This is a genomic window from Rhodoferax sp., assembly GCF_023701345.1.
Lineage (GTDB): Bacteria > Pseudomonadota > Gammaproteobacteria > Burkholderiales > Burkholderiaceae_C > Rhodoferax.
In genome coordinates this window covers 1-44,364 of record NZ_JAMPXE010000009.1, presented here as the reverse complement: position 1 = coordinate 44,364, position 44,364 = coordinate 1, and the positions used below count along the sequence as shown (strand labels likewise).

At 62.4% G+C, this 44,364-nt stretch carries 44 protein-coding genes and 1 pseudogene; 10 read left to right on the top strand and 35 right to left on the bottom strand.

The window, feature by feature from the left end; all coding sequences use genetic code 11:
- From NDI87_RS02580 to NDI87_RS02555, 6 genes and pseudogenes are all read left to right on the top strand, one after another.
- Positions 1-601, top strand: a 601-nt coding sequence (locus tag NDI87_RS02580) for a phospholipase A (protein ID WP_296273239.1), incomplete at its 5' end; no start/stop codon positions are given.
- Between the two features lie 323 nt (positions 602-924).
- Positions 925-1,209, top strand: a complete 285-nt coding sequence (locus tag NDI87_RS02575) for a type II toxin-antitoxin system Phd/YefM family antitoxin (protein ID WP_296273238.1) — start codon at positions 925-927, stop codon at positions 1,207-1,209.
- Positions 1,206-1,628: a PIN domain-containing protein gene (locus NDI87_RS02570; RefSeq protein WP_296273237.1), complete on the top strand. Its 423-nt coding sequence runs from the start codon at positions 1,206-1,208 to the stop codon at positions 1,626-1,628. The genes NDI87_RS02575 and NDI87_RS02570 overlap by 4 nt, the downstream gene beginning before the upstream one ends.
- A gap of 83 nt (positions 1,629-1,711) precedes the next feature.
- A pseudogene (locus NDI87_RS02565) lies at positions 1,712-1,831 on the top strand (phospholipase A); the annotation flags it as partial.
- Positions 1,832-1,919: 88 nt separating this feature from the next.
- Positions 1,920-2,177, top strand: a complete 258-nt coding sequence (locus NDI87_RS02560) for a ChpB-ChpS toxin-antitoxin system antitoxin (RefSeq protein ID WP_296273236.1) — start codon at positions 1,920-1,922, stop codon at positions 2,175-2,177.
- Complete coding sequence (locus NDI87_RS02555) at positions 2,177-2,518, top strand: type II toxin-antitoxin system ChpB family toxin (RefSeq protein WP_296273235.1); 342 nt, start codon at positions 2,177-2,179, stop codon at positions 2,516-2,518. The genes NDI87_RS02560 and NDI87_RS02555 overlap by 1 nt, the downstream gene beginning before the upstream one ends.
- 375 nt (positions 2,519-2,893) lie before the next feature.
- Here the strand turns inward: NDI87_RS02555 and NDI87_RS02550 are convergent, their stop codons facing one another.
- The 8 genes from NDI87_RS02550 to NDI87_RS02515 all read right to left on the bottom strand — a co-directional run bounded on the left by NDI87_RS02550 (position 2,894) and on the right by NDI87_RS02515 (position 7,866).
- Positions 2,894-3,415 carry an NADPH-dependent FMN reductase gene (locus NDI87_RS02550; protein ID WP_296273234.1) on the bottom strand — a complete coding sequence of 174 codons (522 nt, stop codon included), beginning with the start codon at positions 3,413-3,415 and terminating at the stop codon, positions 2,894-2,896.
- A 456-nt stretch (positions 3,416-3,871) separates the two neighbouring features.
- On the bottom strand, positions 3,872-4,141 hold the full coding sequence (locus tag NDI87_RS02545) for a pentapeptide MXKDX repeat protein (protein WP_296273233.1): 270 nt from the start codon (positions 4,139-4,141) through the stop codon (positions 3,872-3,874).
- A gap of 71 nt (positions 4,142-4,212) precedes the next feature.
- The gene (locus NDI87_RS02540) at positions 4,213-5,007 is read right to left on the bottom strand and encodes a molybdopterin-binding protein (RefSeq protein ID WP_296273232.1); all 795 of its coding nucleotides are present in this window, start codon (positions 5,005-5,007) and stop codon (positions 4,213-4,215) included.
- Positions 5,008-5,018: 11 nt separating this feature from the next.
- Positions 5,019-5,615 (bottom strand): cytochrome b/b6 domain-containing protein, encoded by a 597-nt coding sequence (locus tag NDI87_RS02535; protein WP_296273231.1) that lies wholly within the window; start codon positions 5,613-5,615, stop codon positions 5,019-5,021.
- 143 nt (positions 5,616-5,758) lie between these two features.
- Positions 5,759-6,385 (bottom strand): pyridoxamine 5'-phosphate oxidase family protein, encoded by a 627-nt coding sequence (locus NDI87_RS02530; RefSeq protein WP_296273230.1) that lies wholly within the window; start codon positions 6,383-6,385, stop codon positions 5,759-5,761.
- Between the two features lie 5 nt (positions 6,386-6,390).
- A complete protein-coding gene (locus NDI87_RS02525) occupies positions 6,391-6,873 on the bottom strand; it encodes a nuclear transport factor 2 family protein (protein WP_296273229.1) in 483 nt (160 codons plus the stop codon).
- 22 nt (positions 6,874-6,895) lie between these two features.
- The gene (locus NDI87_RS02520; protein ID WP_296273228.1) at positions 6,896-7,249 is read right to left on the bottom strand and encodes a CZB domain-containing protein; all 354 of its coding nucleotides are present in this window, start codon (positions 7,247-7,249) and stop codon (positions 6,896-6,898) included.
- 68 nt (positions 7,250-7,317) lie between these two features.
- Positions 7,318-7,866 (bottom strand): carboxymuconolactone decarboxylase family protein, encoded by a 549-nt coding sequence (locus NDI87_RS02515; RefSeq protein WP_296273227.1) that lies wholly within the window; start codon positions 7,864-7,866, stop codon positions 7,318-7,320.
- A 139-nt stretch (positions 7,867-8,005) separates the two neighbouring features.
- Between NDI87_RS02515 and NDI87_RS02510 the strand changes: the two genes are divergently transcribed.
- Positions 8,006-8,902 carry a LysR family transcriptional regulator gene (locus NDI87_RS02510; protein ID WP_296273226.1) on the top strand — a complete coding sequence of 299 codons (897 nt, stop codon included), beginning with the start codon at positions 8,006-8,008 and terminating at the stop codon, positions 8,900-8,902.
- Between the two features lie 501 nt (positions 8,903-9,403).
- Here the strand turns inward: NDI87_RS02510 and gspF are convergent.
- The 16 genes from gspF to NDI87_RS02430 form a co-directional block, all read right to left on the bottom strand.
- Complete coding sequence (gene gspF, locus NDI87_RS02505) at positions 9,404-10,636, bottom strand: type II secretion system inner membrane protein GspF (RefSeq protein ID WP_296273225.1); 1,233 nt, start codon at positions 10,634-10,636, stop codon at positions 9,404-9,406.
- 24 nt (positions 10,637-10,660) lie between these two features.
- Complete coding sequence (gspE, locus tag NDI87_RS02500; protein WP_296273224.1) at positions 10,661-12,106, bottom strand: type II secretion system ATPase GspE; 1,446 nt, start codon at positions 12,104-12,106, stop codon at positions 10,661-10,663.
- 22 nt (positions 12,107-12,128) lie between these two features.
- Complete coding sequence (gene gspD, locus NDI87_RS02495; RefSeq protein ID WP_296273241.1) at positions 12,129-14,135, bottom strand: type II secretion system secretin GspD; 2,007 nt, start codon at positions 14,133-14,135, stop codon at positions 12,129-12,131.
- Positions 14,136-14,222: 87 nt separating this feature from the next.
- A complete protein-coding gene (gene gspN / locus NDI87_RS02490; protein WP_296273223.1) occupies positions 14,223-15,005 on the bottom strand; it encodes a type II secretion system protein N in 783 nt (260 codons plus the stop codon).
- Positions 15,002-15,484 (bottom strand): type II secretion system protein GspM, encoded by a 483-nt coding sequence (gene gspM / locus NDI87_RS02485; protein ID WP_296273222.1) that lies wholly within the window; start codon positions 15,482-15,484, stop codon positions 15,002-15,004. Before gspM ends, gspN begins: the two co-directional genes overlap by 4 nt.
- Positions 15,481-16,713, bottom strand: a complete 1,233-nt coding sequence (gspL, locus tag NDI87_RS02480; RefSeq protein WP_296273221.1) for a type II secretion system protein GspL — start codon at positions 16,711-16,713, stop codon at positions 15,481-15,483. Before gspL ends, gspM begins: the two co-directional genes overlap by 4 nt.
- 16 nt (positions 16,714-16,729) lie before the next feature.
- Entirely contained in the window at positions 16,730-17,695 is a 966-nt protein-coding gene (gene gspK, locus NDI87_RS02475; RefSeq protein ID WP_296273220.1) for a type II secretion system minor pseudopilin GspK, read from the bottom strand.
- Positions 17,692-18,429 (bottom strand): prepilin-type N-terminal cleavage/methylation domain-containing protein, encoded by a 738-nt coding sequence (locus NDI87_RS02470; protein ID WP_296273219.1) that lies wholly within the window; start codon positions 18,427-18,429, stop codon positions 17,692-17,694. The genes gspK and NDI87_RS02470 overlap by 4 nt, the downstream gene beginning before the upstream one ends.
- Entirely contained in the window at positions 18,429-18,788 is a 360-nt protein-coding gene (gene gspI, locus NDI87_RS02465; protein WP_296273218.1) for a type II secretion system minor pseudopilin GspI, read from the bottom strand. The genes NDI87_RS02470 and gspI overlap by 1 nt, the downstream gene beginning before the upstream one ends.
- Complete coding sequence (locus tag NDI87_RS02460) at positions 18,785-19,291, bottom strand: prepilin-type N-terminal cleavage/methylation domain-containing protein (protein ID WP_296273217.1); 507 nt, start codon at positions 19,289-19,291, stop codon at positions 18,785-18,787. The genes gspI and NDI87_RS02460 overlap by 4 nt, the downstream gene beginning before the upstream one ends.
- Complete coding sequence (gene gspG, locus NDI87_RS02455) at positions 19,263-19,706, bottom strand: type II secretion system major pseudopilin GspG (RefSeq protein ID WP_296273216.1); 444 nt, start codon at positions 19,704-19,706, stop codon at positions 19,263-19,265. Before gspG ends, NDI87_RS02460 begins: the two co-directional genes overlap by 29 nt.
- Before the next feature lie 96 nt (positions 19,707-19,802).
- Positions 19,803-19,979, bottom strand: a complete 177-nt coding sequence (locus tag NDI87_RS02450; RefSeq protein ID WP_296273215.1) for a hypothetical protein — start codon at positions 19,977-19,979, stop codon at positions 19,803-19,805.
- Positions 19,980-19,991: 12 nt separating this feature from the next.
- Positions 19,992-20,915 carry a UDP-3-O-acyl-N-acetylglucosamine deacetylase gene (lpxC, locus tag NDI87_RS02445; RefSeq protein ID WP_296273214.1) on the bottom strand — a complete coding sequence of 308 codons (924 nt, stop codon included), beginning with the start codon at positions 20,913-20,915 and terminating at the stop codon, positions 19,992-19,994.
- Positions 20,908-21,549, bottom strand: a complete 642-nt coding sequence (locus NDI87_RS02440; RefSeq protein ID WP_296273213.1) for an FMN-binding negative transcriptional regulator — start codon at positions 21,547-21,549, stop codon at positions 20,908-20,910. The genes lpxC and NDI87_RS02440 overlap by 8 nt, the downstream gene beginning before the upstream one ends.
- 18 nt (positions 21,550-21,567) lie before the next feature.
- Positions 21,568-21,831 (bottom strand): Txe/YoeB family addiction module toxin, encoded by a 264-nt coding sequence (locus tag NDI87_RS02435; protein WP_296273212.1) that lies wholly within the window; start codon positions 21,829-21,831, stop codon positions 21,568-21,570.
- A complete protein-coding gene (locus tag NDI87_RS02430) occupies positions 21,828-22,070 on the bottom strand; it encodes a type II toxin-antitoxin system Phd/YefM family antitoxin (protein ID WP_296273211.1) in 243 nt (80 codons plus the stop codon). Before NDI87_RS02430 ends, NDI87_RS02435 begins: the two co-directional genes overlap by 4 nt.
- A gap of 123 nt (positions 22,071-22,193) precedes the next feature.
- Between NDI87_RS02430 and NDI87_RS02425 the strand changes: the two genes are divergently transcribed.
- Genes NDI87_RS02425 through NDI87_RS02415 form a run of 3 tightly spaced genes read left to right on the top strand, consistent with a single transcriptional unit; the run spans position 22,194 to position 28,734 of the window.
- Positions 22,194-24,494, top strand: coding sequence for an ATP-binding protein (locus tag NDI87_RS02425; RefSeq protein ID WP_296273210.1), 2,301 nt, complete (start codon positions 22,194-22,196; stop codon positions 24,492-24,494).
- Between the two features lie 2 nt (positions 24,495-24,496).
- A complete protein-coding gene (locus tag NDI87_RS02420; RefSeq protein ID WP_296273209.1) occupies positions 24,497-24,955 on the top strand; it encodes a response regulator in 459 nt (152 codons plus the stop codon).
- A 17-nt stretch (positions 24,956-24,972) separates the two neighbouring features.
- Positions 24,973-28,734: an EAL domain-containing protein gene (locus NDI87_RS02415; protein WP_296273208.1), complete on the top strand. Its 3,762-nt coding sequence runs from the start codon at positions 24,973-24,975 to the stop codon at positions 28,732-28,734.
- Between the two features lie 163 nt (positions 28,735-28,897).
- Here NDI87_RS02415 and ftsZ read toward each other — a convergent pair whose 3' ends face one another.
- From ftsZ to NDI87_RS02360, 11 genes are all read right to left on the bottom strand, one after another.
- The gene (ftsZ, locus tag NDI87_RS02410) at positions 28,898-30,151 is read right to left on the bottom strand and encodes a cell division protein FtsZ (RefSeq protein ID WP_296273207.1); all 1,254 of its coding nucleotides are present in this window, start codon (positions 30,149-30,151) and stop codon (positions 28,898-28,900) included.
- Positions 30,152-30,292: 141 nt separating this feature from the next.
- Positions 30,293-31,522 carry a cell division protein FtsA gene (gene ftsA, locus NDI87_RS02405; protein ID WP_296273206.1) on the bottom strand — a complete coding sequence of 410 codons (1,230 nt, stop codon included), beginning with the start codon at positions 31,520-31,522 and terminating at the stop codon, positions 30,293-30,295.
- Between the two features lie 4 nt (positions 31,523-31,526).
- The gene (locus tag NDI87_RS02400; protein ID WP_296273205.1) at positions 31,527-32,330 is read right to left on the bottom strand and encodes a cell division protein FtsQ/DivIB; all 804 of its coding nucleotides are present in this window, start codon (positions 32,328-32,330) and stop codon (positions 31,527-31,529) included.
- On the bottom strand, positions 32,327-33,274 hold the full coding sequence (locus NDI87_RS02395; protein WP_296273204.1) for a D-alanine--D-alanine ligase: 948 nt from the start codon (positions 33,272-33,274) through the stop codon (positions 32,327-32,329). Before NDI87_RS02395 ends, NDI87_RS02400 begins: the two co-directional genes overlap by 4 nt.
- On the bottom strand, positions 33,271-34,713 hold the full coding sequence (gene murC, locus NDI87_RS02390) for a UDP-N-acetylmuramate--L-alanine ligase (RefSeq protein WP_296273203.1): 1,443 nt from the start codon (positions 34,711-34,713) through the stop codon (positions 33,271-33,273). The genes NDI87_RS02395 and murC overlap by 4 nt, the downstream gene beginning before the upstream one ends.
- Positions 34,710-35,795, bottom strand: a complete 1,086-nt coding sequence (gene murG / locus NDI87_RS02385) for an undecaprenyldiphospho-muramoylpentapeptide beta-N-acetylglucosaminyltransferase (RefSeq protein WP_296273202.1) — start codon at positions 35,793-35,795, stop codon at positions 34,710-34,712. Before murG ends, murC begins: the two co-directional genes overlap by 4 nt.
- Complete coding sequence (gene ftsW / locus NDI87_RS02380) at positions 35,792-37,027, bottom strand: putative lipid II flippase FtsW (protein ID WP_296273240.1); 1,236 nt, start codon at positions 37,025-37,027, stop codon at positions 35,792-35,794. Before ftsW ends, murG begins: the two co-directional genes overlap by 4 nt.
- A 26-nt stretch (positions 37,028-37,053) precedes the next feature.
- Entirely contained in the window at positions 37,054-38,568 is a 1,515-nt protein-coding gene (gene murD, locus NDI87_RS02375) for a UDP-N-acetylmuramoyl-L-alanine--D-glutamate ligase (RefSeq protein WP_296273201.1), read from the bottom strand.
- A gap of 2 nt (positions 38,569-38,570) precedes the next feature.
- Entirely contained in the window at positions 38,571-39,749 is a 1,179-nt protein-coding gene (gene mraY, locus NDI87_RS02370; protein WP_296273200.1) for a phospho-N-acetylmuramoyl-pentapeptide-transferase, read from the bottom strand.
- Positions 39,743-42,829 (bottom strand): bifunctional UDP-N-acetylmuramoyl-L-alanyl-D-glutamate--2,6-diaminopimelate ligase MurE/UDP-N-acetylmuramoyl-tripeptide--D-alanyl-D-alanine ligase MurF, encoded by a 3,087-nt coding sequence (gene murF, locus NDI87_RS02365; RefSeq protein WP_296273199.1) that lies wholly within the window; start codon positions 42,827-42,829, stop codon positions 39,743-39,745. Before murF ends, mraY begins: the two co-directional genes overlap by 7 nt.
- Positions 42,829-44,364: penicillin-binding protein 2 (locus NDI87_RS02360; RefSeq protein ID WP_296273198.1), on the bottom strand; the 1,536-nt coding region annotated here is incomplete at its 5' end. The genes murF and NDI87_RS02360, both read right to left, overlap by 1 nt.

Below are 44,364 nucleotides of genomic sequence, written 5' to 3'. Positions count from 1 at the left end.
GCGTGATTCTCTGTGGTTTGGCTACTCACAGAAGTCCAACTGGCAACTCTTCAGTGGCGACCTGTCACGGCCCTTCCGCACCACCGACCACGAACCCGAACTGATCTACATCTTGCCGACCGATGCCCCCCTACCCTGGGGCTGGCGTCTGCGCTACAGCGGCATCAGCTTCAACCACCAGTCCAATGGTCAGCCACTGCCCCTGTCGCGCAGCTGGAACCGCACCATCCTGATGACCGGCATGGAAAAAGGCCAGCAGTTCAACGTGGTTGGCAAGCTTTGGTACCGCATGCCCGAGGAAGCGTCAGATGATGACAACCCCGACATCAGCGACCTGATCGGCCGCGCCGAAATAGCTGGCTTCTGGAATGTCAACCCCGACAACACACTGGGCCTGACACTGCGCCATTCGTTGCGCGCCAACAGCAACGGCTCGTTCCGCCTGGAGTGGCTGCGCAAGCTGGGTGACAGCGGTCAGACCGGCAACCGCAGCGGTCTGCGTTTTCACACCCAGTTGTTCAGTGGCTACGGTGACTCGCTGATCGACTACAACCGCCGGCGCACGTTGCTGAGCGTGGGCTTGAGTCTGGTGGACTGGTAGCGGGTAGGCGCAAGGGTCAAGGCCGACGTACTTCACCCAGCCGTCCACGATCCGTGGGTACTGGCGGGTGCCCGGATATGGGGACCTGTGTACGCGGCTCGGAAACAGATAGTCTTCCGAGTGAAGGTTTCGCATCTTTATCCAGTCGGCGACTGCTGTGCGGGTCTGCTCAGTCATCTCGAACTGGAGTGGCCGACTGGTCTGGCTGGCAGTGTTATCCATGACGAATCTCCTTAAAAGTGAAGGGCTTGCCGCTATGCTCTTTTTGCCCTTTTTGTGTACACTATGATTCACAAGTTAGTTTTAAACCGAAGGGACAGGTAATGGAAGCTACCAAAGTAGGTATTCGGGAATTTCGTGCCGGCATGGCCGAGTTCATTGCGTCGAGCTCGCCGGTCGCCGTGACGCGCCATGGGCAAACCATTGGTTATTTCATACCGACCCACGGCCAGGTCGAGGCAGACATCGCGTCATTGAAGAAGGCCAGCAAGACTTTGGACCGCTTGCTTGCAGCGAAGAGCGTTGATGTGGACGCCGTGGTCGCCGAATTCAAAACCGCCCGCAAACGGGCAAGCAAGTCCAAAAAGCCTGTAGCAGTGATGGCATGAGCAACAAAGCGATCGTTCTGGATGCCAACATCCTGATTCGGGCAGTGTTGGGCAAGCGGGTGCGAGAACTCATTGTTGCCAATGCAGAGGCGGTTCAATTCTTCGCGCCCGATGTTGCGTACGCTGACGCCCGAAAGTATCTCCCTGCGCTGCTGGAAAAAAGAGGTATGAATAGCGACTCGGCGATGACGGTGTTGGACGCACTGGAATCAATCGTCCGGCCGCTGGAGCTGGGTGTTTATGCAGGACTGCAAACGCAGGCGCTGCAAAGGATTTCCATACGTGATGCCGATGACTGGCCTGTGCTTGCGTGCGCCATGACAATTGCTTGCCCCGTATGGACGGAAGATGCCGACTTCTTTGGCACCGGGATAGCAACTTGGACCACCGATCGCGTGGCATTGTATTTTGCAGGCTGATCATCGTCAGTGGCTCTGAAGTGCCAATTGCTGTCAGTCGTAAAAGTAAGGGCCTGCCATTCGCTGTCATGGTCCGAAGAGCCGGCAACCGCAGCGGTCTGCGTTTTCACACCCAGTTGTTCAGTGGCTACGGTGACTCGCTGATCGACTACAACCGCCGGCGCACGTTGCTGAGCGTGGGCTTGAGTCTGGTGGACTGGTAGTTAGCTTTTATGTCAAATAATGTTTGACATTCATCCGTTTTCATCTAAACTTTGCACGACTTGGTTTTAGTTTTACATGGGGCCTGATATGCAAGTTGAAATTGTGCTGAGAAAATTTGGCAACAGCACAGGGGCTGTGTTTCCCCCTGCTATCTTGAAAGATCTCGGTTTGAAGGCTGGTGTCTGTTTGACGATGGACACCACGGCTGAAGGGAAAATCATGCTGGCACCAAAGCGTAGATACAAACTGTCGGAATTGATTGCGCAATGCAATTTGAACGCGGCCCGTCCTGCTGACATGGTGCTGTGGGATGCTGCCAAACCTGCAGGCCAAGAGGCTTTTTGATGGCTGTCTTTGAGCGTGGCGATATTGTTCACTTGAGTCTTGAACCTGTCGTTGGCCGTGAAATGAAAGGGGAGCGCCGTTACGCGCTCGTTTTGACCACAAAAGAATTCAATGTGCTGGGTGATGTGCTGGTTGCACCCATCACGCAAGGTGGCGAGTTTTCACGTTATGAAGGTTTTGCGGTGTCGCTCATGAACACGGGTTGCAGCACACAAGGCGTGGCCCTGGTCAACAAATGCCGCATGATGGACCTGGTCGCCAGAAAAGCAAAAAAGGTCGAAAGAGCCCCGCCAGAAGTTGTTGACGACGCACTCGGGCGATTGATGGCTCTTTTTGAATGACTATGGTTCTGCTCCTGTAGTGAACGAGGCCAATTGCCTCAGTTCAAAACATAGCCAGCCAGGAATCCCATCTTTGAAAACTAACAACGCTGCGGCAAGGGGTACCGCGCGGTATAGTCCATAGACCCATAGCCACCGGTCACGACAGTCAGCTACGGGGCTGGCTCGGTGACTCCTGCAGACCCATTCCCGCCGGCCACGACAGGCAGCTTTCAGGTAGTCCAGTTCAACGCCAGTCAGAAGCCGTTCGTGGCGGACTTCAGCGTGCCCATAGCGGGTGCTCCCGATTGGGTGAAGCGGATATTCGATATTTGCTCGAAAGACCAAAAGGCCGACATGCGACTGCCTCAATCCATTTGCGTCGACTGTCTGGCCCTACTGCTGTGTGAGTCCATGGGTAAGGTTGCTTGTGTAGCTAAGCTTGAGTGATTCCAACGCGCCACGCATTGCTGTGGGATTGGGATTCACCTGCGAAGGCGTAGGTCCTGAGGGTTTGATTAGCAGTTCAAGATCAGCTGAATAGACAAGACGAGCGGACATTGCATGAAGGGATTGACGCAGGGCGGCCAATCCCGGTGAGGCGTTCCACAACGCAACGGGCTTGCTAACAAACACACCACTGGAAACCATCCAGTCGAGAGCGTTTTTCAAGACACCACTGATGCCGTGCGCGTATTCCGGGCTGGCGAACAGTAACGCATCGGAGCGACCAATGGCTGCTCTCAGGTGGTGGACTGCGGGCGGTTCGTTTCCTTCAAGGTCTGGATTGAAAAGCGGCAGTTGACCAAGCTCTTCGTATACGTGCAGGCCAACGCCATGAGGCACACAGGATTGCGCCATGCGAAGCATCGCAGTGTTTAGTGACGCCGCACGCAAACGTCCGGAAATGGCCAGCACGTTAAAGTTTGCCATCTGGTCTAGGCGAACACATCGACCAAATGACCGATCAAGCCGAGCCCTGTCACACGCGAAATATTTACGACCTGCGTCGGTCCTTGAAAGGAAGACGCGGCGGATGCTTGCGGCTGTACTCCCTTATCGGTACCTTCGATTCTGGACTCCAGGCTTCGAATTTGCGTTTGCAGGTTTTGAATGATCTGCTTTCCCTCTGGTGTTTTGCTTGATGGGCACGCTTGCCAGTCACCCAACTGTTGGATGCACCTGGAAAGCTTGTCCTGCAGTGCCACAGACGGCTTCCCGTCCGTCGCACCCTTGAGAGTGCCAGCAGATGAAATAGTCGAAACATATACCATCGAAGCGATTGAATTTTAGAAGATGAACCGGCGCCCGCGCTGTGATTGCTGTGGCCAACAAGTTGGCCGTGGCAAGCGCAGGCGGTACCACCAGAGGGTTTTACTTCTTCATTTCATCCTTGGCCATGCCGTCCTTACCCATCGCATCTTTCTTCATGGCGTCCTTCTTCATTTCATCCTTCTTCATGCAGTCTTTACCCATGGCGTCTTTACCCATGGCGTCTTTGCCCATGGAATCCTTCTTCATGCAGTCCTTGGACATGGCATCCTTGCCCATGGTGTCCTTCTTCATCATTTCGTCGGCAGCCATGGCGCCGGTGGTGGCCAGCAGCATGCAGGCGGACAGGAGGGTAGTAGTCAGTTTGTTCATGATTTTTCCTTTGAGTTACAGAGTGATGTGAGTGGCAATAGTGCCGATGTTTGGAGCCAGCTGATGGAACCTCAGCTGCCTCCGAACCAGTTGTACCCTTGGTCTTCCCAGTAACCGCCAGGGTAGGTATTGGTGACGAAAATCGCCTGAATGTGCTTGGGGTTTTTGTAGCCCAGCTTGGTTGGCATGCGCAGCTTCATGGGGAATCCATACTTGGGCGGCAGCGGCTGCCCGTCATAGGTCAGCGCCAGGGTGGTCTGTGGATGCAGAGCGGTGGGCATGTCAATGCTGGTGAAGTAGTCGTCAGCGCACTTGAAGCCAACATACTTTGCCGTGAGGTCCGCACCAACGCGGCGCAGAAAACTGGCGAAGGAGACGCCGCCCCATTTGCCAATGGCGCTCCAGCCCTCCACGCAAATGTGACGGGTCACCTGGTCGATCTGGGGCATGGCACGCAGCTCGGGCAAGCTCCATTGGCGCTTGTCCGCCACCAAACCGGTAACTTCCAAACGGAAGCTGCCGCCATCAATCTCACGCACTTCGTCTTCGCTGTAGAACGCGTTGAACGGAAACGGCCGCGTGATCATGGAGTCTGGGTAGGTGGGCGCCAAGCGGTTGGGGTCAAACAGCCACGCTTGTGCCTGATCATTGAGGCGCGAAATACGGGTAAGCGCAGCTTCGGCGCTGTCTTCATCGATCAGCGTGCAGCCGGTGAGCATGCTCAGGCCACCCAAGGTCAAGGATCGGCGCAGAAAGTTGCGCCTGGAGGTGTCCATGGCAGGGTTGGCATGCGCCAAGCGATCTACCGCCTCTTTCAGAACCGCATTGCCATCCAGAGACAGGCGTACAGGTGTTTTGATTTCCATGGCAATGGCTCCTAATGTCCGCGGACCATGGTGATCAATGTTCGGGGCACCAGCATGACCATCGCCAGATGCACCACGACAAAGAACACCAGGGCCGACATGGCGGCGAAGTGAACCAGGCGCGCACCTTCATGGCCATCCAGCAAGGTTCGCAGCAGGGGGAATTGCACGGACTTCCACAGCACCAGGCCCGAGAGAACCAACAGCACGCTGTCCAGCATCACGAACAGGTAAGCCAATCGCTGCACCGTGTTGTATTGGCGCGGGTCCGTATGCGCCAGGTGACCTTTCAAGGCTGCGGTGATGTCGTCAACAAGGGGCTTGAAAGACAAGGGAAAGAACTTGGTCGCTAGACGTTTGGTCACGCCATTGAGCAGCAGATAGGCCGTACCGTTGATGGCCAGCACCCACATGGCGGCAAAGTGCCACAGCAATGCGCCGCCCAACCAACCGCCCAAGGTCACCACTTTTGGGAAGGTAAAGCCCAGAAATGCAGTGGCGTTGTAAATCTTCCAGCCACTGGTGACCAATACGAGGACGGCCAGTGCATTGAGCCAGTGCGCCAAGCGCAACCAAGCTGGATGAATGACCTCTTTGCTGCTATCCATACTCTGCATCTCCAGGGTTCATGTACAAAATTTCCAGCGCTTTACCTTTGCTAAGGTCTTGCGCTGTATGGGTTAGTCCCACCGCGGGCGTATTTCTTACAGTGGTATGAAAATTTCTTTGCCGCTGCCGGGACTCGTCCCGGTCATGCGCCAGGCACGTCCTGACCAAGCTGCACGAGCAGTGCTTCAAGCGTCTGGATACGCCGGTCCCTCTGGTCCAAAGCAGACCTCACCTTCTCGGCATCCAGGCGCACCGGTATGTGCTGCGGGCAATTGGCGTCCCATGCCCTGACGGTGAAGACGATGACCTGCTCCGATTTTGTCCCGTACCCCACCGATGTGAGTTTGGCAATCAGGGCTTCGTCGCCTTCAATGATTTGGGCATCGCCCCATATCTTGACGCGCTGGCGGTGCTCGTAGTCCATTAAGAACAGCTGAGCCTTGGGGTTCTCAGACAGGTTGCCGGCCGAGATGTACTGCTTGTTTCCTGTGTAGTCCACAAAGGCCAGCCGGTGTTCATCCAGTACGCGCAGAAAGCCCGCTGGGCCGCCACGATGCTGGATGTAGGGCTGCCCTTGGGCATTGGCAGTTGCCATGTAGATGCTGGTTTGCGCAGCGATGAAGTCCCTCAGTTCCGGTGTGATCTGCGTTTCCCAGGAACCCCGTTGTTCCATGCGGGAGTAGCCAAGGCGAGACCCTTTTCGGGCTTGTATTGCCTTGACGGCAGGTGTGAAAGCGACGTCGCTGACATAGCGTGGGTTGTTGTCCATGTTGCTCACAGCCCCATTTGACTCAGAGACGCATGGTCATCGGGTCGGCGTCCCGGTGGCCACAGCAATTTGCGTTCAGCAAACGCGATGGGCATGTCGTTGATGCTGGCCAGGCGTAACTGCATCAGACCCTGTGCATTAAACTCCCAGTTTTCGTTGCCATAGCTTCTGAACCATTGGCCATTCCGGTCATGCCACTCATAGCAAAACCGGGCCGCAATGCGGTTGCCGTGGAATGCCCACAACTCTTTGACAAGTCGGTACTCCTGTTCACGCTCCCATTTTGCCGTGAGAAAGACCTCAATGGCTGGGCGGCCAACGACAAATTCCGAACGGTTGCGCCATTGGCTCAGCTCGGTGTAAGCCAAGGCCACCCGTGCCGGATCGCGCGAGTTCCACGCGTCTTCGGCCATTCGAACCTTGAGCACGGCGGACTCAAGGGTGAACGGTGGTAAAGGGGGGCGGGATGAGCTCGTGTTCGGGTGCATGGTGTGACACGCCAGTGAAGGTTTAGATGCCGGCTGCCTTGCGCAACTGGATAAAGGACACGCTGAGTGCGCTGGAAGCCTTGGCATAGGGACTGCCCGCATTCAGCATGGCGTCTGCCACAGTGAATTGGTGGGTGTTCACCGCTCTTGCAACCTTGGTCACCTCAGCATGGAATTCCAGATGCTTGCGAACACAGTCACCGTGGGAGGCATGCTGACCAAAGTGGTTTTTGCCTTCCCCGTGCAGCCAGATACCCAATTCGCAGCAATCGTCGCGCGCCAAGGTGATCAAGTCCATTTGCTCGCGTTTGGAAATTGCTGCACGGAGTTTGGTCTTCCACAAGGCGTGGGTTTGAACGGCGATATCGAGATTCATGCTGTCTCCTGGTTGCGTGGGTTGTAGGTTACGTTGGGGCTGCCGATTGGGGCGGCAGCACGGCTTCTTCAGGCGGCCAGCTTGGCGTTGACGACGGGAAAGTCGATGTCGGTCTGTGCCACGTTGTTGATGTAGTTGGTCAACACGTTGACGGCGACGTTGGCCACGATTTCGATCACTGCGGCCTCATCAAAGCCGGCCAGGCGCAGGGTGGCGATGTCAGCATCGCTGACACGGCCGCGCGACTGCGCCACGCGCAGAGCGAACTGCAGGGCCACTTGTGTGCTGGCGTCTTCGGAGTGGCCGTCGCGGGCGGCGTCCAGCTCGCTACGGCTGAGCTTGGCCACGTTTTGTCCCAGGTAGTCATGGGCCGAGAGGCAGTAGTCGCAGCCGTTGTATTCAGCAATAGTCAAGGCGATGCGCTCGCGCAGTTGCACGCTGAGCTTGCCCTTGCCCAGGGCACCGTTCAGGGACAGATAGCCTTCCAGGGCTGCCGGGCTGTGGCCCACCAGTTTCATCAAATTGGGCACCACGCCCAGTTGCTTGTGCACGGCGGCCAGCAAGGGCTTGGCGGCTGCTACGGAGTTGTCGACGGTGGGGATGCTGATTCGGGACATGGTGATTTCCTTGAAGGGTTTAAGAGTGGGGGAACCGGTCTTCGCCATCTTGTGCAGCGAATGGGTGAACTGTATTTAGTTCTTCTGCCAAAGAGAATCACCGCTAAACTCAATTCACTCTTCCACCAAGCGGAATGCCATGGACCGATTTCACCTCATCAACGTCTTCATCGCCGTCGTGGATTGCCAGGGTCTGGCCGGTGCGGCGCGCAAGTTGAACCTGTCGCCACCGGCGGTCACACGGGCCATCAATGAACTGGAGTTGCATCTGGGTCTGCGCCTGCTAACGCGCACCACCCGCAGTGTGCGGGTCACGGACGCGGGGGAGCGCTATGCGCAGGATTGCCGCCGCATCCTGGCGGAGATGCTGGAGGCGGATGAGTCGGTCAGTGGCATGCACACGTCACCCCGTGGAAGGCTGACCATCACTGCCCCAGTGTTGTTTGGAGGGATGTATGTGACACCCGTCGTCACGGAGTACCTGACCCGCTATCCCGAGGTGAGCGCATCCTGTCTGTTTCTGGATCGGGTCGTCAACTTGCTGGACGAAGGTGTGGATGTCGCAGTCCGCATCGGTGAACTGCCGGATTCCACCATGCAGGCCATTCGTGTCGGGCAGGTTCGGCGCGTGATCTGCGGCGCACCAGACTATCTTGTCAGGCACGGAATACCGACCATTCCCGATGATTTGCACCACCACAACATTATTTCCGCCAGCAGTGTGACGCCGAACCCGGAATGGAAACTGGTTGACAAAGGCGAGCCTCGAAGCATTCGACTTAATGCACGGATGATTACGACGACCAATGATTCTGCGGTGGCTGCAGCCGTCGGCGGTTTTGGGCTGACTCGGCTGCTTTCGTACCAAGTGGCAGATCACTTGCGCACTGGAAGGCTGAAGACTGTGTTGCCGGACTTTGAACCAGTTGCTTTGCCTGTGCATGTGGTTCACCGAGAGGGTCGGCAAGCGCCACAACGTGTTCGCGCATTCCTGGACTTGGCGATCGAACGGCTTCGCCAAGATGCTTTAAATTGAACGGTCCGATGGGGGGGTGCGACCAGATTGTAAGAACAGTCTCCAAGAAATTGGTATTGGCTTACCCAGAAGCTGATCGTGGCGACTGCCCGGTTCTGCACGCACGATTCAGACTTTCCCGCCGCCATTGTTGGTAATGCGGACGGGGCATCGACAACCTTGCGGCAGCTTTATGGAACCTCGGCAGTGTTTATTTTTCTGTTGCCCGGAAGCTGACACCCGTGGGCATCCGCATTTGGTCGAGTCCGGGTGGCCACTTTGGTGAAAGGTTCGCCACATAGCTGCCTGTCGATCCCTAGATGGCAATGGCCGATTTAGAGCAGGCAGATCGCAAATCTCTACGCCCGGATACGCTGCAGAACAGTCCGTAAAACCAACACCGACATCGGTGATTCTTGTCTTCTTGCTCAACGACCAACCACGCTCACCAGCGGGATAAGGGCTGGGGTGGCGGCCGATTTCTGGGCCTTTGACAGTATGAGGCCGCCGCCCCAGCGCGCCCTACCGCACCAACTGGTTGAGTTGGATGATCGGCATCAGCACCGCCAGCACGATCAGCATCACCACCATGCCCATGGCCACAATCAGCAGCGGCTCGAGCAGGGTGGCGAGCTGCAGGGCGCGGCGCTGCACCTCGGTGCCGAGCTGTTTGGCGGCGCGCTGCAGCATCAGCGGCAGCGTGCCGGTTTGCTCACCCAGGCGCGCAAACATGGCCAGCAGCCCCGGAAAACGCTTCTTTTGCGCCAGCGCCGCGGCCAGCGGTGCGCCTTCACGCACCAGCACCAGGGCATCGAGCGCGTCGGTGCGCATGGCACGGTTGGACAGGGTCTGGGCGGCGGCCTGCAAGGCTTTCAAGATGGGCACGCCCGCCGCTGCCAGCATGGCCAGGGTGCTGGCAAAACGCGCCGAGTTGTAGCTGCGTGACATCTTGCCCAGAATCGGCAGATTGAGCCAGGCTGCGTCAAATTTTTCACGGAACGGGGCGTTGGCCAGAGCCAGGCGCAGGCCGACAACGCCGCCGGCCAACGCCAGCAACAGCAGCCAGCCGTAGCTGCGCAGGAAGGCGCTGGTATTGATCATGATCACGGTCAGCAGGGGCAGCGCGCGCTTGCTGCCGGCAAACACGTTGGCCACCTGCGGCACCACGTAGGTCACCAGAAACAGCACGATGACGATCGCCACCAGCGACACGATGGCCGGGTACAGCGCCGCGCCGATCAGCTTGGCTTTCAGCGCGTGCTGCTCTTCCAGATCGTCGGCCAGACGCTCCAGCACCAGCCCCAGATTGCCGCTTTGCTCGCCGGCGCCGATCACGGCAACAAAGATATCCGTGAACTCGCGCGGATGCTGCGCCAGCGCCTTGGCAAACGGCGCGCCGCCATTGACCTCGGCGCGCAAGGTGGCCACCAGTTCGCGCTCGGGCGCTTTTTCGGCTTCGTCCGACAGCGATGCGAGGGCGCGCTCCAGCGTCAGCCCGGAAGACACCAGACCGGCGAGTTGACGCGTCCAGATGGCCAGTGCGGTGGCACTGAAGACGCGTCGATAAGACCGGCCCACGCCACCCGTGCCGGCCTTGTCGGCGGCACCCGCCTGGGCACTGACGGGCTCCACCTTGAGCGGCACCAGCGCCTGGGCGCGCAGCAGGCCGCGCGCTGCCTTGGCCGAGTCGGCCTCGATCACCCCCTTGCGGGTGTCGCCAGCGGTGCTGATGGCTTCAAAAGAATAAACGGGCATGGGGTTGTCTCTGGCTTGCCGGGCCTAGTCGCGCGTGACGCGCAGCAACTCTTCGCGCGACGTGATGCCCTGGCGCACCAGGCGTTCGCCATCTTCACGCATCAGCACCATGCCGGAGGCAATGGCCGCGGCGCGGATATCGGCCTCGGCGGCCTGACTGTGGATCTGGGCGCGAATGGCATCGTCGGTGACCAGCAGTTCAAACACACCGCTGCGTCCGCTGTAGCCGGTTTGGCCGCATTGGGGGCAACCAACGGGGTGATAAACCTCCGGGGACATGGATTGCCGCGCTTCGCTCGCAATGACGGATGGCGCCTTGCAATGCGGGCACAGTTTGCGCACCAGGCGCTGGGCCAGCACACCGAGCAGCGAGGAACTCAATAAAAACGGCTCCACACCCATGTCGGTCAGGCGCGTCACGGCGCTGGCGGCGTCGTTGGTGTGCAGCGTGGCCAGCACCAGGTGGCCGGTGAGCGAGGCCTGGATGGCAATTTGCGCGGTCTCGAAGTCGCGGATTTCACCGATCATGATCACATCGGGGTCCTGCCGCAGGATGGCACGCAAGGCCTTGGCAAAGGTCAGGTCGATCTTGGCGTTGACCTGGGTCTGGCCGACGCCCGCCAGTTCGTACTCGATCGGATCTTCCACCGTCATGATGTTGCTGCTGGCCGAGTCCAGCCGCTGCAGCGCGGCGTACAGCGTGGTGGTTTTGCCCGAGCCGGTGGGGCCGGTCACCAGCACAATGCCGTGCGGCTGCGTCACCAGTTGCTCAAAGCGGCGCAACACCTCGCCCTGCATGCCCAGCGCTTCCAGGCTGAGCCGGCCCTCGGACTTGTCGAGCAAACGCAGCACGGCGCGCTCGCCGTGGGCGCTGGGCAGGGTGCTGACGCGCACGTCGACGGCGCGGGTGCCGATGCGCAGGCTGATGCGACCGTCCTGCGGCAGGCGGCGCTCGGCAATGTCGAGTTCGGCCATGATTTTCAGGCGAGAGATCAGCGCCGCATGCAGCGCCCGGTTGGGCTGCACCACCTCGCGCAGCGTGCCATCGACGCGAAAACGCACGCTCGAGTGGCGCTCGTAGGGCTCGATGTGGATGTCGCTGGCGCCATCGCGCGCGGCCTGCGTCAAGAGCGCGTTGAGCATGCGGATGATGGGCGCGTCGTCCGAGGTTTCCAGCAGGTCCTCGATGGCCGGCAGCTCCTGCATCATGCGCGACAGGTCGGCGTCGCTCTCGACCTCGCTGACGACCGCCGCCGCGCTCGATTCGCCCTGGGCGTAGGCGGCGCTGATGCGCTGGATCAGCGTCGCAGCGGTGTGCGTCTGCAACTGGCAGTGCGGGTATTTGCGCAGCACCTCGCCGACGGCGCTGGGCGCAGACGCCGGATGCACCAGCAGGGTGAAGGCGCCCGCGTCTTCTTCCAGCAGCAGCTGGTGGGTTCGGGCAAAGGCATATGGCAGTGGGTAACGCATGGACCGGCTCGTTGGCTATGGCTTATCGGGCAGGCGTGCCCAGCGGGACTGGTGTGCTGCCCGCAGTCGCCTTGACCGGCGCTGGTGGCAACAGCGGGGCCTCGTTGATGGGCACCAGGCTGCTGGGCTTGGGCTGGGCCGTTTGCAAGCCGGCACGCATCAGGTCATAACGGTCCAGCGACAGTTGGTCGGTGGCTTGTGCATCACGCACCACCACCGGGCGCAAAAACACCATCAGGTTGGTTTTTTTGCGGTTGCGGGCCTCGCTCTTGAACAAATTGCCAAACAGGGGCACATCGCCCAGGCCGGGCACTTTTTCCTCGTTGCCCGAATATTCGTCCTGCAGCAGGCCGCCCAGCACGACAATGGCACCGTCTTCCACCAGCACATTGGATTCGATGGTGCGCTTGTTGGTGGTCGGGCCGTTGGGGGCGTTGACGCTGGAGGCCAGCACGTTGGAGACTTCCTGGTAAATCGCCAGCTTGACAGTGCCGTTTTCGCTGATTTGCGGCTTCACCTTGAGCGTCAGGCCGACGTCCTTGCGCTCGATGGTCTGGAACGGGTTGACGGAACCATTGTTGCTGCCGGTATTGGTGAACTGGCCGGTGACAAAGGGCACATTCTGGCCAATCACGATCTTGGCTTCCTCGTTGTCGAGCGTCAGCAAGTTGGGGGTTGAGAGCACATTGCCGCTGCCTGAATCTTCCAGGAATCGCGCCAGGAAACCGAGCACATAAACCCCATTGGTTTGCTGCACTGCGCCAAAATTGAGCCCGCGTGGCGCCGCTACGCCCCCGGTGGCGCCGGCGGTGGCCAGGTTGATGATGTTCTTGCCGCCGGTGCCAAAGTTGCTGCCCAGCAGGCCAATCACACCATCACCGGCCTTGCCCAATGGCCCCTGCCACTGGATGCCGAATTCAGCCGCCCGGTCGGCGCTGACTTCGGCAATCAGGCTCTCGACAAACACCTGGGCGCGGCGGCCATCGAGCTTGTCGATGACCGCGCGCAATTGCCGGTATTGCGGCTCGGGAGCCGTGATGATGAGCGAATTGGTGGCCACATCGGCCTGAATCTGGCCGCCAGTGGTGGCTTGCGCAACCGCAGCACTGCCCGCCGCGCCGGTTGCCGCTGCCGGCGCGGCAACAGACGCAGCCCCACCGCTGATGGCCGCACGCAGGGTGGCCGCCATTTTGGTGGCATCGGCATTTTTCAGGTAGACCACATGGATGTTGCCAGCCGCGCCATTGCTGCCGCCCGTTTCGGGCTGGTCCAGCCGCGCCACCAGCGAACGCGCCAGCGCCAGTTGCGCGCCGTTGGCGGCACGCAAGATCAGGGCGTTGGCGCGGGGCTCGGCGATCAGCGTGGTTTTGAACGAGGTGTCGGCCTGGCCCGCCGGGGCACCTGAAGCACTCGAACCCAGCAGTCTGAGCACCAGCGGCGCCAGATCCGAGGCAATGGCGTGCTGTAACGGAATCACCTCGACATCGGTGGCGTTGGCCGTGTCCATGGCGGCAATGATGCGCCCCATGCGGCGCAGGTTGTCGGCGTAGTCGGTGATCACCAGCGAGTTGCTGCCCGGATTGGCGTTGATGGTGTTGTTGGGGCTGATCAGGGGCCGCAGCACCGGCACCAGGTTGTTGGCCGATTCAAAATTGAGCTTGAAGATTTGCGTGGCGATCTGGTTGCCCGAGGGCAGGCGGCCTTCCTCGCCGTCGAGCATGCTCACGCCGGCACTTTGCAACTTGGCATCGGCCTCTGGCACCACCTTGTACAGGCCGTCAGTTTCCACCAGGGTGAAGCCCTGCAGGCGCAGCGCCGCCACAAACTGGCCCATGGCCGCCGCGCGGCTCACCGGCCTGTCAGTGACCAGGGTGATGGTTCCCTTGACGCGCGGGTCCACCACCACATTGCGTCCGGTAATGCTGGCAAAGGTGCGCGCCACCGCATCGATCTCGGCGTTATTGAAGTTCAGCGTCACCGGCTCAGCCGTTCTGGCGCCGGTCTGCGCCATGGCGCCGGGGGCGAACATCGCCACGGTCATGGCCAGCAGGGTGCCCGCCGCAAGGGCGCAAACAGGATGAGGGGATTTGACGGATTTCGATTTGGTCATGCTGGTTCAACCCACTTTGATGATGGAACGTGCACCATTGCGCCGTCCGATAAGATTCAGAAGATTCGACAGGGCCGCCTGGTGTTCCGGTGCGGCACTGGCCTCGCCATTAAAGCGCAGTTGCCCACCCACCCATTGGCCACTGCCCGAAATTTGCAGGCTGCCCTGCTGCGTCGTCAACACCAGGGTGATCGGCGTGCCACCGGTCAAACTGAAGCGGTAGCTGCCCATGGGGCGCAATGTGGACAGGTGCGATGACAGATTCATGGCGTCGAGTTGCGCCGCACCCGTCACCACCAGCCGCCCCGCTGCCCAGACCAGCATCAGGCCCTGCGTGCTCAATTGCAGCTCGCCCTGCGGCTGGATGGTGTTCCAGGGTGTACCCAAGCCGGCCAGCAGCCAGGCCGGCCACTGCGACTGGGCATCTGACAGCTTCACTTGCAGGCCATTCCAGCGTGGCTGAACGCGCATGGACCACGCTTGCTGCATGCAGCACTCGGCGTTGAGTTGCACGTTGGCGCCCCCCAGGGCAGGCGCCAAAATCCAGTCCAGCCGGCCGGGCAACATGGTCACAGCCGGACTGCCCTGGCCACCCGTGAGCGTGACGCGGGCCGAGCCCGTCCAGACCGTGCCGCGGGCTTCCATCAGCAGCACCTGGCCGCCGCTGGCCTGCCGGACCAGCGACGACAGCCAGCGCGCCGGGGCAAAGAGCACCATGCTCAGCGTCAACCCCAGCAGCGCACCTGCCAGCGCCCAGCGCCAGGGGGTGTTGCCTTGCCCGTGCTTCACGGCCGCGCACCCAGGCTCAACATTAGCGTGCCATCCCAACTGCCGGCCGGATTGCGCACCAGGTGCGCTTCCAGCGGCGCGGTGTGGGCGTTTTGCCGGGCCGTGGCGAGCCACTGCGCCAGGGCGCTGGCAGGGACTGCCTTGAGCGTGACCGTGACGCGATCGGCTTGTACCGTCATTTGTGCGCCTGTTCCAAGCGGCTTCAGGGCGGCTTCCAGCGCCTGGCGGGCCGCCTCGACCGAGAGCACGGGTTGCGCCTGCAAGGCTTTGGCCTGGGCTTGCAGACGCTGCATGTATTGCAGTTGGGCATCCAGTGCCTGATGCTGCGCCGGTGCTGCCTTGAGCACCGTCAACGCCGGCGCCAGCGCCAGCCACCACAACAGGGCCAGACCGATCAATACGCCGGCCAGTAGCACCAGTCGCTGTTCACGCGGTGACACGCTGCGCCAGCGGTTTTTTAATTGCGTCAACAGGTTCATGGTGTCGGCCCCGGTTTAATCACCCACTGCGAGCCATCCCAGCTGGCAGCCAGGCTCTGCTGCTTAAGCGCCAGGACCAGCCGTACCTGCTCTGCTTCTGAAACGGCCGGCGCTTTGACGCGCAATTCCTGTGATTGGTAGTCAATTGCCGTCAAGGTTTGCGTGACGGGTAACTGGGCGCCCAACGAGGCCAGCATGGCTTCCATGTCGGTGCTTGATGCGGCACCGCTGGCACGCTGCAAAGCAGCCACTTCGCGTGCCATTTGCAGCGGCGCATCGACCACCACCGGTATTTTGGGAAAGGTGCTGCCCAGCACCGCGCGCACGGCCTGGCGTTTGCCCTGCAGCGCCATTTGCTCGCGCAAGGCCCAGGCATTCAAACCCACCAGATTGACCAGCAGCAGCGCCACCAGGGCCAGCCGCGCCGCGCGCCATGGCGGGGCATGGAGCAAACTTTTGACACCCTGTGCCAGCTGCGCCCAAGCCCGGTCACGGTTGGCATTGACCAGGTCGAACTGGGCCAGATCCCATGCGCTTTGCGCTGCCTGCAGCAGCCGCTGGGACCGCTGTTGCAAAGTGACCGGGCGCTTGAACAGGCTTTCAGCCTGCGCGGCCACAGCCGGTTCGGCGACCACCGCAGGCGGCGACCCTTCAGCCGCGGGCTCACCCAGCAAGTTCAATGTGGCGGCTGACAGCGGACATGACAACAAACGCCCCCCCACCAGCACCGGATGCTGTTCATCCCCCATCACGTAGATCGTCTGCGCCAGCGCCTCGGGGGTGAACTCGGGCACGATGCGTGCAACCGAAAAACCTGCCTGAACCAGGGCCTGCAAATGGGCATGGAGCCAGGCCCGGTCACAGGCCACCACCCACACCGGGGCCTCTGCCACCGGCTGGGGTTGCAGCGCCAGGTGCAGCTGCGCCGGTTCGTCAAGCAGCCGGTCTTCCAGCAAGCCATCCAGGATGGCGCGCAGGCGGCTTGCGCCCCGCTCAGCCATCAGGCCACGCGCCAGACTGCCCTTGGGCAGAGTCACCTGATGCCAGGACAAGGCGGACATGGGCAGCAGCACGACCACCTCGGTCTGACGATCCGGGGGCAACGGCAACAAGGACAGCGGCACACTGGCGGCGCGGGTTTCTGCGCTGCCGTCGGAGCCCAGCACGTAGTCATACAACACAGTGGCATCGGCGCTGGCCGCAGGCAGGGAAATGATGAAAGAAATCATGGTGCGCAGTTTCAGATCATTGTAAGAGTGGCGAGCGCCATTGGACGACTTCACGCGTGCGGCTCAGAATTTTTACTTCCATACCATCGCGTTGCAGTACCGAGGTCTCCTGCAGCGTGGCCTGGCCGACCCGGAGCTGCCCGGTCACGCTGAAAAAACGGCTGGCTATGGCGTGCGATTCGGCATTCAGTTTGATCCCGGCATCGCCGACACGTTTCTCCGCATCGGACAGTGTGCTCAGGTGTCGCATGTCGCGTGCGGCCTCCAGGGCACGCGCCCGTGCCATGTCCAGCTTGGGAATGCACGCCATCAGCACCTCTGGCGTTGCCGTATTGAGGTTGACCGGGGTGCGCGCCGGCAGCAGGGTCACAAACGGTTGCAAGACCTGCAGGGTGGCTGGCGACAAACCCAGCCAGCGCAAATCAGCAACAGCCTGCGGACGCAAGGGCGCGCGCGCCGCGGTTTCTTTATCGGTGCCCGGGGCGTAGGCCAGCAACAGTTGCTGCGACAAGGTCAACAACTCGGACTCAGGCAGGTTCAATTGTTTGAACAGCTTGGTCCAGGCCGCCATGCTGGCCTCATGCAGCTTGCCGTTGTCAATCAGGTTGCTCACATTCATGCGCGCCTGCAGGTCCTGCAGGTTGCCGGCCAGAAAAGCATCCTGCACGCCATCGGCATCATCACCCACCAGCGCCTCGCCACGCTCGGCAGCCAAAAAAGTGGTCAGGCGCGCCGGCGCCAGCGCCACCGCCCAGGGCTCGGACAGATAGTCGGGGCCGCCCTGGCGCGCGTCTTCACGCAAAATCAAACGCGCCCAATCGAGGGCACCGGTCAGAACCCAGGCCGCCTGCACGCGGGTGCGCTGGGCTGATTCCACCTCCACGGCGCGCCATTGCTGCCACAGCATGGCGGACGCCAGCGTCGCCACCAGCACCACGGTGAGCATGGCGGTCAAAATGGCCGCGCCGCGTTGCGCCCTCATTTGCCGCCCCCCATCGAGCCGCGCACCCAATCGCGCGTCAGGGTGCCATGGATGGCCTGACCGGGTGATAGCGTCAACACCAGCCGCACCCCATCGGGCACCGTAGCCAGGGCGGTCGTGGCAGTGGGCTGCGGCACGGGCGGTTTATCCGTGGCAGGCTCGGCATCGGCATCTGCATCTGTATCCGTGCCTGCCGCCTCTGTGCTGCCGACGCTTGACAGCGGATTGCTCCAGGCATTGCCGCGGTAATAAAAAATCTGCCACTGGTCGAGCGCCACCGTGCGCACCTCGCGCACCAGGTCGTCGTCGCTCGGCGTTTGCGCCCAGACCTGCGCTTTTTGCCAGGCCAGCGCCAGTTCGCTGCGTGTCAGCAGGGGCGGCGACTGCCAGCGCAGCCACAGGCCCTGGCCTGCCTCGCTGCGTCGGGCCCAGGCCACTACGTGCAGGCCTTCCCCCTGCCCCGCACTGCTGCGCCGGACGATGCGCAACGCCCGGCCGTCCCAGTCCAGGCTGGGCGTGTCGGGCTGCTCGGCCATGGCCTCCAGGTCGGCACCCCACTGCGCCAGCGTGGCCTGCAGCGCCAGCACGTCATCGGACTGCTGTTGCAAGCGGATTTGCGCGCGGCTGACGCCGTCCAGGCCGCGCCAGCTCAACACCGTCATCAAAGCCATCAGGCTGATCGCTACCAGCAATTCAATCAGGGTAAAGCCCCGGCAACCCGTGGCGCGCCGCATCAGTAGCGCCCCACCACGGTGGTCAGGCGCCAGATCGGCGCCTCGCCGTCCAGCACCCGGGCATCAACGCGCCTGAAGTTGGGGTTGGGCGTGGGGCGCACCACCAGCGCCACCGTCAGGCTGCGCCCGGCCTGCTGGCAAGCCACAATGGTATCGCCGACGTCGGGCATTTGTTTAAGCAGACGGATTTTGACCAGTTCGTTTTCAGCGCACAACTGCGCCAGCACCATGTCTGACTGGCGCTGCGCGTGCTTGGTGAGCGCTGCCGTGGCCTGCAAACCTGCCATCAGGGCGATGGCGACGATGGCCAGTGCCACCAGCACTTCGACCAGGGTAAAACCGCGGACAAACCGTTTCACGGTGTAGCCGCCTGCACCGTGAATGGCCGCACGCCGTCGGTGGCCAAACGCACGTGCTGCGCGGGCTGGCTGCGCGACAGCAAGGTCACGCCTTGCGGCTCAATGATGGGTTCGGGGCCCAATAAAAGGGTGTCGGGCTGGCCTGGCATGTCGACGCTGGCCGTGGTGTCCGCATCCAGCCAGGCTTGCGGCAAATCATCCTCTGATCGCTCGGACGGCGGCAAACCCTCAAACTGAAATCCCTGCGTGGTCACCCGCCAGCGCACCGGTATGCCACTGATCTGCGCGCGCGCACGGGCTGACTCGAACAAGGCCGACAGGCGCAGGGCTTCACGCTCCAGCTGGGTTTGGGTGCCGTCGCGCATGGCAAAACCCACACCGACAGAGGCCATGGCCACGATCGCCAGCACCACCAGCAACTCCAGCAAGGTAAAGCCAGGCGCAGGTCGGGGTCGGGGGCGACGGCGTGACAACTCAGGGCTGCCAGCTGCCGATGTCTGCATTGCGGCCTTCACCACCGGACTGGCCATCGGCGCCATACGACATCACATCGACTTCGCCCTTGATGCCAGGGTTCAGATAGACATAAGACTGGCCCCAGGGGTCTTGCGGCAGCTTGTCAAGGTAGTTTTTCCAGTTGGCTGGTACCGGGTCCGTGGTGGGCTTGACCAGCAGCGCCTGCAAGCCCTGCTCGGCGCTGGGGTAGCGCTGGTTGTCGAGGCGGTAGAGTTTCAGGGCCTGCATCAGGTTGGCGACATCGGTTTTGGCCGCCGTGACGCGCGCATCGTCTGCGCGGTCCAGCACATTGGGCACGATCAAGGCTGCCAGCACGCCAATGATGAGCAACACCACCATCAACTCGATCAGGGTAAAGCCGCGCTGGAGGCTGCGCAAAAGCAAGGATGATTTTTTGTTCATGGGCCCGATGTTGCCATTTAAAAATGACGTGCTAGCTGAGTTAAGACAAATTTAGCCAGAAAAATCCAGTGCTGTGGGTCTGATCGCACACCGGACTCACACCACCCGCTGCAGAATCAGCACGGCAAAAAAGCCGAACGCCAACAGCAGGGCCCACTTCAGGGTCACCCAGCCATAGTGTTTGAAGCGCGGGTTGCCGGTAGCCGCATAACACGCAAAGGACACCAGGGCCCCCAACAACATCAAAAAGACCAGCCAGCGAAACAACAGCATGGTCAGTCGCACCTACCAGGCGCGTGCCAGTTGGGCAAAACCGGTCGGTGCCAGCTTTTCGTTCTCGAACGTCACCACGTCCCAGGCTTCGCGGTGGTTCAGCAGCTCGCGCAGCAGCAGGTTGTTGAGCGCATGGCCCGACCGGAAAGCGCTGTAGCTGGCCAGCAGGGGTTTGCCCAGCAGGTACAGATCGCCCATGGCATCGAGGATTTTGTGTTTGACAAACTCGTCGTCGTAACGCAGGCCACCGGCATTGAGCACCTTGTAGTCGTCCATCACGATGGCGTTGTCCAGACCGCCACCCAGGGCCAGACCGTTGGCGCGCATCATCTCGACGTCTTTGGTAAAACCAAAGGTGCGGGCGCGGGCAATGTCTTTGGAATACGAGCCCAGGCTCATGTCAAACAGCACACGCTGGCCGGTGGCGTCCACCGCCGGGTGGCTGAATTCGATCTCGAAACTGAGCCGGTAGCCATGGTAGGGTTCGAGTCGCGCCCACTTGACGTTGTCGCCCTCACCCTGGCGCACTTCCACCGGTGACAACAGGCGAACGAAGCGTTTGGGCGCATTTTGCAATTCAATGCCGGCGCTTTGCAGCAAGAACACAAACGAAGCCGCCGAGCCGTCCAGGATCGGCACTTCTTCAGCGGTAATGTCCACATAGAGGTTGTCCACGCCCAGGCCGGCACAGGCCGACATCAGGTGCTCGACCGTGTGCACCTTGGCGCTGCCGGTGGAAATGGTCGAGGCCATGCGCGTGTCGGTGACGGCCAGCGCCGACACCGGAATGTCCACCGGCTCGGGCAGGTCGACACGCCGGAACACGATGCCGGTGTCAGGCGGCGCCGGGCGCAAGGTGATTTCCACCCGCTGGCCGCTGTGCAGCCCCATGCCCACGGCACGCGTCAATGTTTTGAGGGTTCGTTGTTTAAGCACCGGCCGATTTTACTTTTATCAGCTCTGCCATGACCAGCGACTGCACGTCGGCACGCGCACGCAAACCCGCAATGACGCCGGCCTGGTTTTGCGCCGGCTGATTTTGGCTGACCTTCCATTTGCCCAGCAGCCGGGTGATCACAATCTCGATCCCGACCACCGCAGCCATCATCTTCTCGATGTAGTCCTGCGGCGCATCGGAGACGTGCCAGGGCTCAGGCATCGTTGCCTCATGGTTGCGGGTGAGTGCTTCCAGGTGGGCGCGCAACCACACCGCATCATCCATCACGCGCAGACGGCCGTAGGCGTGCGCGACCGCATAGTTCCAGGTGGGCACGGCCTTGCCGTTTTCCGCTTTGCCCGGATACCACGACGGCGTGATGTAGGCATCGGAGCCGTGGAACACCGCCAGCACGTCAAGGTCTTGCGCGGCATCGCGCCAGAGGGTGTTGGCGCGGGCCACATGGCCACGCAAAGTGCCCAGCGGCGCGGGTTCGTCCGACAGCAGCAAGGGGATGTGATTGGCGTTGAGGCCGTCGGCTGACAGGGTCACCAATGTAGCCAGGGGGCGCGCACGCATCAGCGCGTGCAAAACCTCAACCCGGGGCTCATCAAAGTGTTTGGGGATGTACATGGTCAAGTCTAAGTAGGGTTACTCATAGTGTGTCCACATACGCAGGATACGAACCGCCTTCTCTTGGGTAAAGACCTCGTACACCATGCGGTGCTGAATATTGATGCGTCGAGAGTATGCGCCAGCAAGATCACCGACCAACTTTTCGAAGGGTGGTGGATTTTGAAATGGGTCGTTGACAAGAGCCGCGAGAAGTTCTTGCGCCTTTGGCTTAAGACCACTTGCAGCAAGCTTCTTGGCGTCCTTCATGGCTTGCCTGGAATAAACAATTTCCCAGCTCACCACTCAAGCACTTTCGAACTTTTTGCAAGGGGCTCGGCCATGCCCTCCTTGATGGACTCACGCATGCCAGGCACGGCCAACAGGTACAGGGTTTCTTGAATTGCGCTCCAATCTTCTGCGGAAAGCAGCACGGCACTGGCGCGTTTTCCGGAAATGATGATCGGCTCATGAGACTCAACGGTTTGATCGATGAGCCGGTACAGGTTTGCGCGCGCTTCGCTGGCGGTAAGTGTGTTCATTTCGTGCTCCTTCAAAGAAGCCATATAGTACGCTAATGCGTACGGTTGTCAAGCAACCATGCAAGCGTATGATGTCCTTGGGCAGCAGGCAACACCATCGCAACACGACTGGAGCTTGACGGAATGAAACGGGATCGCAGGGGGGCACAACTGTTTGACAAGCTATTTCGCCGGGCAAATCCCGGCAACTTGCCTGTGCGCGGGCTCGGGTCGGGCCTGACGATACAGCGCTACCTGACCCGGCTGATCTGGATCAGCGTGGTGCCGCTGATCCTGCTGGCGGCTTATCTGGGCTACAACAGTGTGCGCAATGACCAGTCTCAGCGCGACCAGCTCGCCGCCAATGTGGCGCAAAATTTGGCCACCGCGATCGACAACGAGCTGACGGCGCGCATCCAGGGCCTGCAGCTGCTGGCAGCGTCGCCGCTGGCCAATGACGCGGCGCGGCGCGAAGCTTTTTACCAGGAGGCACAGGGCTATCACGCCAGCTTTGGCAGCCACGTCATCCTGGCCGACATGACACAGCAGATGCTGCTCAACACGCGGGTTCCGTGGAGCACCGCATTGCCCATCTTGCCGCGCCCCAAAGGGCGCGCCGCGGTACCGGTCGCCATCGAAACGGGCCAGCCGGCCGTCGGCGACCTTGTGCCGGGGCCGGTCGTCAACGAGCCGCTGGTGGCCATTGTGGTGCCGGGCCAGCGCCACGGCAAAACCGCTTTCCTGCTTCTCACCACGCTGACAGCGTCCGAATTTCAACAGCGTTTGCAACGCGTGGCGCTGCCCGACGGCTGGGCGCTGACGCTGCGCGACAGCACCGGCGCCGTGATCGCGCAGCATGCACCGGCGGGTGTGAGCGCTGCCGATGCCCTCAGCCGGGGCGCGCGCTTCACTGCCGCATCAACGCGGTCGCCCTGGTCGGTGCAGGTCGAGATACCGCCCGACCTGTACCGCGCGCCGATCGTGGCGGCGACCACCGCGCTGGCGTTGCTGGTGCTCGGCGCGAGCTTGAGCGGGTTGCTCGGTGGCGGCCTGGCCGCGCGACGATTGGGTCGCGCTGTGGCACAGCTGGCACAGCCGGGTGTGGCGGATGCGCCGCCCGCTGACATTGCCGAAATCGACGCGGTGCGCGCTTTGCTCGATGATGCTGCGCGACAGCGTGCCGGCGCCGAGGCCGAATCCACACGGTTGCTGGCGCAGGTCACTGAATCGCGCGGCGCCCTGTTGCTCGCGCTCGAGGAGCAAAAGCAGGCGCATGCGGCCCTCACCAAAAGCCAGCGTTTGCTGGCGGAAACGGAGCAGATGGGAAAGGTCGGCGGCTGGGAATTTGATGTTGCAACCGGCAAACAGACTTGGACACCCGAGGTTTACAAAATTCATGAAGTGGACCCGGGGTTTGATCCGACCGTAGACGAAGGTGTCAATTTTTATGCCCCAGCTTGCAGGGCAACGATCGAGCAGGCGGTGCGACGCGCCATCGAGCAGGGCGAGCCGTTTGACCTGGAACTGGAAATCATCACCGCCAAAGGCCATGTGCGCATTGTCCACACCATTGGACAGGCAGATGCACAGCAACACCGGGTCCATGGATTCTTTCAGGACATCACCGAGCGCAAGCGCGCCGAGCTCGAAGTGCGCAAGCTCAACGCCGAACTGGAGCAGCGCGTGGCCGAGCGCACGGCGCAGTTGACGCAGGCCAACCAGGAGCTCGACACGTTTGCCTATTCGGTCTCGCACGACCTCAAGTCGCCGCTGCGCGGCATCGACGGTTACAGCGCGCTGCTGCAAGAAGAATGCGCGGCGCAATTGAGCGCCGACGGCCGCCTGTTTGTTGACAACATCCGGCAAGGGGCGCGCCAGATGACCACGCTGATCGACGACCTGCTGGCCTATTCACGCATGGAGCGGCGCACCCTGCGAAGCGTGCCGCTGCCGCTGCGCGAACTGGTGCAGGCGGTGCTGGCCGAGCAATCCCGACAAATCGACCAGCAGGGTGCCGAGGTTCGCATCGAGATGCCGGCGCTGGTGGTGTTGGCCGACCGCGACGGTGTCGCGCTGGTGCTACGCAATCTGCTGGAAAATGCGCTCAAATTCAGCGGCAATGCCAAACCACCGCTGGTCGAAATTGGCGCCCGGGATGAGGGGGATGCGTGTACGCTGTGGGTGCGCGACAACGGCATCGGCTTTGACATGCAATTCCATGACCGGATTTTTGATATTTTTCAGCGCCTGCAGCGCGCCGAAGACTACCCCGGCACCGGCATTGGCCTGGCGCTGGTGAGCAAGGCTGTGACGCGCATGGGCGGGCGGGTCTGGGCGCAAAGTGCACCCGGCGCGGGGGCCACGTTGTATGTGTCACTGCCGAAATACGTCGCGCCTCCGGCACCGGGCGCGGCCAGTAACGGCGAACAAGCCAAGGAGGATTGAGCATGCCAACTTCGGACCCCAAAACCTTAGGCGCGCCGGCGTCAAGCCTGCTGCCGCCGATCCTGCTGGTGGAGGACAACCCGGCAGACGTTGACCTGACGCTGCGCGCTTTTGCCCGGCGCAAGTTTGCCAACCCGGTGCAGGTGGCGCGCGACGGCGAAGAGGCGCTGGCCTGGCTGCCGCGCTGGGAGGCTGGCGAGGTCTTGCCGTTGATGATCCTGCTCGACCTCAAATTACCGCGGGTCAGCGGGCTGGAGGTGCTGCGCGCGTTCAAGGCGCACCCGTTGTGCCGCAGCGTTCCGGTGGTGATCCTGACCTCTTCCAATGACAACAGCGACATCCGCACGGCTTACGACCTGGGGGCCAACTCGTACATTGTCAAACCGGTCGATTTTGTCAAGTTCATGGAGGTGGCCGCCCAAATCGAACTGTATTGGGGCGTGTTGAATAAACAGCCGTGATGATTGGGAATATGACGATGAAAGTGCTTTACGTTGAAGACACGGCGCAGGATGCCGATCTGGTGCGCCGGGCACTGACGCGGCTGTCACCGCAAACGGAGCTTGAAGTGGTGACCAGCCTGGCGGCGGCGATTGAACGCCTGGCGCAACAGCCCAGCCCGGCCTTCGATCTGGTGTTGGCCGACCTGGCGCTGCCCGACGGCAGCGGCCTGCAGTTGCTGGCCCACATTCGACGGCAGGAGTTGCCGCTGGCGGTGGTCATTTTGACCGGCTCCGGAGACCAGGACGCGGCGATTGCGGCGCTGCGCTCGGGCGCTGACGATTACCTCATCAAAAGCGACGATTACCTGGCGCAATTGCCCGCAACGCTGGCGCGCGCGCGCGCGCGTTTTCAGGCTGGGGCAGTGCGCAAGGCGGTGCCGATCCGGGTGCTGTACGCCGAACACAACGCGTTCGACATCGACCTCACGCGCCGCCATCTGGCCCAACACACGCCGCACATTGCGCTGGACGTGGTCGGCAACACCAGTGAAGTGCTGGCGCGATTGCCGACCACCGCGGCGCAGGCCTGCGGGTATGACGTGCTGCTGCTCGACTTTCGCCTGCCCGGCGCCAATGCACTGGAGCTGGTCAAGGTGCTGCGCGAAGAACGTGGCCTGGGCTTGCCAATTGTGCTGGTCACCAGCCAGGGCAACGAGCGCATTGCGGCCCTGGCGCTGCACCTGGGCGTGAATGATTACCTGACAAAGCACGAGGGCTACCTGTTTGCCTTGCCCGCCACGCTGGAAAAAGTGCAGCACCACGCGCAACTCGAGCGCGAACGGCTGGCCCTGCGCGAGAGCAAGCTGCGCTATGACGAACTGGTGGCGCGCATTCCGGTGGGGGTTTACCGCTACCGTATGTTGCACGACGGCAGCCACCGCTTTGATTTTGTCAGCCCGCGTTTTTGCGCCATGCTCGGGCTCGACCGTGCCGCGGTGCTGGCCGATGACAATGCCGTTTTTGCGCGCGTGCACGGCGACGACCTCGGTGATTTAATGCAGGCCAACGACGCGGCGCGCAACACGCACCAGCCGTTCAGCTGGGATGGTCGTTTTGTGATTGACACGGCAACCCGCTGGATGCGGCTTGAATCGACACCAGCCGCGCAGCAAAACGGCGATGTGGTGTGGGACGGTGTGCAGATCGACATCACCGAGCACAAACAGGCGCAGCAGCTCCAACAGATGCGTAACGCGGTGCTGGACCAGATCATTGCCGCCCGCCCATTGCCGCAGATCCTGGAAAGCATTGCGCTGGGACTGGAGGCGATCCAGCCGCACAGCCGGGTCTCGATCCTGCTGCTCGACCGCGGCACGGGCCGGCTGACAGTCGGCGCCGCACCCAGCCTGCCTGATTTTTTCAACGCCGCCACCGAGGGCTTGCCAGCTGAGGCGAGCGCCGGTTCGTGTGGTGCCGCAGCCTACCTGGGCCAAACCGTCATCGTCGAGGACATTGCCACGCACCCGAACTGGGCCCCCTACCGCGCCATCGCGGCGCGCGCGGGTTTGGGGGCCTGCTGGTCGCAGCCGTTCAAGGACGACGACGGCACCGTGCTGGGCACGTTTGGCGTTTACTACGATACGCCGTGCGCGCCGCAGGCGGCCGACCTGGCGCTGATTGCCGAGTTCGCCCGCATCACCAGCCTGGCGGTGCAAAAAACCCGCAGTGAAGCCGCGCGTCTGCGCTCCGAGCAGCGCTTTCGTGCCACCTTCGAGCAAAGTAGCCTGCTCAAGTGCATCACCGCGGCCGATGGCACGCTGCTGTCGGTCAACCAGGCCGAGCTCGATGTCCTTGGCGTGCCAGCGGCCGACTTGATTGGGCAACCGATCTGGCAGCTCCCGTGGTGGCGCGACCAGCCGCCGCAACAGGCCCGCCTGCAGCAGGCGATTGCCCGCGCCATAGCGGGCCAGACCGACAATTTCGAGGTCGAACAACCCAAGGCCGACGCCAGCCTGATAGTGGTCGAATATCGAACCACGCCGATCCAGATTGACTTAGAGGTCCAAGTGCTGGTGGCGGGCATCAACGTCACCGAGCGCAAACGCGCCGAAGACGCATTGCGTCAGTCGGCCATGGTGTTTGGCAGCACGCGCGATGGCGTCATCATCGCCGATCTGGAAGGCCGCATTCTCAGCACCAACGCGGCCTTTACCGAGATCACCGGTTACACCGAAGCGGAAGTGCTGGGGCGCAACCCGCGCCTGCTGCAATCGGGCCGCCAGGACCGCGCCTTCTATCAGACCCTGTGGGCCAGCGTGTTGACCAACGGCCACTGGCAGGGCGAAATCTGGAATCGGCGCAAGAATGGCGAGATTTACCCGCAATGGCTCACCATCAGCATGGTGCACGATGAGGACGGCCAGCCGAGTCGTTATGTTTCGGTGTTTTCCGACATCAGTCAGGTCAAGCAGGGGGAGGAAAAGCTTGAGCACTTGGCGCACTACGATGCGCTGACCCAATTGCCCAATCGACTCCTGCTGTTTTCGCGGCTGACGCACAGCATCGAGCAGGCACAACGCGATGGGAAAATGTTGGCATTGCTGATGCTGGACCTGGATCACTTCAAGGATGTGAACGACAGCTTTGGCCATCTGGCCGGCGACGAACTGTTGCAACAGGTGGCCCAGCGCCTGAACGACCGCTTGCGCGGGGTCGATACCATCTGCCGACTCGGCGGTGATGAGTTCACGGTGTTACTGGAAAAAATCTCGCAACCTGACGATGCAGCGCGGGTTGCCAATGACATCATTGCCGCCTTGAGCGAACCCTGGCGTTTGTCCAATGGCGCGGAGGTGCGCATTGGTGTCAGTGTCGGCATCAGCCTGTACCCGGCGCACGGCCAGAGCGCAGAGGAATTGTTGCAGCAGGCTGACACCTCGCTTTACCAAGCCAAGGCCGGGGGACGCGGGCATTTCAAGTATTTCTCTGAAGAAATGACACACGCGGTGCGCAGCCGCATTGATCTCGAAGTGCGCCTGCGCCGTGCCCTGGAACAAAATGAACTGCGCGTGTACTACCAGCCGCAGGTGGACATTGCCAGTGGCCGTATTGTGGGTGCCGAGGCGCTGGTGCGCTGGCTGGACCCGGTGGAGGGCCTGATTCCACCGATTCGTTTCATTCACATTGCGGAGGAAACCGGCCTGATCAATCCTCTGGGCGCCTGGGTGCTGCAGGAAACCTGCCGCCAGGGCCAGCGCTGGATTGAGGCGGGCCTGGCACCGCTACGTCTGGCCGTGAATTTGTCACCGCATCAGCTTTTGCACGGCAACATCAAGACCATCGTGGCCGATGCACTGGCACAAAGCGGATTTCCGTCGGCCTGGCTGGAGCTTGAGCTGACCGAAAGCGCCTTGATGGAACGCGAGGCCGAAGCGATTGAAATTCTGGGTCAATTGCGGGTCCTGGGCGTGCAACTGGCGATCGACGATTTTGGCACCGGCTATTCGTCGCTGGCCTACCTGAAGCGCTTCCCGCTGGACATCCTGAAGATCGACAAGAGCTTTGTTGATGAGTTGTCGCACGACCGTGATGACCAGACGATTGCCGCCACCATCATCGCCATGGCGCATACGCTGCGCCTGAAGGCACTGGCCGAGGGGGTGGAGACGCAGGACCAGCTTGATTTTTTGCGGGCGCAGGGTTGCGATATGTACCAGGGCTACCTGACCAGCCCGCCGCTGCCGGCAGAAAAATTCGAACAATTACTGCTGGCGCATGCTTCGCGCGGCCAGGCATGAGCTGGCCATCCGTGCTGTCAGACCCGAATTCAAAGCGCCAGTCGCTCCCAAATCAATCGCTGTCAGAGCCTGTTGTATCAGGGCTGCAGGCTATAAAAAAGCCGATCGTGCAAGCGGCTTTTGCGCCCTTGTCAAAGCTGCTATTGGTCGGGTTTGAGGCGGCTTAATCCGCCTGCTTGCGCAAAAACGCCGGGATCTCGAAGTCGTCCATGCCGCCGCTGCTCAGCGCATCGACCTTGGCCGCCGCCGAAGTGCGGTTGCGCCAGACGCTGGGGGTGGCCATGGAGCCGTAGTCGGTCTGGCTGCGCCCCGCGTTGCTGGTCGCCATCGAGTTGCCCGCATGGCCCACACCCACCGGGTTGTTGAGGGTCGGGATGTTGAACGGCACGTCGTGGGTGCCGGTGCGCAGGCCCATCTCGGGCTGGGTTTGCGTCACCACCAGTTTCGGGCGCTGCGCCTGGCGGCTCAGGCCGGTGGCCACCACCGTGACGCGAATCTGGTCGCCCAGGTTGTCGTCATACGCTGTGCCGTAAATCACATGCGCGTCCTGCGAGGCGTAGTCGCGGATGGTGTTCATGGCCACCTTGGACTCGGACAGTTTCAGGCTACCTTTGGCGGCCGAGATCAGCACCAGCACGCCTTTGGCGCCGGACAGGTCAATGCCTTCGAGCAGCGGGCAGGCCACGGCCTGCTCGGCGGCGATGCGGGCGCGGTCCGGGCCGGCCGCCACGGCGGTGCCCATCATGGCTTTGCCGGGCTCGCCCATGACGGTGCGCACGTCTTCAAAGTCGACGTTGACATGGCCGGGCACATTGATGATTTCGGCGATCCCGCCGACGGCGTTCTTGAGCACGTCGTTGGCATGGGCAAAAGCCTCGTCCTGGGTGGCGTCGTCGCCCAGCACGTCGAGCAGTTTTTCGTTCAGCACCACAATCAGCGAATCGACATTGGCTTCGAGCTCGGTCAGGCCGCTCTCGGCGTTGTCCATGCGGCGCTTGCCTTCAAACTCGAACGGCTTGGTCACCACACCCACGGTCAAAATCCCCATTTCACGCGCAATGCGGGCAATCACGGGGGCGGCGCCGGTGCCGGTGCCACCGCCCATGCCGGCGGTGATGAACAGCATGTGCGCGCCGTCAATGGCTTCGCGGATGTGCTCAATGGCCAATTCGGCCGCTTCGCGCGCCTTGTCGGGCTTGCTGCCAGCGCCCAGGCCGGTGCTGCCGAGCTGGATGATGAGGTGGGCGTCGCTGGTGCTGAGCGCCTGCGAGTCGGTATTGGCGCAGATGAATTCCACACCCTGCACGGCGCTGGCAATCATGTGCGCCACCGCGTTGCCGCCGCCGCCGCCGACGCCGATCACCTTGATCTGGGTGCCTTGGTTAAAGCCTTCTTCGTCGATGAGTTCAATGGGCATGGTGTTCTCCTTGGGTTTCAATAAATAAAAAATAACTGGACAAAAATGTTGGTAATGGGCTCACGGATTCGACAGGCGGGTCCATGCAGCGCCATCGTCGTTTGGGGCTGGCGCGACAGCGCCACAGGGTGGTTTTCATGGTCAGAAGTTCCCCACAAACCAGTCCTTGACGGACCCGAACGCGGTTTTCATGGAGCCGTTTTTTTGCGACACCTTGAAGCCGCGCAAACGCGCCAGACGGGCTTCTTCGAGCAAGCCCATGACGGTGGCGGCGCGCGGCTGGGCCACCATGTCGGACAGCACACCGGTGTATTTGGGCAGGCCGCGCCGCACCGGCTTCAAAAAGATGTCTTCGCCGAGCTCGACCATGCCGGGCATGACGCAGCTGCCACCGGTGAGCACAATGCCGCTGGACAGCATTTCCTCAAAGCCAGACTCGCGCATGACCTGGTGCACCAGGCTGAAAATTTCTTCCACGCGCGGCTCGATCACGCCCGCCAGCGCCTGACGGCTGAGCATGCGCGGGCCGCGATCACCCAGGCCGGGCACCTCCACCTGGGCCTCGGGGTCGGCCAGCAACTGCTTGGCGTAGCCGTTTTCCACCTTGATTTCCTCGGCGTCCTTGGTCGGCGTGCGCAACGCCATGGCGATGTCGCTGGTGATCAGGTCACCGGCGATCGGGATCACGGCGGTGTGGCGAATGGCGCCGTTGGTGAAGATCGCCAGATCGGTGGTGCCGGCGCCAATATCGACCAGCGCCACGCCCAGTTCGCGCTCATCCTCGGTCAGCACCGACAGGCTGCTGGCCAGCGGGTTGAGCATGAGTTGCTCCACCTCCAGGCCGCATCGGCGCACGCACTTGATGATGTTCTCGGCCGCGCTCTGGGCGCCGGTGACGATGTGCACCTTGGCCTCCAGCCGGATGCCGCTCATGCCGATCGGCTCTTTCACGTCCTGACCGTCGATGATGAACTCCTGCGGTTCCACCAGCAGCAGGCGCTGGTCGGTCGAGATGTTGATGGCCTTGGCGGTTTCGACCACCCGCGCCACGTCGGCGGCGGAGACCTCGCGGTCCTTGATGGCCACCATGCCGTGCGAATTCATGCCGCGGATGTGGCTGCCGGTGATGCCGGTATAGACCCGCTGGATTTTGCAGTCGGCCATCAGTTCGGCCTCCTTGAGCGCCTGCTGGATGCTCTGCACCGTGGCGTCGATGTTGACCACCACACCGCGTTTCAGGCCGTTGCTGGGGGCCACCCCCAGGCCGGCGAGCTTGAGCTCGCCACCGGGCATGACCTCGGCCACAACCACCATCACCTTGGCGGTGCCAATGTCCAGACCCACAACCAAATCCTTGTACTCTTTTGCCATTGCGTCACCTGTTCACTTGCATTAGTTTTTTCACGTTATCTGCCTCAACCGTGCTCACCCCGTTCAACCGGATGGCATAACCATCCGTATGGCGCAAGTCCACGGAAGCGAGTTGTTCGACACTGCGGTTGTAGTGCGCCGTGGCCTGTGTCACGGTCTTCAAAAATCGTTCGGTGCGTGCCACCAGTTCAGCGGTGCTGCCGCTGCCCAGCTCCAGTGTGGTGCCGGCCTCAAGCTGCGCCCGCCAGCCGCCGCGCGGCGTCAGTTCAAGTTGCGTCAGCGCCAGATCCATCGGCGCCAGCAGCGGCTGCAGCGTGTGGTAGGTGGCCAGCACCTGTGCGCTTTGACCCTCCGGGCCATTCAGCCGGGGCAAATCGTCTTGCTCCAGCTCGCCCAGATTGACATCAAATACTTCGCCGAAACTGTTGACCAGGCGCGAGTCCCCCTCCACGCCCCAATAGGCCACCGGCTGATGCTCTTCCAGATGCACCTTGAGCCGGTTCGGAAAATCGCGCCGCACCACCGCCTGGCGCACCCAGGGCATGGTCTCAAAGACCTGGCGCGTGGCGTGCAGGTCGAGTGTGAAGAACGTGCCTTTCAGGCGCGGCATGACATTGGCGCGCAGCGAGATCGCGTTGTAATGCGACACATCGCCCACCACCGTGACCCCGCGAATGGCAAACAGCGGCAACTGCTGCACATAAGCCAGCCCGGCGCCCAGCAGCATGAGCACCAGCAGCGCAAACAGGGCGGTGGCCACCCGGTTCATGAGCTTGATGTCAAACGGCAGGGGCGCGTTGCTGGTCATAGGGCGTAGTCGCGACTGGCTGATTGCAGCACTTGCAGGCACAGCTCGGGGTAAGCGATGCCTGCCGCTCTGGCCGCCATGGGCACCAGCGAATGGCTGGTCATGCCCGGCGAGGTGTTGATCTCCAACAGATAGGGCTGGCGCGTGACGGCGTCGATCATCACGTCGGCGCGGGCCCAGCCGCGGCAGCCCAGGCTGTGGAAGGCTTGCAGCACCAGTTGCTGGATGGCGGCCTCCTCGCCCTCGGGCAGGCCGCAGGGCACCAGGTACTGGGTGCTGTCGGTGAAGTATTTGTTTTGGTAGTCGTAGTTGCCGTCCGGCGCAACAATCCGGATCACCGGCAGCGCGCGGGCTTGCGCGCCACTGCCCAGCACCGCGATGGTGACCTCGTCACCGGCAATGAACTGCTCGCACAGCACCTCGTCGTGCATGCCGGCAGCCAGCGCAAATGCCGCCTCGCACTGGTCGATGGCGGTAACCTTGGTCAGGCCGATGGTGGAGCCCTCACGCGCCGGCTTGACGATCATCGGGCTGCCCAACTCGGCCAGCGCGGCGCGCACGGCTGCCGCACTGTCGACCTTTTTCCAGGCCGGCGTGGGCAGGCCGTCAGCGCGCCAGATGTGTTTGGTCATGAGCTTGTCGATGGCAATGCTGGAGGCCATGACGCCCGGCCCGGTATAGGGAATGCCGAGCAGCTCCAGCGCACCCTGCACCGTGCCGTCTTCACCGAAGCGGCCATGCAGGGCAATGAAGCAGCGCGTGAAGCCTTCCTTTTTCAGGTCAAGCAACTCGCGCTCGGCCGGATCAAACGCAAAGGCCTGCACCCCCAGGCCTTGCAATGCCTGCAGCACACCGCTGCCCGACATCAGCGACACCTCGCGCTCGGCGGAGGACCCCCCCATGAGCACCGCTACTTTTTCTGTTTTCAAATCAAATGAACTCATACCACTTGTCTTTCACTTGCAACGAAGGGTTTGCCTTGCAGTTGGGCGGCCACTTTGGCCGGCACGGCACCGATCGAGCCGGCGCCCATGCACAGCACCACATCACCATCACGGACCGCATCCACAATGGCTTGCGGCAAGTCGGCAATGTCATCAACAAACACCGGCTCGATGTGGCCGGCCACCCGCAGCGCGCGCGCCAGGCTGCGCCCATCGGCCGCCACGATAGGCGCCTCACCGGCGGCATAAACCTCGGCCAGCAGCACCGCATCTGCTTGCCCAATGACCTTGACGAAGTCATCAAAACAGTCACGCGTGCGGGTATAGCGGTGCGGCTGGAACGCCAGCAGCAGGCGCCGTCCCGGAAAGGCACCGCGCGCTGCCGCCAGCGTGGCCGCCATTTCCACCGGGTGATGACCGTAATCGTCCACCAGCGTGAAGCTGCCGCCGCCATGGACCGCGCTCACGGGCTGTTCACCGTAGCGCTGGAAGCGCCGCCCCACGCCCTTGAACTGGGCCAGTGCACGGACCACGGCGGCGTCGTCGATGCCCAGTTCCACGGCCACCGCAATCGCGGACAAGGCATTGAGCACGTTGTGGCGGCCCGGCAAATTCAACACCACGTCGAGGTCAGGCAGCACCAGGCCGTTGCGGCGCTGCACGCTGAACTGCATCTGGCCAGCCACCGCGCGCACGTTCACGGCGCGCACTTCGGCGCCTTCGTCAAAGCCGTAGCTGGTGACGGGGCAGGTGACCTGCTGCACGATGGCACGCACCGCCGCATCGTCGGTGCACAAAATGGCCGTGCCATAAAACGGCATGCGGTGCAAAAAGTCGACGAAGGCTTTTTTCAGGTTCTCAAAGTCATGACCGTAGGTTTCCATATGGTCGGCGTCGATATTGGTCACCACCGCCATCACCGGCAACAAATTCAGGAACGATGCATCTGACTCGTCGGCTTCCACCACGATGTAATCGCCCTGCCCGAGCCGCGCATTGGCACCGGCACTGTTCAAGCGGCCACCAATGACAAAGGTCGGGTCTAGCCCGGCCTCGGCCAGCACGCTGGCGACCAGGCTGGTGGTGGTGGTTTTGCCATGCGTGCCGGCAATCGCAATGCCCTTCTTCAGGCGCATCAATTCGGCCAGCATGAGGGCGCGCGGCACCACCGGAATGTGCGCCGCACGGGCGGCCATCACCTCGGGGTTGTCGGCCTGCACGGCGGTAGAGGTGACCACGGCATCGGCACCCTGGATGTTGCTGGTGGCGTGGCCAATTTGGGTCTGAATGCCCAGGGCTTTCAAACGCTGCAAGGTGGCACTGTCAGACTGGTCCGAGCCGGAGATGACGTAGCCCAGGTTGAACAACACCTCGGCAATGCCGGACATGCCGACACCGCCAATGCCGACAAAATGGATGTGTTGAATGGCGTGTTTCATTGACAAAGCTCCTCACATGCCGCCACGATGGTTTGGGTGGCTTCGAGTTTTTGCATTTTTTTAGCTGCCCGGGCTTTTTCAAGCAACAGCGGGCGGTCCATCTTTTGCAGCAGTTCTGCCAGCGATGCCGGCGTTAATTGACCTTGGGGCACCAGCCAGCCCGCGCCCTGGTCCACGAGAAAACGGGCGTTGGCCGTCTGGTGGTCATCCACCGCCGAGGGAAAGGGGACAAACAGCGCGGCGGCACCGACGGCCGCAATTTCGGTCACGGTGCTGGCCCCGGCGCGGCAAATCACCAGGTCGGCTCTAGCAAAGGCCTGCGCGGTGTCGTCGATGAAGGGCGTCAGCTGCGCCTGCACGCCGGCGGCAGCATAGTTGGCGTGCAGCGCCTCGATTTGTTTGGCTCCGCTCTGGTGAATCACCTCGGGACGGCAGGTTTGCGGCAGCATGGCCAGCGCCTGTGGCACGATCTCGTTCAGGGCTTTGGCGCCCAGGCTGCCCCCGACCACCAGCAACTTCAAAGGCCCGCTGCGACCGGCAAAGCGTTGCGCCGGGTCGGGCTGGCTCAAAAACGCCGCACGCAGGGGGTTGCCGACCCACTGGGCACCCTTGAGCACCTTGGGAAAGGCAGTAAACACGCGGTCGGCCACTGCCGCGAGCACCTTGTTGGCGAGACCCGCCACCGAGTTTTGCTCGTGCAGCAGCAGCGGCTTGCCCAGCAGCACGCTCATCATGCCGCCCGGAAACGTGATGTAGCCGCCCAGACCCAACACCACGTCCGGCTTGACGCGGCGCAGCACCTGGATGCTCTGCCAGAAGGCCTTGAGCAGGCGCAGTGGCAACAGCGCCACCGTCATCAGCCCCTTGCCGCGCACGCCACCAAAATCGATGGACTCAAAGGTAAAGCCCTGCGGCGGCACCAGCTGGCTTTCCATGCTGGGCTGTCCGTGACTGCCCGTGCCACCGAACCAGTGCACGCGCCAGCCTTTGTCGCGCAATGCCTGCGCAACCGCCAGGCCCGGAAAGATATGCCCCCCGGTACCGCCCGCCATGATCAAGGCACATTTGGTTTTGACGTTCATACCCGTCCTCCCTGCATCAGGGCACGGTTTTCCTGGTCAATGCGCAGCACCACCGCAATGGCGATCAGGTTGACCAGAATGGCCGACCCGCCGTAACTCATGAGCGGCAGCGTCAGGCCCTTGGTGGGCAGGGCACCCAGGTTGACGCCCATGTTGATGAAGGCCTGAAAACCCACCCAAATCGCCACACCCTGGGCCACCAGGCCGGCAAACACCCGGTCCAGCGCAATAGCTTGCCGGCCGATGTACATCATGCGCCGCACCAGCCAGAAAAACAGGCAGATCACGGTGACCACGCCGACCAGGCCAAACTCTTCGCCAATCACCGCCAGCAAAAAGTCGGTGTGCGCCTCGGGCAGCCAGTTGAGCTTTTCCACGCTGCCGCCCAGCCCCACGCCGAAGATTTCACCCCGGCCAATGGCGATCAGCGCGTGGGTGAGCTGGTAGCCTTTGGCCAGCGCGTTCTGCTCGCTCCAGGGATCGAGGTAGGCAAAAATGCGTTCGCGGCGCCATTCACTGGCCGCGATCATCAAGCCGAAGGCGACCACCAGCACGGTGGCGATCAGGAAGAACATGCGGGCGTTGACGCCGCCCAGAAACAGGATGCCCATGGCAATCACGGCAATCACCATGAAGGCGCCCATGTCGGGCTCGGCCAGCAGCAGCACACCGACCACGGCCACGGCGGCGCCCATCGGCAGCACGGCGCGGAAAAAGCGCTCCTTGACATCCATCTTGCGCACCATGTAGTCGGCCGCATACAGCAGCACAGTGAACTTGGCCAGCTCCGAGGGCTGAAAGCTCAACGGTCCCAGGCTGATCCAGCGCCGCGCACCATAGACCACCTTGCCGACATGCGGAATCAGCACCAGTGCCAGCAACACCAGCGACAGCAAAAACAGCGGCCGGGCCGACTTTTCCCACCTTGCCAGCGGCACCTGGTAAGCCAGTAGCGCCACCGCAAAGGCAATCACCAGCCACATCGCGTGACGCACCAGAAAATAGGTGTGGGTGTACCGGGCAAAGCGCGGGTTTTCCGGCATGGCAATGGAGGCCGAATACACCATCACCAGCCCCCACAGCAACAGCGCCACCGTGACCCAGACCAGCGGCTGGTCAAAGCCCTGGGCACGCGACGGGCTGGTGGCAGTGGACGACAGGCGCGAGCCGCCCAGGCGCACCGGCAGCACATCATCCGACGATGCCCGGGCGCGGCCAAGCCAGCCCAGCAGGCCATGAAAACGGGCAGCGACCGCGCTCACAGGCTGCCCTCCAGCATGACACCGGCTTCCAGCGCCAGGCATTTCACCGCCTGCACAAACATGCGGGCACGGTGCTCGTAGTTGTCAAACATGTCAAAACTGGCACAAGCCGGCGACATCAGCACCGCATCGCCTGCCTGCGCCTGGGCGCTGGCCAGGGCCACCGCATCGGCCATCGACCCCGCATCAATAAGCGGCACCTGCACATCCTGCAGCGCCGCTCGGAGCAGCACTGCATCGCGCCCGATCAATACCACGGCACGGCAAAACCGGCGCACCGGCTCGGCCAGCGGGCTGAAGTCCTGTCCCTTGCCTTCGCCGCCCAGAATCACCACCACTTTGCGCTCGCTGCCCAGGCCCTGCAACGCCGCCACGGTGGCGCCGACGTTGGTCCCCTTGCTGTCGTCAAAAAACTCAATGCCGTTAATGATGCCCACGGGCTGCACCCGGTGCGGCTCGCCGCCGTACTCGCGCAGGCCATAGAGCATGGGGCCCAGCGCGCAGCCCGCAGCACAGGCCAGCGCCAGCGCCGACAGGGCATTGATGGCGTTGTGGCGACCGCGAATGCGCAGCGCGTCGGCGGGCATCAGGCGCTGGAAGAACAGCTCGGGCGCTTCGCCCTTGCGCGGCTTGATGGTTTCGTCGGCCTCCAGCGCGCGCACCAGCCAGGCCATGCCGTTGACCGTTTCGATGCCGAAGTCGCCGGGGCGTTGCGGCATGTCACCACCAAAGGTGACGCAATCGCGCTGCTGGGGTTTCTGCAATTTCACTTTCACTGGCGCGGGCAACATCGCCATCACCAACGCATCTTCGCGATTGAGCACCATCAGACCCTGCTGACCAAAGACGGCTGTCTTGGCCAGCACATAGGCGGCCATGGAACCGTGCCAGTCCAGGTGGTCCTGCGTGATGTTGAGCACGGTACCCGCGGTGGGCTCAAAGCTTTTCTCACCTTCGAGCTGGAAGCTCGACAACTCCAGCACCCAGACCTCGGGCAAGGCATCGCCATCCAGCCGCGCCATCAGCGTGTCGAGCAGGGTCGGGCCGATATTGCCGGCCACCGCCACGCTTTTGCCGGCCCGCTCGACCAGTTGGCCGGTGAGCGAAGTCACCGTGGTCTTGCCGTTGGTGCCGGTGATGGCCAGCACTTTGGGAGCGTAGCCCCGGCTGGACCTGAGCTCGGCCAGCGCCTGCGAAAAAAGGCCAAGTTCACCTGCGACAGGGATGGCCTTGGCTTGGGCCGTCTGCGCCAGCGTCGCGATGTCAGCCGGACTCAGGCCCGGGCTTTTGAACACGGCCGTGATGCCGTCCTGCAGCAGCGCGGCGTCCAGCGCCCCCGCCACGAAGCAGGCAGCCGGCACGTCGCGCTGCAGAGAAGCCAATTGCGGCGGTGCCGTGCGCGTATCAGCCACCGTCACCTGCGCCCCAACCCGGGCGCACCAGCGTGCCATGGCCAGCCCGGACGCACCGAGGCCCAGGATCAGTACATGACGGTGTGGCAGCGTATTCATCATCAGCGCAGCTTCAGGGTGGACAGGCCCACCAGGCACAAGAGCATGGTGATGATCCAGAAACGCACCACCACCTGGGTTTCTTTCCAGCCGCTTTTCTCAAAATGGTGGTGCAGCGGCGCCATCTTCAGAATGCGCCGGCCCTGGCCAAAGCGCTTCTTGGTGTACTTGAAATACGTGACCTGCATCATCACCGACAGGGCTTCGGCGACAAACACGCCGCCCATGATGGCCAGCACGATTTCCTGACGCACGATCACCGCAATGGTGCCCAGGGCGGCGCCGAGCGCGAGCGCGCCCACGTCACCCATGAAAACCTGTGCCGGATGCGTGTTGAACCACAAAAACGCCAGGCCGGCGCCGGCCATGGCAGCACAGAAAACCATCAGCTCACCGGCGCCAGGAATGTGCGGCAGGAACAGGTAGCGGGCAAAGACCGAATTGCCCGTCACGTAAGCGAAGATACCCAGGCAGGAGCCCACCATCACCACCGGCATGATGGCCAGCCCGTCCAGGCCATCGGTCAGGTTGACCGCGTTGCTGGAGCCAACGATCACCAGATAGGTCAGCAGCACAAAACCCAGCACACCGAGCGGGTAGCTGATTTCCTTGAAGAACGGCACCATGAGACCAGCCTTGGGCGGCAGGCTCAGGTCAAAGCCGGACTGCACCCAGGTAAAAAACAGTTCGAGCACGCGGTAGTTGGTGTTCTCGGAAATACTGAACACCAGGTACAGCGCCGCCAGCAGGCCGATCAGCGACTGCCACAGGTATTTCTCGCGCGAGGGCATGCCTTCGGGGTCCTTGTTGACCACCTTGCGCCAGTCGTCCGACCAGCCGATGGCGCCAAACCCGAGGGTGACCAGCAGCACGATCCAGACAAAGCGGTTGCTCCAGTCAAACCAGAGCAGCGTCGAGAGCGATATGCACAGCAAAATCAGCACCCCGCCCATGGTCGGGGTGCCGCTTTTGATGTGGTGCGTGTCCATGCCGTAGCCGCGGATCGGCTGGCCAATCTTGAGCTCGGTGAGGCGCCGGATCACCCAGGGGCCGGCGGCCAGGCCCATCAGCAACGCGGTCAGCGCGGCCATCACGGCGCGAAAGGTCTGGTACTGGAAGACGCGCAAAAAGCCCAGCTCGGGCGACAGTGTTTGCAGCCATTGGCTCAACCAGATCAACATGGGGCCGCCTCCTTGTCCTGTTGTGCGGCCTGTACGATGGCCTCGACCACGCGCTCCATCTTCATGAAGCGTGAACCCTTGACCAGCACGCTGGCCACCGTCGGCAGCGCAGCCAGCACAGCCGTCTGCACGTCGGTCATCTGCGCATGCACTTCAATCGCTGCCAGCGGGGCAGCGGCTTGCGTGCAGGCCGTCCCGGTCACGATGATTTTGTCGATCTGCTGCGCCAGCGCCGACTGCAAGGCTTCGGCATGAAACTGCGGTCCCTGGTCACCCACCTCGCCCATGTCGCCGAGCACCAGCAGGCGCGGCCCGGGCAGCGCCGCCAGCACCTCGATGGCGGCACGCACCGAGTCGGGGTTGGCGTTGTAGGTATCGTCAACCAGCGTAATGTCATGACCGCCGTGGCGCACCAGCAGTGCACGCGAGCGGCCCTTGACCGGCTCGAAGGTTTCCAGTCCGGCCGCAATCGCGGCCAGCGGCACACCGGCAGCCAGTGCGCAGGCCACGGCTGCCAGCGAATTCTTGACGTTGTGCGCGCCCGCAATGTGCAGCGCGTAATGCAGTTCACCTTGCGGCGTCATGGCACCGACCTGCCAGGCCGCGCCTGACCAAACCGCTTGCGTGGTGTGCACTGCGGCTGACAATGCACCGTCATCGCGAGGCCGTAGGCCGTGGCGATCCATGACTTCCGCATCCATGGACTGCCGCGCTTCGCTCGCAGTGACGACCGGCTGACCAAAGCACAAGCTGGCACGCGCGCCGGCCTTGTCAGCCCATAACGTGCTGTAGGCATCATCGGCCGGGAACACCGCCACCCCTGAAGCGGGCAGCGCATCGATCACCGCGCCGTTTTCCTGCGCCACGGCTTCAACCGTTGCCATGAACTCCAGATGTTCACGCTGGGCGTTGTTAACCAGCGCCACCGTGGGCTGGGCGATGGCCGCAAGCACCGCGATTTCGCCGGGGTGGTTCATGCCGAGCTCGACCACGGCCATGCGGTGGTGGGCGCGCAAACCCAGCACGGTCAGGGGCACACCAATGTCGTTGTTCAGATTGCCCTGCGTGGCCAGACAAGCGTCGGGCTCATAAGCGCGCAGGATGCTGGCGATCATCTGCGTCACCGTGGTTTTGCCGTTGGAGCCGGTCACGGCGATCAGCGGCAGGTTGAATTGCGCGCGCCAGTGCGTGGCCAAGCTGGCCAGCGCCCGTTTGGCATCAGGCACCACCAGGCCCGGCAAACCGGCCTGACACAGTCTCTCCAGTGCACCGTCGCCCTGGCAAATCGCCGCCACCGCGCCCTTGACACGGGCTTCAACCAAAAAGTCGTTGCCATCAAAGCGCTCGCCGTGCAGCGCCACGAACAGGTCGCCGGGTGCCAGCGTGCGGGTGTCGGTATGCACCCGTTGAATCGCCACGATGGGCGGGTCCGGCCCGTCAGCCAACGGCTGCTCCAGCCAGGCGGCAACTTGCTGCAGTGTCATCTTGTCATTGCGAGGTGCGCCAGCGACGTGGCCATCCATGGCTTCAGGGGGCATGGATGGTTTCACTTCGTTCGCAATGACGATCGGTTCATGCAAAGGCAAGCCAGACAACTGGTTCAGCACTTGTTTGACTTGCGCGATGTCCGAGAATGGCAGCCGCTCGCCGGCAATTTCCTGATAGTCCTCATGGCCCTTGCCGGCCAGCAAGACCACGTCGGCCGGCCCTGCCTGCGCCAGGGTCTGGGCAATGGCGCGGGCCCGGTCAGGCTCCACCTGCACGCCGGCCACGCCGGTCAGGCCCAGCAGAATCTGGCTGATGATGGCGTCCATCGCCTCAGCGCGCGGGTTGTCACTGGTGACCACCACGCGGTCGGCATGCGCTCCCGCCACTGCGCCCATCAAAGGGCGCTTGGCGCTGTCGCGGTTGCCGCCACAACCAAACACGCACCACAAGCTGCCACCGCGGGCCTGCGCCTGGGGCCGCAAGGCATCGAGCGCCTTGGCCAGCGCATCGGGCGTGTGGGCGTAATCGACCGCCACCAGCGACTGGCCCGGCGCGCTGACACATTCCATGCGGCCTGGCACCGGCGTCAAATGCGCACAGGCTTGCACCGCATCGGCCAATGCGACACCCAGGGTGCGCATGGCCGCGATCACGCCGAGCAGGTTGCTCACGTTGTAGGCACCAATGAGCCGGGTCTGCAAACGTCGTTGTTCAGATCCTTCGACCACATCAAACGCCATGCCCTGGGCTTCATAACGGATGTCCTGCGCCTGCAAACGGGCCCGATTTGCCCCACCGGGAGCAATCGACAGCGTCCACAGGTCCAATGCGCTGGCCGACAACCGCCCGGCCAATTCTGCCCCGTAAGGGTCATCCACATTGACCACGGCCGCGCGCAAGTGCGGCCAGGCAAACAGGCGGGCCTTGGCCTGCCAGTAACTGGCCATGTCGCCGTGGTAATCCAGATGGTCCTGCGTCACGTTGGTCAATACCGCGGTGTGAATCCGGGTGCCCGCGAGCCGTTGCTCCTCGATGCCGATCGACGAGGCCTCGATGGCACAGGCTTGCAGGCCTTGTTTGACAAATTCGGCAAATGCCGCCTGCAGCGCGACCGGGTCGGGGGTAGTCAGGCCGGTGCTCACCAAATCGGGCGGTACACCCACGCCCAGGGTACCCACCACAGCGCAGGGAATGGGTGCGGTCGATACCAGGTTGGACAGCGCTTGCGCCAGCCACCAGGTGCTTGAAGTCTTGCCATTGGTACCGGTCACCGCCAACACCGCCAGGCACTGGCTGGGTTGCTCAAACCAGGCATCGGCCACCAGGCCGCTGGCGGCTTTCAAACCCTGGTAGGTGGCGACACGTGCATCGCTCAAGGCAAATGCCTGCACACCGTCGTGTTCCACCAGACAGGCCGCAGCGCCCGCCGCCAGGGCGGCCGCCACATGGGCACGGGCATCGACCACCGCACCGGGCCAGGCCAGAAAGCCATCGCCGGGCCGGACCTGGCGACTGTCGGTGCGCAGCGCGCCGGTCACGCGCGTGCGCAACCAGGCGGCAGCGTCTTGCGGGGTGAGCAGTTGCGCCAGCATCAGAAGCTTTCCTCCACCGCATCGGTGATCACCTGCGGCTTGACCGACAGGTCGGGTGCAATGCCCAACACGCGCAGGGTCTGTTGCACCGTCTGGCTGAACACCGGGGCTGCGGTATCGCCGCCGAAATATTTGCCATTGCTGGGCTCGTCAATCATCACCGCAACCGCAATGCGGGGGGCGTCGATCGGCGCCAGGCCGGCAAAGACACCGCGGTATTTCTTGTCGGCGTAGCCCTTGCCTTCCACCTTGTGCGCAGTACCGGTCTTGCCACCCACCGAGTAACCCATGGCCTGCGCCTTCTGTGCCGTGCCGCCCGGAAGGGTCACCAGATGCAGCATCTGGCGCACATCACGGGCATGGCGTGCCGCAATGACGGGGACACCCACGGCAGGCTCGCTCATCTTGAACATGGTCACGGGCACCAGGTCGCCCTCGCGGCCAAAGATGGTGTAGGCGTGGGCCAGCTGAAACAGACTCACCGAGACACCGTAACCGTAGCTCATGGTGGCCTGCTCGATCGGGCGCCAGCTCTTGTAGGGCCGCAGCCGGCCACTCACGGCACCTGGAAAAGGCAACTCGGGTTTCTGACCAAAACCGACCTGGGTGTACATCTCCCACATTTTTCGTGGCGGCATTTGCATGGCAATCTTGACGGTGCCGACGTTGCTCGACTTCTGGATCACGCCGGTCACGCTCAGCATGCCTTGGGGGTGCGAATCGCTGATGGTGGCGTTGCCGATATTCATGCGCCCCGGAGCGGTCTGGATTTTTGTGTCAGGCGTCACCATGCCCTGGTTCAACGCCGTGGCGATGACAAAGGGTTTCATGGTCGAGCCTGGCTCGAAAGTGTCGGTCAAGGCCCGGTTGCGCAACTGGGCGCCACTCAGGTTGCGGCGTTTGTCGGGCACAAAACTCGGGTAGTTGGCGAGCGCCAACACCTCGCCGGTTTGCACATCCAGCACGACCACACTGCCGGCTTTGGCCTTGTGCTGCAGCACCGCTTCCTTGAGCGTCTGATAGGCAAAGAACTGCACCTTGCTGTCGATGCTGAGCTGCAGGTCACGGCCATCCACCGGCGCAATCTGCTCACGCACGTCTTCCACCACCCGGCCCATGCGGTCCTTAATGACGCGCCTTGAGCCATTGCGGCCACCCAACTCCTTGTTGAACGCCAGCTCCATGCCTTCCTGACCCTGGTCTTCAACATTGGTGAAGCCCACCACATGGGCGGCGGCTTCACCTTCGGGGTACTGGCGTTTGTATTCCTTGCGCTGGTAAATACCCTTGAGGCCCAGCGCCGCGATCTCGTTGCCCACCGACTCGTCCAGCTGACGCTTGAGCCAGACGAAAGTCTTGTCCTCATCTTCCAGCTTTTTGTTGAGCTCTGCCAGCGGCATATCGAGCAGGCTGGCCAACTTTTTCAGGCCTTCGGCCTCCCGCGGCACGTCCTCCGGAATGGCCCAGATGCTGGGCACCGGGATGCTCGACGCCAGCACGATGCCATTGCGGTCCAGGATGCGGCCACGGCTGGC

What these genes read in the sequence shown, in the direction of transcription:
- gspK (WP_296273220.1), bottom strand. Translation starts at nt 17,695, where the DNA reads ATGAGGGCGCAACGCGGCGCGGCCATTTTGACCGCCATGCTCACCGTG.
- NDI87_RS02400 (WP_296273205.1), bottom strand. Translation starts at nt 32,330, where the DNA reads ATGACCAGCAACGCGCCCCTGCCGTTTGACATCAAGCTCATGAACCGG.
- NDI87_RS02395 (WP_296273204.1), bottom strand. Translation starts at nt 33,274, where the DNA reads ATGAGTTCATTTGATTTGAAAACAGAAAAAGTAGCGGTGCTCATGGGG.
- NDI87_RS02425 (WP_296273210.1), top strand. Translation starts at nt 22,194, where the DNA reads ATGAAACGGGATCGCAGGGGGGCACAACTGTTTGACAAGCTATTTCGC.
- NDI87_RS02555 (WP_296273235.1), top strand. Translation starts at nt 2,177, where the DNA reads ATGGCTGTCTTTGAGCGTGGCGATATTGTTCACTTGAGTCTTGAACCT.
- NDI87_RS02575 (WP_296273238.1), top strand. Translation starts at nt 925, where the DNA reads ATGGAAGCTACCAAAGTAGGTATTCGGGAATTTCGTGCCGGCATGGCC.
- NDI87_RS02420 (WP_296273209.1), top strand. Translation starts at nt 24,497, where the DNA reads ATGCCAACTTCGGACCCCAAAACCTTAGGCGCGCCGGCGTCAAGCCTG.
- murD (WP_296273201.1), bottom strand. Translation starts at nt 38,568, where the DNA reads ATGAATACGCTGCCACACCGTCATGTACTGATCCTGGGCCTCGGTGCG.
- ftsA (WP_296273206.1), bottom strand. Translation starts at nt 31,522, where the DNA reads ATGGCAAAAGAGTACAAGGATTTGGTTGTGGGTCTGGACATTGGCACC.
- gspG (WP_296273216.1), bottom strand. Translation starts at nt 19,706, where the DNA reads ATGAACAAAAAATCATCCTTGCTTTTGCGCAGCCTCCAGCGCGGCTTT.
- murC (WP_296273203.1), bottom strand. Translation starts at nt 34,713, where the DNA reads ATGAAACACGCCATTCAACACATCCATTTTGTCGGCATTGGCGGTGTC.
- gspE (WP_296273224.1), bottom strand. Translation starts at nt 12,106, where the DNA reads ATGCGTTACCCACTGCCATATGCCTTTGCCCGAACCCACCAGCTGCTG.
- NDI87_RS02530 (WP_296273230.1), bottom strand. Translation starts at nt 6,385, where the DNA reads ATGGACAACAACCCACGCTATGTCAGCGACGTCGCTTTCACACCTGCC.
- NDI87_RS02520 (WP_296273228.1), bottom strand. Translation starts at nt 7,249, where the DNA reads ATGAATCTCGATATCGCCGTTCAAACCCACGCCTTGTGGAAGACCAAA.
- NDI87_RS02470 (WP_296273219.1), bottom strand. Translation starts at nt 18,429, where the DNA reads ATGCGGCGCGCCACGGGTTGCCGGGGCTTTACCCTGATTGAATTGCTG.
- NDI87_RS02415 (WP_296273208.1), top strand. Translation starts at nt 24,973, where the DNA reads ATGAAAGTGCTTTACGTTGAAGACACGGCGCAGGATGCCGATCTGGTG.
- gspL (WP_296273221.1), bottom strand. Translation starts at nt 16,713, where the DNA reads ATGATTTCTTTCATCATTTCCCTGCCTGCGGCCAGCGCCGATGCCACT.
- NDI87_RS02430 (WP_296273211.1), bottom strand. Translation starts at nt 22,070, where the DNA reads ATGAACACACTTACCGCCAGCGAAGCGCGCGCAAACCTGTACCGGCTC.
- NDI87_RS02510 (WP_296273226.1), top strand. Translation starts at nt 8,006, where the DNA reads ATGGACCGATTTCACCTCATCAACGTCTTCATCGCCGTCGTGGATTGC.
- gspF (WP_296273225.1), bottom strand. Translation starts at nt 10,636, where the DNA reads ATGCCCGTTTATTCTTTTGAAGCCATCAGCACCGCTGGCGACACCCGC.
- NDI87_RS02460 (WP_296273217.1), bottom strand. Translation starts at nt 19,291, where the DNA reads ATGCAGACATCGGCAGCTGGCAGCCCTGAGTTGTCACGCCGTCGCCCC.
- mraY (WP_296273200.1), bottom strand. Translation starts at nt 39,749, where the DNA reads ATGTTGATCTGGTTGAGCCAATGGCTGCAAACACTGTCGCCCGAGCTG.
- NDI87_RS02525 (WP_296273229.1), bottom strand. Translation starts at nt 6,873, where the DNA reads ATGCACCCGAACACGAGCTCATCCCGCCCCCCTTTACCACCGTTCACC.
- NDI87_RS02540 (WP_296273232.1), bottom strand. Translation starts at nt 5,007, where the DNA reads ATGGAAATCAAAACACCTGTACGCCTGTCTCTGGATGGCAATGCGGTT.
- NDI87_RS02560 (WP_296273236.1), top strand. Translation starts at nt 1,920, where the DNA reads ATGCAAGTTGAAATTGTGCTGAGAAAATTTGGCAACAGCACAGGGGCT.
- NDI87_RS02515 (WP_296273227.1), bottom strand. Translation starts at nt 7,866, where the DNA reads ATGTCCCGAATCAGCATCCCCACCGTCGACAACTCCGTAGCAGCCGCC.
- NDI87_RS02450 (WP_296273215.1), bottom strand. Translation starts at nt 19,979, where the DNA reads ATGCTGTTGTTTCGCTGGCTGGTCTTTTTGATGTTGTTGGGGGCCCTG.
- NDI87_RS02535 (WP_296273231.1), bottom strand. Translation starts at nt 5,615, where the DNA reads ATGGATAGCAGCAAAGAGGTCATTCATCCAGCTTGGTTGCGCTTGGCG.
- NDI87_RS02545 (WP_296273233.1), bottom strand. Translation starts at nt 4,141, where the DNA reads ATGAACAAACTGACTACTACCCTCCTGTCCGCCTGCATGCTGCTGGCC.
- gspM (WP_296273222.1), bottom strand. Translation starts at nt 15,484, where the DNA reads ATGAACCTGTTGACGCAATTAAAAAACCGCTGGCGCAGCGTGTCACCG.
- NDI87_RS02440 (WP_296273213.1), bottom strand. Translation starts at nt 21,549, where the DNA reads ATGTACATCCCCAAACACTTTGATGAGCCCCGGGTTGAGGTTTTGCAC.
- murG (WP_296273202.1), bottom strand. Translation starts at nt 35,795, where the DNA reads ATGAACGTCAAAACCAAATGTGCCTTGATCATGGCGGGCGGTACCGGG.
- ftsZ (WP_296273207.1), bottom strand. Translation starts at nt 30,151, where the DNA reads ATGCCCATTGAACTCATCGACGAAGAAGGCTTTAACCAAGGCACCCAG.
- murF (WP_296273199.1), bottom strand. Translation starts at nt 42,829, where the DNA reads ATGCTGGCGCAACTGCTCACCCCGCAAGACGCTGCCGCCTGGTTGCGC.
- NDI87_RS02570 (WP_296273237.1), top strand. Translation starts at nt 1,206, where the DNA reads ATGAGCAACAAAGCGATCGTTCTGGATGCCAACATCCTGATTCGGGCA.
- gspD (WP_296273241.1), bottom strand. Translation starts at nt 14,135, where the DNA reads ATGTTCGCCCCCGGCGCCATGGCGCAGACCGGCGCCAGAACGGCTGAG.